Here is a 55,824-nt window from a genome sequence, read left to right as displayed (position 1 = left end):
CGGGCCATCTGGAAGGGAGCCGTGTCGTTCGGGCTCGTCTCGATCGGGGTGAAGCTCTACTCCGCGACCGAGGAGAAGGACATCCGGTTCCACCAGGTGCACCGCGAGGACGGTGGCCGGATCCGGTACAAGCGCACCTGCTCGGTCTGCGGCGAAGAGGTCACCTACGACGACATCGCCAAGGGCTACGACATCGGCGGCGGGGAGATGGTGATCCTCACCGACGAGGACTTCGCCGACCTGCCGCTGACCAGCTCACGCGCGATCGACGTGCTGGAGTTCGTCCCGGCCGACCAGGTCGACCCGATCCTCTACAACAAGGCGTACTTCCTGGAGCCCGAGGGTACGGCGACCAAGCCGTACGTGCTGCTGCGCGACGCGCTGCTCGACTCGGAGCGGGTGGCCATCGTCAAGGTGGCGCTGCGCCAGCGGGAGCAGCTCGCCACGCTGCGGGTACGCGAGGGCGTGCTGCTGCTCAACACGATGCTCTGGCCGGACGAGATCCGGACCGCCGACTTCGGCTTCCTCGACGAGGACCTCAAGGTGCGCCCGCCGGAGTTGGCGATGGCCAGCTCGCTGATCGACTCGATGACGGGCGAGTTCGAGCCGGACGTCTTCACCGACGACTACCGGGCGGCCCTGCAGGAGGTCATCGACGCCAAGGTGGAGGGTCGGGAGGTCGTCCAGCCGGAAGAGGTGGAGGAGGCGCCGGCCGCGGCGGTGGACCTGATGGCCGCGCTGAAGGCGTCGGTGGATCGGGCTCGGGCGGCCCGGGGCGAGCAGCCGGCCCGTGGCGGCGGTGGCGAGCCGACGCCCATCTCGGCGGCCCGCTCGGCCAAGAAGGCGGCCGAGAAGAAGGCGGCGAAGGCTCCCGCGAAGAAGGCCCCCACGAAGAAGACCGCCGAGAAGAAGACGGCAGCGGCCAAGGCCGAGCCGGCGAAGAAGGCCGCCAAGAAGACCGCCGCGAAGAAGACGGAGCCGGCGAAGAAGACGGCGGCCAGGAAGACGGCGCCCCGCAAGACCGCCTGACCGCACGGCAGCGACGGAGGCGTCGGCCGGACCGGGTACGCTCCGCCGGCCGCTGGCCACCGGAGGAGCCGCCATGCCGTACACCCCTGACCTGGGTCGGTTGTTGACGCCCGGCGCCCGCTTCACCGACGAACACGGCTCGTACCTGATCGAGGCCCACCCGGTGGGCGACATCGTCCTGCCGACCGGCCGGGTGGTCGGGTGTGACCCGCTGGTCTGCCCGGAGGCCGAGCCGTTCACGGTCACCGTGCCCCCGGGGCGGTATCCCGCCCGGGCCTGGGTGGCTGTGGTGCTCCGGGAGGACGCCGAGGTGGACCGCCGGGTGGCCGCGCTGGAGCTGGTGATCCGGGACGCGCCGGCGGTCCGGTGGGAGCCGGCCGTCGCCGGCGACCAGGACGTCGCCGCCCTGGGCGCGGACGACTACTTCGGGTACGGGGTGGACGCCGGCGCCGGCACCCTCGCCGACCCGACGGCGCTGACCGTCCTGGAAGCCTGGGACTACGACCAGGTGGAAGCGGTGTTCATCCCGGCCGAGCTGCCCGCCTCGCCGGTCCCGGGGCTGATCACCGCGGTGCTGGACGAGGCCACCGGCGCCAACGTCGTCACCGTCGCCACGGGCTGGGGCGACGGCTGCTACGGCACCTGGATCGGGCGCGCCGCCGACGGCGGGGTGACCTCGTTCGTGACGGACTTCATGGTCGTGCCGGAATAACCGTCGCGCCGGGCGCGGGACGGGCGCCCACGGAGCGATCCGGACGGTCCGGGGTGGGCACGGTGGGCCGTCCGGCGGGTACCGTGTGCGTCGGCTTTCCCCCCGGCACCGGGTGCCGGCCACACCTTCGCAGCAGGGAGTCGACGACGTGAGCGAGCGCACGCAGCAGAACCGGTCGGAGGGCCAGAGCCCGGCAACCAAGGCGGGGCGGCGGCTGGCCGCCCAGCTGGCAGCGCAGAAGGCGGCCGAGGCGAAGCGGCGCCGTCAGGCGTGGGCCGGCGGACTCGCCGGCGTCGCCGTGGTGGCGGTGCTGATCACCGTCTTCGTGCTGGTCGGCGGGGGCGACGACAAGCCGGCGAACCAGGCCGACTCGACCCCGTCCGCCTCCGCGTCCGCCCCCGCCCCGGGCGAGGCCGCCGCGCCGCCCGCACCGCAGCTGCCGGCGGGCGCCGACCCGGCGCTGGGCAGCAAGCCGACCGTCGAGGCGGGCAAGGGCGAGCTGAAGAAGCTCGCGGTCACCCCGGTGATCAAGGGCACGGGCCCGGCGGTGCAGAAGGGTCAGACCATCACCACGAACTACGTGGGCGTCTTCTACAAGGACGGCAAGGAGTTCGACTCCTCCTGGAAGGCCGGCCAGCCGGCCACCTTCGCGATCGGCGTGGGCCAGGTCATCCCCGGCTGGGACCAGGGCCTGGTCGGCGTGACCGTGGGCAGCCGGGTGCAGCTCGACATTCCGGGCGAGCTGGCGTACGGCAACGACGAGGCCGCTGCCGGTGGCCGGCCGACCGGCCCGCTGCGCTTCGTGGTCGACGTGCTCGCCGCCCAGTGACCCGTCCGGATCGCCCCGGTTGTCGCCTGGGCGCGATGGAGTTGTTCACATGGGGCTTCCGGCCCGTCACCCACCGGCAGTAGGTTCGGCGTCACCCCGGGCGGTCCGCCGCCCGGGGTGAGCATCCGGACGGGACGCGGAGGTGCACGTGACGGCGCTGGACGAGCCCGGGCGGACGGCCCGGTTGATGTGGACGCACTTCGAGCCGGTGCACGCCGTCACCTACTTCCACCCCCGGGCCCGGGCGGCGTACGAGGCGGTCGGGCTGCGCGGCTACTGGCGGGGTTACTTCGCCGGCCGGGCGGCACCGCTGGGCGCCACCGAGGCGGCCCCGGTGATCGCGGCCTTCTTCAACTTCGCCCCACCGATGGTGAGCCGGGCGCTGCCGGCGGTCTGGCGGTTGGCCACCCCGCAGGAGGCGTTGCGCGCCCGGCTGACCGGCGCCGTGCAGGCTCTCGCGGAGCTGACCTACGAGCTGCCGGAGACCCACCTGGCGGAGGCCGCCGACCTGCTGGAGCGGGCCGCGTCGGCGACGCAGACCGCCGGCCGGGTGCTCGGCGCGGTCAACGCCGCGCTGCCGCTCGGGGAGTACCCGCTTGCCCGGCTCTGGCAGGCCGCCACGACGCTGCGCGAGCACCGGGGCGACGGGCACGTGGCGGCGCTGGTGGCCGCCGGCCTGGACCCGGTGGAGACGCTGGCCTGGCGGGTGGCGGTGGACATGTCGCCGCAGAACCTGCTCGGCCGGGGCTGGTCCGAGGAGCAGTGGCGGGCCGCCCGTGAGCGGCTGGCGCAGCGGGGCTGGTTGACGCCGGACGGCGCGGCCACCGAGCACGGGCGGGCCGCTTTCCAGGCGGTCGAGGATGCCACCGACCGGGCCGCCGAGCACCCGTGGCGGGCGCTCGGCCCGGACGGCACGGACCGGCTGCGCGAGCTGCTGGAGCCGATGGCCCGGTCCTGCCACACGGTGATCCCGGAGGGCAGCCCCATCGGGTTGCCCGCGCTGCCCGGCTGACCGGGCCCCCACCGGTCGGGCAGGATGGGCCCGTGGTGGATGCGGTGGTCTTCGACCTGGACGGCGTGATCGTGGATTCCGAGCCGGTGTGGGAGGAGGTCCGGCGGGCGTACGTGGCGACGCACGGCGGGACCTGGCAACCGGACACCCAGCGCCGGCTGATGGGCATGAGCACCGGCGAGTGGGCCCACTATCTCAGCGGTGAGCTGGGCGTGGAGCGCACGGCCGAGCAGGTCGCCGACGAGGTGGTCGAGGAGATGACCCGGCGCTACCGGGAGCACGTACCGCTGATCGACAGCGCCGACCAGGTGGTGCGCCGGCTGGCCGCGCGGTGGCCGCTGGGGTTGGCAAGTTCGTCGCCGACCCGGCTGATCGCGGCGGCGCTGGCTGCCACCGGCCTGACGGACGCCTTTGTCACGACGCTGTCCACCGAGGAGACCGAGCGGGGAAAACCGGCGCCGGACGTGTACCTGAGCGTCGCGGGGCGGCTGGGCGTCGATCCGGGGCGGTGCGTGGCGGTGGAGGACTCGTCCAACGGGGTGCGGTCGGCCGCGGCGGCGGGGATGCGGGTGGTGGCGGTGCCGCATGGTTCGTACCCGCTGGATCCGGACGCCGCGCGGCTGGCCACGGTGACACTGGGCGCGATCGGTGAGCTGACCCCGGAGACGGTCGACGCGCTGCCCGGCTGACCGGGGGTGCGGGCCGTCACAGCCGTCCGGTCCCTGCCGAGCCGTGCCCGGTTGTACGGTTTTTTGCGGGCCCGGCGACTTCGGCATGACGGGGACTGAGCGGGGTACCGCAGCCGGCGGTGCCCGACCCGGGTGCCGCACGCCGGACGGGTGAGGAGACGGCGGATGAAGGCCATCGTGTACGAGCAGACCGGCGACCCTTCGGTGCTCCAGCTGGTCGACCGGCCGGTGCCGGAGCCGGGAGCGGGCGAGGTGCTGGTCCGGATGGCGGTCTCCGGGGTGAACCCGACGGACTGGAAGGCCCGCCGGTCGTCCGCGCCGGCCGCCGGCTGGCAGATCCCCGGGCAGGACGGGGCGGGCGTGGTGGAGGCGGTCGGCCCCGGGGTGGACCCGGATCTGATCGGCGAGCGGGTCTGGATCTGGGAGGCGGCCTGGCAGCGGCCGTGGGGCACCGCCGCGGAGTACACGCTGGTGCCGGTGCGGCAGGCGGTCCGCCTCGGCGACGCCTCGTTCGATCTGGGCGCCAGCCTGGGCATCCCGTTCCTCACCGCGCACCGCTGCCTGACCGCCGGCGAGTTCATGCCGGACACGTTGCGCGCCGGCGCGCTGGCCGACCACACCGTGCTGGTGCAGGGCGGGGCGGGAGCGGTCGGCAACGCGGCGATCCAGCTCGCGCGCTGGGCCGACGCCACGGTGATCACCACGGTGAGCAGCGCGGAGAAGGCCCAGCTCGCCGCGTCGGCCGGCGCCTCTTTCGTGATCAACTACCGTGAGCAGGACGTGGTCGAGGAGGTCCGCAAGATCGCTCCCGACGGGGTCCACACGATCGTCGAGGTCTCTCCGGCCCGCAACGCGCAGACGGACGTGCAGGTGCTCCGGAGCGGCGGGGCGGTCTGCGCGTACGCCGACGACGGCTCGCCCGAGCTGACCATCCCGATCCGGCCGCTGATGGTGTCGAACGCCCGGTGGCAGTTCGTGCTGGTCTACACGGAGCCGAAGGCGGCCAAGGCGCAGGGGGTCGCGGACGTGGCCGCGGCGGCCGCCCAGGGCGGCATCCGGGTCGGCGCGGACGCCGGCCTGCCGCTGCACCACCACCCGCTGGCGGAGACGGCCGCGGCGCACCAGGCGGTGGAAGACTCGGCGGTGGGCAAGGTGCTGGTCAACACGAGTGACGCCTGATCGGGTCGCGGACCACCCGATTTCCCCGTCATCAGGACAGAGGCGAACAAGTTTCGCAACAATGACGGTGCGGGTCGCCCCGCGTGGAACGGGCGGCCCCGGCGCGGTGCGAACGCCGGGGCCGCCCCTGGGGAGGAATGCTCAGGAGTAGTCCTCCCTCAACAGGCGACGGCGCCCGGGAAAACGTTACGGGGCGCTCAGCTCCCGGACAGTCAGCTCGCCCCCGGCGTACCGCGAACGGACGACCTTCTTGTCGAACTTGCCGACGCTGGTCTTCGGCACCGTGTCGATGAACGCCCACCGCTCCGGCAGCTGCCAGCGGGCCACCGAGCCGGCCAGGAAGTCCCGCAGCTCCTCGGCGGTCACCGACGCGCCCTCCCGGACCACCACGGTGGCCAACGGCCGCTCGTCCCACCGCTCGTCCGGCACGCCCACCACGCACGCCTCCAGCACCGCCGGATGGGCCATCAACGCGTTCTCCAGCTCCACCGACGAGATCCACTCACCGCCGGACTTGATGACGTCCTTGGCGCGGTCGGTCAACGTGATGTAGCCGTCCGGCGAGAGGATGCCCACGTCCCCGGTACGCAGCCAGCCGTCACGGAACTTCTCCTCGTCCGGGGCGTCGTCGCCGACGTACCGGGCGGTCACCCACGGCCCGCGGACCTCCAGCTCGCCCACGGACCTGCCATCGGCGGGCAGCGGCTCGCCCAGCGGGCCGACGATCCGCGCCTGCACCCCGGCCGGCACCCGCCCCTGCGTGTAGCGGTAGCGCCAGGCCTGCTCACCGGTCGCACCGGCGGGCGGACGGGAGACCGAACCCAGCGGGGACATCTCGGTCATGCCCCAGGCGTGGATGACGTCGATGCCGTGCCGCTCGTCGAACGCGTGCATCAGCGCCGGCGGGCAGGCCGAGCCCCCGACGATCACCTCCTTGAGCGAGGAGGTGTCCACGTCGTGGCTGTCCAGGTACGTCAGCAGGTCGGTCCAGATGGTCGGCACCGCACCGGCCAGGGTGGGCCGCTCGGCGGCGATCATCTCGGCGATCGGCGCGGCCTGGAGGAACCGGTCCGGCATGATCAGCGACGCGCCGGAGAGGAACGCGGCGTACGGCAGACCCCACGACATGGCGTGGAACATCGGCACGATGGCCAGCTCCCGGTCGGTCGGCCCGAGGCCGAAGCCCTCCGGCATGCAGACCTGCAACGAGTGCAGGTAGATCGACCGGTGCGAGTAGGCCACGCCCTTCGGGTTGCCGGTGGTGCCGGAGGTGTAGCAGAGGGCGGCAGCGTCGCGCTCGTCCACCTCGGGCCAGTCGAACACCTCCGGCCGGTCGGCGAGCAGCGCGTCCCAGTGGTGCACGGTGATCCGGTCGCCGGCCGCCGCCACCAGCGGTGCCGGGTCGCCGCCGCCGACCACCACCACGTGCCGCACCGTGGTCAGCTCGCCGATCACCCGGGCCAGCAGCGGGATGAGCGTGGTGTCGACCAGCACCACCCGGTCCTCGGCGTGGTTGGCGATGTAGGCGACCTGGTCGGGAAAGAGCCGGAGGTTCAGGGTGTGCAGCACGGCACCCATGCTCGGCACCGCGAAGTAGGCCACCAGGTGCTCGTTGTTGTTCCACATGAAGGTGGCGACCCGCTCGTCGCCGGTCACCCCGCACTCGTCACGCAGCGCGTGTGCCAGCCGGGCGGCCACCCGGCCCACCTCGGCGTACGTCATCCGGCGCGGTTCGGCGCCGGTCCAGGTGACCACCTCGGCCGTGCCGTGCACGGTGGCGCCGTGGTCGAGGATCCGGGAGACCTGCAGAGGGGCGTCCATCATCGTGCTACGCATGGGTAACAAGCTAGTGTCGCCGGTCACAGCTTGGGAACCCCCGTAAATTGTCGCAGGTGAGCATCTCCTGGGCCGACTCATACGTAGGGCAGTTGCGCGCGCTGGCCGGGGACCGGACGCTGATGTTCGTCGGCGCCCGCGCCGTGGTCCGCGACAACGCCGGACGCGTCCTGCTGATCCAGCGCTCGGACAACGGCCAGTGGGCCATGCCGGCCGGGGCCATGGAGCTGGGCGAGTCGATCGCGGACTGCGCGGTGCGGGAGGTCCGGGAGGAGACCGGTCTGCGGGCGTTGCGGGTCTGCGCGTTCGCCCTCTACACCGGCCCGGACCGGACCAGCACCAACATGTACGGGCACACCTACCAGATCTTCACCACGGCGTTCCGGGTGGAGGAGTGGGACGGGCAACTGGCCCGGGTCACCGACGAGACCACCGACGCCGGCTTCTTCCCCCGGGACCGGTTCCCCGCCCCGCTCTCCGCCTCGGTCACCGAGACCCTGGCCGACCTCGACGTCTTCGAGCAGACCAACCGGCTGATCCTCAAGTAGGTCAGGCCCCGGAGCCCTGCCTGCTCCTGATCGCACCCGGTGGTACGGCGCCTACCGCCGCCCCATCTGACCACCGACCGCCCCGAGCGGTCCGGGGCGGTCGAGGTGGACGCGATCAGATCATCGTCTGGGACTTGGCCTCCATGTCGGCCGCCGCCTCCGCCTTGGACTCGCGGGTCAGCGGCTTGCCGCCCGGTGCCGGGGCCTCACCGCCGAGCGGGTCGGCGCCGCCCTTGGCGCCCTGCGGACCGGTGCCCCGCAGCTCGTGGTTCGGCAGCGCCACGGTCACCAGCACCGCCACGATCGCGATCAGGCCGGCGGTCAGGAAGACCATGTCCAGCGCGTCGACGAACGCGTTCTGGATCGCCGCCCGCACCGGCCCGGGCAGGGCCATGATGGTTGCCGGGTCGTTGATCGAGATGTTCGCGCCGCCCCTCGCCGCCACCTCGGCCTGCTGCTGCGGCGGGAGCTGGGCGATCGCGCCGGGCAGCCGGTCGGCCAGCCCTCCGGTGAGCCGGGAGGAGAGCACCGCGCCGAGGATCGCCACGCCGAACGAACCGCCGAGCGACCGGAAGAAGGTCGCCGAGGAGGTGCCGGCGCCCAGGTCGCGTACGGAGACCGCGTTCTGCACCGCGAGGACCAGCGACTGCATGCACAGGCCCAGGCCGACGCCGATCACCACCATGAAACCGAAGGCGATCCAGAGCGAGGTGCCCACCTCCAGTTGGGTGAACAGCAGCATGCCGACCAGCAGGATCGCCGAGCCGGCGACCGGGAACCACTTGTACCGGCCGATCCGGCTCATCGCCCGGCCGGTGAGGATCGAGGTGACGATGATGCCGGCCATCATCGGCAGCATCAGCAGACCGCTGCGGGTCGGCGAGGCGCCCTTGACGATCTGCAGGTACAGCGGGATGAAGATGATCGACCCGAACATGACCAGGCCGAGCACGAAGCCGCCCGCGTTCGCCAGCGCGAAGGTGGCGCTGCGGAACAGCCGCAGCGGCAGGATGGGCTCGGCGACCCGGGCCTCCTGGAGCACGAAGAGCACGGCGAGCACCGCGCCGGCGACGAAGAGGCCGATGATCAGGCCGGAGCCCCAGCGGTACTCGTTGCCGCCCCAGCTCAACGCGAGCAGCAGGCAGCTCACCCCGGCGACCAGCAGACCGGCGCCGAGCCAGTCGATCGCGTGATCCCGGCGCTCGAACGGGATCAGCCGCATCACGTGGTAGCAGACGATGATGGCCAGGATCGCCAGCGGCACGTTGATGTAGAAGATCCACCGCCAGTCGGTCTCCGCGAAATAACCACCGACCAGCGGGCCGGCCACCGACGAGATCCCGAAGACGGCGCCGAACAGCCCCTGGTAGCGACCGCGCTCCCGAGGTGAGACGACGTCCGAGATGATGGTGAACGCCAACGTCAACAGGCCACCCGCGCCGAGGCCCTGGATGCCCCGGGTGATGATCAACTGGGTCATGTTCTGCGACAGACCAGCCAGCAACGACCCGACCAGGAACGTGCCGATCGAGAAGAGGAAGACCGGGCGGCGCCCGTACAGGTCGGCCATCTTGCCGTACAGGGGCGTCGACGCGGTCGAGGCGAGCAGGTACGCGGTGACCACCCACGAGTAGTGGTTGATCCCGCCCAGCTCCCCGACGATCGTCGGCAGGGCCGTGCCGACGATCGTCTGGTCGAGGGCTGCCAGCAGCATGCCGGTCATCAGGCCGAACATGAGCAGCCGGATCTGTTGGCGATTCAGCACCGGGGCGGCGGAGGCTTCGGTGGTCATGGGGCCTTCTTTCCCGACCGACGCGGAACATGCGCCGAACCGGGAAAAACCGTCCCAGCCCTCCCGGCTTGATCACGGCGGCGCGGGCGCGCGTCACGCTGATCAAGCCGGGAGGGTCCGCGGGGTCAGGCGGCGAAGGTCTGGGTGATTCTCTGGCAAAAGGCGGGAAGGTCGTCGGGTTTGCGGCTGCTGGTCAGGTTGCCGTCGGTCACACACTCCTCGTCCACCCAGGTGGCGCCGGCGTTGGTCAGGTCGGTGCGCAGGCTGGGCCAGGAGGTGATCCGCCGGCCGCGCACCACGTCCGCCTCGATCAGCGTCCACGGGCCGTGACAGATCACGCCGACCGGCTTGCCCGCGTCGAAGAACGCCCGCACGAACCGCACCGCATCCGGGTCGGTACGCAGGAAGTCCGGGTTCGCCACCCCGCCGGGCAGCACCAGCGCGTCGTAGCCGTCGGCGTCCGCCTTGTCCGCGGTGACATCCACGTCGTACGTCCTGCTCTGGTCCAGGTGGTTGAAGGACTGGATGGAGCCGGGCTTGAGGGAGACCAGTTCGACCGTCGCGCCGGCGCTCTCCACCGCCTCGCGCGGCTGGACGTACTCGACCTCCTCGACGCCGTCGGCAGCCAGGAAGGCGATCCGCCTGCCCTGAAGTGTCGTCGCTGTCATCTCGATGCATCTCCTCTCCGAGGGGTACCTCAACTCCCTTCCCGGACGCCGACCCCCAAAACGCCCACCCTCGGCAGGAAGGTCGCCTTCTCCGCGGGGAGCCGCACGACCGCGTCTCTCCGCCACTGCCGTGGATCACCACGGAGGTTTGACCCCGGGGCCGCTGGGGACCCGGGGAGGCATGGCAGGAGCAGCAGCGGAACACCGCAGGCTCGCCACCGTCGTGGAGAGCTGGCTGGGACGCCCCGTCCTGATCATCGGCGACGCCATGTTGGACGAATGGCGGTTCGCCGACTCCGACCGGCTCTGCCGGGAGGCGCCCGCCCCGGTCCTCACCCTGCGACGGCGGATCTCCGCCGCCGGCGGGGCTGCCAACACCGCCGTCAACGTCGCCGCCCTCGGTGGACGGGCGGTGCTGGTGGCACCGGTCGGCGCCGACGTCGCCGGCGACGAACTGCACGACTGTCTGGACCGCGCCGGCGTCTGGGACCGTACGGTCAACCAGCCCGGGCGGCCCACCCCGGTGAAGCGGCGGATGCTGGCCGGAAACCAGATCCTGCTCCGGGAGGACTCCGGCGACCCGGACGACACGCTCGCCCCCGACGGGGTGACCCGGCTGCTCACCGCGCTGGACTGTGCCACCGAGGAGCTGCGCGCCGCCGCCGGCGGGGAGGCGCCGACCCTGGTGGTCTGCGACTACGGGCTGGGCGCCCTGCCCGCGCCGGTGCGCGCCTGGCTCGTCGAGCAGCGGGAGCGCTACGCCACGGTGGCGCTGGACGCCCATGACCTGGCCGACTGGCGGGGGCTCGCGCCGACCGTGGTCACGCCCAGCTTCGCCGAGGCGACCCGGTTGCTGGCGCGGGCCGGCGGCGCGACCCGCCCGGCGGCCGGCACCGAACTGCACCTGGAACACCCCGACAGCGACCCGGCCGACGGGCCGTCCGAGCTGACCGTGGGCGCCGCCCCTGGTGGGGCCCGGGCCGACGCCGTCGACACCGAGACCATCCCGGACCCGACGCCGCCCGGCCGCCCGGGGCCGGTGGGCGAGCCGACGCTGAGCGAGGGCCAGGTGGCCCTGACCGGCGACGGGCTCAGCGTCACCGGCACCGGCGTGACCGTGAACACCGAGGCCGGCCAGGGCGCCGACCGCGCCGTCCTGGCCGAGGCGCGTCTTGCCGAGCTACGCGCGCACACCGGGGCCGACGTGGTCGCGGTGACCCTGGACACCGACGGCGCGGTGGTCGGCGGCGCCGACGGGGAGCGACGGCGCAGCCACAGCACCCCCGTCCCGGCGAGCCACGCCGTGGGCGCCGGTGACGCGTACCTCGCGGCGATGACGCTGGCCCTGGCCGCCGACGCGCCGCTGCCCACCGCCGCCCAGCTCGCCCAACTGGCGGCCACCATCACCGTCTCGGACACCGGCACCTGCGTGTGTCGGCGGGAGGACCTGCTCACCGCCCTCGGCCTGGCGCCGGAGGCCGCCGGGCACCCGGTGCTGGTCGGCACCGACGAGCTGGACGCGATCGTCGCCGAGTATCGCGACGCCGGACGGTCCGTGGTGTTCACCAACGGCTGCTTCGACGTGCTGCACCGCGGGCACGTGCGCTACCTGGAGCAGGCCCGCGCCCTCGGCGACCTGCTCATCGTGGCGGTCAACTCGGACGGCAGCGTACGCCGGCTGAAGGGCCCGGACCGGCCGGTCAACCCGGTCGAGGACCGGGGCGCCCTGCTCGCCGCGCTGTCCTGCGTGGACCACGTCGTGATCTTCGAGGAGGACTCCCCCGCCGCGCTCATCGAGGCGGTCCGGCCGGACATCTACGTCAAGGGCGGCGACTACCCGCCGGAGCTGGTGCCCGAGGCGCCGCTGGTGCGCCGGCTGGGCGGCCAGGTGCGCACCCTGGGGTACGTGCCGGACCGGTCCACCTCCGCGATCATCGAACGGATCCGGTCCCACGGTCAGGACCGGGAGCCCGACCCGTCGTCGCACGGGCATGACCCGTCACTCAGCACCCCTACCCGGGCGTCGTGAACCGTCCACTCGACCTCGACACGCCGGAGGCGTTCCGTACCGAGCGGCTGGTCGACGTGCTGATCCCGACCCGCAACCGGCCCGCCGAGCTGGCGGTCACGCTGGCCGGGCTCGCCGCTCAGGACGGGGTGCCCGGCTTCGGGGTGGTGGTCAGCGACCAGTCCGACGGGGAGCCCGCGTACGCCCACCCCGCCGCGGCCACCATGGTCCGGGCGCTGCGCCACCGGGGCCACCCGGTGCTGCTGACCCGCCGGCTGCCCCGGCGCGGGCTGGCCGAGCACCGGGCGTACCTGCTGGCCGCCTCGGCCGCCCGGTACGTGCTCACCCTCGACGACGACGTCTGGCTGGAGCCGGGGGCGCTGCATCGACTGGTCACCGCGCTCGGGGAGCTGGGCTGCGGGTTCGTCGGCAACGGCGTGCACGGGCTCTCGTACACCGACGACGTGCGACCGGAGACGCACGGGCACTACGAGGAATGGATCGGCCGGCCCACACCGGAGCGGATCCGGCCGGGCACCCCGGAGTGGAACCGGGCCCGGATCCACTCGGCGGCCAACCTGCTGCACGTCACCGGAGAGCTGGCGCTGCCGCCGGGCGCGTGGCGCGCGTACAAGGTGTCATGGATCGGTGGGTGCGTGCTCTACGACCGGGCCAAGCTCGTCGACTCCGGCGGCTTCGACTTCTGGCGGCGGGTGCAGGAGAACCACCAGGGCGAGGACGTGGCCGCCCAGCTCTCGGTGCTGGCCCGGTACGGCGGGGCCGGCATCCTGCCCAGCGGCGCCTACCACCTGGAGTCCCCCACCACGGTCACCGACCGGGACGTCGAGGCGTGGGAGGTCGTACTCGCCGACGAGGACACCCCTCAGCCGGCGTGAGGTCCGACGACTGCCCTCACGTCCGGAGCAGCTCCCGGGCGGCCTCCAGCACCTCGATCGTCGGCACGTCGCTGACGAAGGAATCCCGGTGCGGGCACTCGCCGTCCCCGGGTCGGTGCGGGTAGATGCCGGGTGTGCAGTCCACCCCGCAGACCGGGCAGTGCACAATCCAGGAGCAGATCGGCCGGTGCCGGCCGCGCAGTTGGTTGGCCGTGTTGATCAGGTTGCCGACCCAGTAGATGCCGACCGTCGGCGTGCCCACCGCGGCGGCCAGGTGCAGCGGGCCGGTGTCGTTGGAGACGACCAGGGCGCAGTCGGCGTAGCAACCGGCCAACCCGCCCAGGCTGAGCGTGCCCACCTGCGGCCGGACCGGCACCCCCGCCGCCGCGACCACCCGGTCCACCACCTCCCGCTCGGTGGGCGTACCGGTGACCAGCACCTCGTACCCGTCGCCGTGCAGCTCGCGGGCCACCTCGGCGAACCGCTCCGCCGGCCAGCGGCGACGGGTGTCGGTCGCGCCCGGATGCAGCGCCACCCGGGGTCTGCCCACCGGGCCGAGCACCTGGGCTGCCTCGGCCCGGTCGGCGTCGGTCACCGCCAGCGCCGGCACGATGGTGGTTGCCGGTGCGCCCACCAGGGCCACCGCCTCCAGGTAGCGGATCACCTCGTGCTGGTAGTAGACGTAGCGGATCCACCGGTCGAGCGGCGGCGCGTCCTCGGCGCGCAGCCCGACGGTGACCCGGGCGCCGAGGCGGCTGACCAGCGGGTTGGAGTTGGCGCCCCCGCCGTGGATCTGCACCGCCAGGTCGAAACCCTCGCCGGTGGCCGCCGCCACGAAGTCGTCCATCGCCGACTCCGCCTCACCCGGGCCCGGGTCGCGGATGCCGGGCGCCGGCGGCACCACCAGCACCCGGTCCACCGGGCCGGGCCGGTCGCGCCAGAGCTTCGCGTGCCACGGCGCGCCGAGCAGCACGATCTCCGCCTCCGGGTACGCGGCACGCAGCGCGTCCAGCGCCGGAAGGGCGAAGATGAAGTCGCCGAGCGCGTTGGCACGCAGCACCGCGATCCGCCGCACGTCGGGGACGAACCCGGCCGTCGGGCCGAGCAGGGACGGGGTGACCACGCAGTCCCGCTACGGACGGTCGATCTCGCCGACGGTGTCCGGGCGGTGCAGCTCCCGGTCCGCGGCGGGATCGGCCGGCATCCGCGTACCACCTGCGACGTCGCCGGAGCGCGGCCCGGTGCGGCCGACGGTGATGGTGCGCGGCCTCGGTCGGGCCGCCCTGGGGAGCCGGACCCGGAGCAGGCCGTGGTCCATCACCGCGTCGATGCCCTCCGGGTCGACCCGGGACGGCAGGTCGATCCGGTACTCGAAGCCGCGGGTCTCGAAGCCACCGGGGATGCCCTGGTCGGCGTTGACCTCCGCCTCGGATCGGGCCCGTACGCACAGCTCCCGGTCGTCCAGCTCGACCGCCACCTCCTCCGGCGCCACCCCGGGCAGCCGGACGACGACCTCCCAGCCCTCCGCGGTCTCGGTCAGCTCGACGTCGGACGACCCGGCCCGGCCACCGACCAGCCGGCTCAGCTCGGCGCGCAGCGACTGGAGCTCACCCATCGGATCCCAGCCCTGCTGCCGTCCCCGCCACCCCCGGCCGAAGCCCCCGGTCTGCTGCTCGCTCATCGCACGTCTCCGATCCGCTTGGTGGCCGCGGGTGGCCGCAGGGAACTGGGCGCGTCCAGATTGGCTTCCCGGTCGACGCCCACGCCGAGCCGGTCGACCAGCTCCCCGCCGAGCCAGGCGCTGATGCCGAGGATGGCCACCGCCACCACCTCGATGGCGATCAGCGCGCCGCCGGCGGCGCGGGAGTCCGCGTTGAGCCGTACCGCCCAGACGGCGGCGAAGAGCAGGATCACCGCGACGTTGGCGCCCGCGTGCAGCAGGCCGACCCGCTTGGCGCGCGTGCCGGTCGGGATCGCCAGCAGGTCGAACGACCCGGCCGCCGCGGCGAGCAGGCCGCCGATCAGACCGACGGTGATGTTCCAGTACGCGACCTCACCGAGGAAGTCCGGACCCCCGACGGTGTCGATCACGTCGAACAGCACCGCGGTGACCAGCAACGCGACCGGGAACATGACCAGCATCGGATGCACTGGGTGACCCAGCACCTTGAGTCGGCTCTCCATCTCCCGGCCTCCACTGGTCGGCGCTGCGTGACGGTCGTGCTGCGGGCGCGTCGGGTGAGGCCGTACCCCCGGCCGCCGGGGGCAAACCTCACGCTGGCGCGCGGCCTAGGCTGGCGGGCGAGGCCGTCGGACGGTGGCGCCCGCCACCCGGGTCAACGGCCGGGGGAGGATGACGTGACGGTGGAGATCACCTCGCACGAGGAGCTGCGCGAGCTGCTCGGCGTGCCGAACGCGCGGGCCGCCAACAAGGAGCGCCCCCACCTGCACGAGCGGGACCGCCAGTGGCTGGGCGCCTCGCCGTTCTGCCTGGTGGCCACGGCCGGCGCGGACGGCACCTGCGACGTCTCGCCCAAGGGAGACCCGGCCGGGTTCGCCCTGGTGCTGGACGACACGACCATCGCACTGCCGGAGCGCCCGGGCAACAAGCGGGCGGACGGCTACCGCAACATCCTGGACAACCCGCACGTCGGGTTGCTCTTCATGATCCCCGGGCGGACCGACACGCTGCGGATCAACGGGCGGGCCCGGCTCGTGCGGGACGCGCCCTGGTTCGACGACATGGTGGTCAAGGGGCACCGGCCGGTGCTCGCCGTGGTGGTCGAGATCGAGCAGATCTTCTACCACTGCGCCAAGGCGTTCCTGCGGTCCGCACTGTGGCAGCCGGAGACCTGGCAGCCGGAGGCGCTGCCGTCCCGGGCTCGCCTCATCAAGGAGGTCGAGGCGCCGGTGGAGAGCCTGGAGGACCTGGAACGGCACTACGGCCCCGACTACGTCCGGACCATCTACGCCTGATCCTGGTCGGCCGACCAACCCGCCGGATTGCCGAACGACTCGCGGGAGATGCCGGAGCCGGTCTCCGGCCAGGCACCGAACCGGTCGTTGTGCAGGTGGGCGAAGAAGTAGCAGATGCTCTCGCACTCCGCGTCGGGCAGGGCGAGGGCGGGGTCGGCGCGGACCGCCTCGTAGTAGTCCCGGCCGAGGGCGACGATGAAACCCCGGCAGTAGAGGAAGCCGTCGTCCGAGCCGTCGGTGACCTCGTGGATGTCCTCCCGGTCGATGTCGTGCAGCTTGCGCTCCACCACCCGGTCGAGGTCGGTCAACTCCTGAGCGGACAGCTCGGCGGCGAGGCCACCCAGCCGGTCAAGGAAGGGGCCCAGCCAGGCGTCGATGGCGTACGACTCCGCGTCGTCGTCGCCCTCGCCGTCGGGACCGCGCTCGACGAGGGCCCGGCGCAGCGCCAGAGCCTCCGCGCCGAGCCCGGCCCACGCCGACTCGATCAGCGCCCAGAAGCGGGCCTCGTCGGCGGGGGTGGGCAACGTACCGGTGGCGTTGGTGGTCACGGTCACGACCGGACGGTATCCGCCCCCACCGACGGTTTCAGGACGTCGGCTCGGCGTGCACCATCCACAGGTGACCGTCCGGGTCGGCGAACGCGCCCACGTACCCCCAGGGTTGCGCGGCCGGCTCGGTGACCACGTCCGCGCCGGCGGCGCGCGCCCGGTCGACGATCGCGTCCGCGTCGCTGGGAGAGGCGACGCTGAGGCTGAGCACGCACTCGCTCTGCCCCCGCGCGGCGACCTCGTGCCCGCCGATCACCCACCCGAACCCGCCGGTCGGGATGAGCATCAGCCGCAGGCCGTCGTTGACGACGAACTGCAACGGCTCCGGGAGGCCGTCGTCGGCCAACTCTCCCACCGTCTCCAGGCCGAGGCCGTCCCGGTAGAAGCGGTGCGAGGTCGCGCGGTCGGCGATGGGCAGACTGACGATCACGGGGGCGAAGGTCATGGGTTCGGCTCCAAGGTGTCGGTCGAAGGCTTGTCCTCAGGATGGACGGGACGTGGCAGCGAAAGTCATCGGACCCGCGGTGCCGTCTCCTTCCGGCCCGGGCACGGGCGACCCCGGTAGCTCCCGCGACTTCTAACGGGCCCGCGGCCGGTGGCGCTGAAGGGCGTGGAAGTGGCGCGCCGCCCCGCCCACGGCGCGGGAGCCGCCGCGCGCCACCGGACACGGGGAGCGCAATGACGGTGTTACGACGACTGCTGTCCGCCGGTCTTCCGGCGGTGCTGCTGATCCTGCTGACCGGCGTGCCGGCGGTGGCGGGGCCGCTGCGGCCACCGGCCGGGGTGACCGCCGAGTGGGTGGGTACCGGCCAGGCCCGGGTGAGCTGGCAGAGTGCTGGCGCGACCGTCACCTACGAGGTGCTCCGGGCGACCGGCCCGAGTGGCGCGTACGCGGTGCTGGGCACCACTAACCAGGTCGAGTGGCGTGACGACAAGGTCGGGGTCGGCACCAGCTACCGGTACGTGGTACGCAGCCGTAGTGGCGGCAAGGTCTCCGGCAACTCGCTCCCGGCGGTGCTTCCCGCCAGCCTGGCGTCGCCGGTCGACCTGCGGCACACCGCGTACCCCGACCGGGTCGAGCTGGGCTGGGGGCCGGTCGCCGGCGCGAGCGGGTACGAGATCCGCCGGGCGGCACCGGACGGCTCCGGCGCGCAGGTGGTGGGCACCACGACCGCCCTCTCCTTCGTCGACCCGACGGTCGCCGACGCCACCGGCTACACCTACTGGATCCGGGCCACTGACGGCGCCTCCAGCGGCCTGTCCCGGCCCATTCCCGTGCTCACCGGCAGGCCGACGACGGTCACCCTGCGCCTCAGCCCGTCGACCACCGAGATGGGGCAGTGGACCCTGCTGACCGCCCGGGTCACCACCACCAGCGGGATACGGGTCTTCGGAGAGGTCACCTTCTACCGCGACAGCGTCCGGATCGGCAGCCAGTCGGTCTCCGACGGGCTGGCGGAGCGGCAGTGGGCGGCCGAGGCCGGCCGGATCGGCGGCGACTACTCCGGAGACGCCAGTGCCGGACTGGGCTCCAGCGGATCCGCGCCGGTGACGCAGACCGTGGTGCCCCGGCTGGCCGAGCCGGCCACGTTCGGCGGGCTCCAGGTGCACCAGGTCGGGCTGCAGTCCTGGCCGACGGCGACCGAGATCGCGGACGTGACCGGGGACGGCCGGGCCGACGCGCTGATGACCACCCAGGTGTTCGGCAGCGGCGCTCCGGAGACCGACTTCCGGCTCTGGGTCTTCGCCCAGCAGCCCGACGGCACCCTCGCCGAGCCACGCCTGCTGACCACCAACGGCGCCCCGGCGTCCACCATGCGGATCGCCAGCGGGGACGTCGACGGCGACGGCGCGACCGACGTCGCGGTCACCACCCGTACCGGAGTGGACGTCTTCTTCTCCGACGCGGGCACCCTCACCGGTCCGGTGCCGGTGCCGGTGGCCGGAGGCGGGGACTCCCGCACCGGTGACGTGCGGTTGGCCGACATGGACGGTGACTCCCGGGCGGACCTGGTGGTCGCCGGGCTCACCGGCGTCGCCGTGGTCCACGGGCGGGCGGACCGCACGTTCGGCTCGGCGGTGCCGGTCGCAGCGGTGGTGAGCAAGCAGATCGAGGTCGGCGAGGTCACGGGCGACGATCGCCCGGACGTGATCAGCCGGGAGGGCCCGTGGAGCGTGGCCGTGTACCCGCAGACCGCCGACGGCGGCTACCAGCCCGGCTGGCGGGCCGACCTGGCCGGTGACGGGTACCTCGATGTGAACGCCATTGCGGTCGCCGACGCCACGGGCGATGGCCGCGACGACATCGCCGTCACCTCCGGCGGCAACCGGCCGACGTCCCGCATGTCGCTGTACGCGCAGACGGCCGGCGGTGGGTTCGCCGCCCCGCTGGTCTACCCGCTGTACGACATCCCGGCGCAGATCCTGCTGCACGACTTCGACGGCGACGGCCGGCGCGACGCGATGACCCTGCACGCCGGGTGGGAGACCATCAGCCTGATGCGGCAGCGTCCCGAGGGCTGGTTCGGCATCGACCGGTTCACCGACATTCCGGCGCCCGGCAGCCGGGACCACCGTGCCATGGCGGCCGGGGACGTGACCGGCGACGGCCGCCCGGACGTCATCCTCGCCGACTACAACCGGGGCCTGCTGGTGATCCCGCAGGTCTGACCGGGGGGCGGCCCGGCCGGCGCGGTCCTCGTGACGACCGGCCGGGCGCTCCTCGCTGGTAGACGGGCGTGCCGCCCTGGGCGATCTGGGCTTCGATCCGGACCGGCATCCCGAAGGGAGCGCCCCCTGATCTAGCGTTGCCGCCATGAGCGTTGACGGCTGGTTGGCGGACACCCGCACCTCCTACGACACTGTCGCCGCCAGCTATGCGGACCTGTTGCGCAACTTCCTGGCTGAAACGCCCTACGAACGAGCGATGCTCGCCCTGTTCGCCGACCTCGTTCGGGCGGCCGGTGGGGGGCCGGTCGCGGACGTGGGCTGCGGACCGGGACGAATCACCGCTCACCTGCACGGGCTCGGCGTCGACGCCTTCGGGATCGATCTGTCGCCGGGAATGATCGACGTGGCTCGGCGCGACCACCCCGGTCTGCGGTTCGAGGTGGGCTCCATGACCGACCTCGACCTGGCCGAGGCATCGGTCGCCGGCCTGGTCGCCTGGTATTCCCTGATCCACATCCCCGACGACCAGGTCGGCTCGGTGGTCGCGCACTTCCGGCGGGTGTTGCGGCCCGGCTGCCCGCTGCTGCTCAGCTTCCACGTGGGGGACGAGACCACACTCAAGACGCAGGGCTACGGCGGCCACCCGATGAAGGTTCACGTCCACCGTCGCCAGCCCGCACAGGTGGCGGCCTGGCTGCGCGAGGGCGGATTCACGGTCGAGGCGGAGATGACGCTCACCTCGGCCGAGAGTCGGCTCGGGGGGATAATCTTCGGGCGCCGCCAGCCCTAGCCGCTCAGACGACGTGCACCAGTCGGAAGCGCTGGGTCAGCACCAGGGTGTCGTCATCGACGGTGAAGCCGGAGTCGCCGAACTCCGCCCGGCGATCCTCGGAATCCACCACCGCCGATCGTTGGGATCCGTGGGGATCGTGAGCGCGCGGGCCCGGCCGGGTGCGTGCACACCCGGCCGGGCCACGTCAGATCGCCGCTGCGCGGCGTGCGCTCACAGCGCGGGGACGAGAGTGCGCAGCACCGGGGACGTGCCGTCGTTGTGGGTCACGACCGCGTACAGCCGCGTGTCAGCGGCGCCCCAGGCCAGGCCGCGCGGCGCGAGGTCGTTGGTGGCGGTCTCCCGCACCCCGAACTCGTACGTCCAGGTCGGCTGGTCGCCGGTCACCTCGTAGCCGAACAGGTCGGTGCCGTCCGCGTTGGGGCTGTCCGAGCCGAGCGCGAGCTGACCGGCGGTGGCCACGCCCACGGCGGTGGGGTATGCGCCGCTCGGGTAGGTGCGCTGGACCGACAGGCCGACGACCGACCTGAGGGTGTGGAACTGCGCGCCTTCGGCGGTCACCAGGTTCGCGCCGTCCGCGGTGACCGCCATGTCCTGCACGATGTCTGGCACGTCGATCGCGCAGGGGCCCGGCCCCCAGCAGATCGGATCCGGTGCGCCGGTGGTGATGTCGTACGTCTTCAGCTGGGTCATGCTGAGGTCGCGGGCCGCGACGACGAGCCTGGTTCCCCAGCCCTCCCGCTCGGAGACCGCAAGCAGAGGCACACCCTGGACAGTCGGCAGCCAGGTCACGTGAGTGGTGATCGCTCCGGTGGTCAGGTCCAGGGCGCTGACGCTGCCGCCGAAGTTCTGCGAGCAGCCGGCGCTGAACCAGAGCTTGCCGACGGCGAGCGCCAGGTCGCCCGGGCAGGCGGCGCCGGTGGCGTACCGCTTGAGTTCCCGCCGCTTCTTGAGGTCGTGGACGGCGATCGCGTTCGCGCCGTTGAGCGCGGCGTAGAGGCGGGTGCCGTCCGCGCTGAGGGCGAGCCCCGAGACGCGGGTCTGTCCGTCGATGGTCCGCAGGACGCTGCCGTTCTGGTCGGTCACGACGATCCGGTCACCGCCGGCGAGGTACACCTCGTTGCGCGCCGCGTTCACCTGCATGTCGGCATACGTGGAAAGCGGAAGCGGCGTGGCCGTGTCCCCGGTGATCCCCGCGGCTGAGGCGGGGCCCGCCACAACGAGCGCGCCCGCCATGGCGATCATCGATGCCAGCACTGAACCGGTCACTGTACGAAACCGCACTCGCGGTCTCCCTTCGGTCGTCGTCCCCGTGACGCCCGGCGACCCCTGTCGGGCCAACTCCCGGGCGGGCGACAGGATCGTCGCTTCACCGGACCAAGCGGTTACCCGGGTCATGATCGTTACATGGTGGATCAATTCGTGGCTGAATCTGCCGCGGTGGCGGTGGCGTTCGCGGAGGTTGGCGGGGAGCTGGTGGAGGGCACGCCGAAGAACCACCAGCGGCCGTCGGTGCCGCGGTTCCCTCATCGACGAGCTGGGCGCGACCATCGCGGACCGGCACAGCCGGCGGCGAGGTTGTCGACCGTGGGAAACGGCGAAGCCCAGGCCAATGACCTGGGCTTCTGTACCGAGCCGCCTGACGGAATCGACCCGTCGACCTAGAAGAACATCAGGGGTGGCTGGTCCGGCTTTGCACGCCTGGTCAGCCTGTCCGTCGTTGTCGGGCTTGGTCGGCGTCTGCGGATGGCCTTGGCTGTACGGGCGGCTCTACGGCGGGCGACCTGCTGGTGTGAAGAGACCCTAGGCTGACGCCCATGTTGCGGAGCGTGCAGTGATCGACCTGGACGAGCACAATCACCAGTCGGCGAAATCGGCTACCCCCGCCCATGACCGCCTCGTGGTCAGACAGAAGGTGCCCCTGCGGCTCGTCGCCGCCTTCGTGGTCGGCGTTGTGCTTGGCGGCTTCGGTGTCAGCCAACTGCGAGACTCGCGTGATCAGCGGGAGCGGAACGCCGTGGTCGCACTCGTGGCCTTCCCTCAATCGGACGACTCTGGAAGCGCAGCCTCCGAGGGCTCCGTCCGACTGTCCGGGTATTTGGCGTTGGCCAACGCCGGCCCCAGGCCGATCACCGTTCGTGGGGTTCATGCAGAGAGGCCGGGCGTCGTAATACACAGCATCGGATCGCCCCGGCTGTTACCCCCTGGCAGCACCGGTCAGCTCGCGGTCGAGCTGTGGTTCGAGTGCTCGGTCGCACGCCTCCAGCGAGAGCCGCTGCCGCTAGGGCTATCAGTCGAGACCGATGACAAGCAGGGCAGAAAGGTCAGCTACCCCGTCGCTCTCGTAGGTAGCGACTGGGAGCGCGATGCTCTCAGCAAGTGTTCACGCATAAGCACGGTGGGCTGACGCGTAACAGACCAAGGCCAAGCGCTGAAGCGGATCTCCTCGTCGGGCAGGCGCAGACCGTCCGGCCCGGTAGCCCCTTGTGGTGCCCGGCGACACGGGCCTGCGGCAGACTTGGCCTTGTGCCAACGCAGCCGCTGACTCGCAAGGTTCGCTTCGAGATCCGTCCGTGGGGCCAGGGTCCCGACCCGGCACGCGAGTTGTTGCCATACGTCGACAATGTGAGCATGGTGGACCTGGTCTCGGGCTTCGAGCACGCCGCTGGCCACGACGTGCCCGGCGAGTATGCCGGGATCGTTCTCGATCACTTCAACATCGGTGACCTGGCTGCCTACCTCACCGGACGATCGGACTCCGCCTACCGGTCCCGGAAAGGCGTAATCGCCCTCCTCGGTTGCGACTGCGGTGACGTCGGCTGCTGGCCTCTGGAAGCCCAGGTGATCACTACCGAGGACTCGGTGATGTGGCGCGGCTTCTCCCAGCCCTACCGCCCCCAGCGCGACTACGGGGATTTCGGTCCATTCCTGTTCCGTCGGAACCAGTACGAGCGCGCAGTTCGCGAGGCGATGGCCGCCAGTCTCCCCCCATCCCCCTGATAGGTGCCAAGGACTGCGGCGCCCGCTCGGGGTCAAGGGTGGCCGTAGGCCATCGGCGTGCCGACGCGCAGCGCCCTTGAACCCGGTCGGGTGGCGTAGAGGATCGGGCACTCCGGGGGATGGGTCACGTCCTGGTCCTCGTCGTCATCGAGCCGCAGCCAGTGCCAACGACAGTCCGGAGGCAAGCAGCTCTGCTGCGCGGCAGCCGATCGCCCCAACGTGGACGGGGAGCAAACCCGATCGCGATCGTCCCGCCTCAGCCCTTCATGCCCCTTGATTCCGTCCGCCAGCGTGGCCGGCCGGCCCGGCCGATGCCGGCCGGAGGTCGCCAGCAGGCCGGGGCCGGGCCGGCGCGGCCCGCTTGCGGGCCGCCTTGACGCGGTCGCCAACCGGCTGGACGAGGCGGTCGCGGCACGGGATGCGGACTATTTGCGGACTGGCACGTCCGGCGGCGAAGTTGTCGACCGTGGGAAACGGCGAAGCCCAGGCCAATGACCTGGGCTTCTGTACCGAGCCGCCTGACGGAATCGAACCGTCGACCTACGCATTACGAGTGCGTCGCTCTAGCCGACTGAGCTAAGGCGGCAACGATCGTCAAGTGTACGGCACCCCACGGCCGTCGCCCGAGCGGGATACCCCCTCCCCGCCCGCTGCCACCAACCGGACAACCGCCGCCATCTGGCCGTTTACCGGACAGCGGATCATTACGCTCGGGACTACGCTGCGGCGGGTGAGCGACGATCACGCCCCCCTCGACGCCCCCGATGATCCGGCCCCGGCGGACGCGCGTCCCGACGGCGCGGCGGCCGGGGAGCGGGCCGCCCACCGGCCGCGCACCACCGACCCGCTGGAGCTGGGGTTCACCCCGCGCAAGCCGGTGCCGTGGCTGGCCCCGTTCCTGCTGATCAGCACCGGCATCCGGACGCTGCTGGCGATGCTCTTCGGCGCGTACCTGGACAAGCGCGAGTTGCAGAACGCGTTCGGCGACGACGTCTTCCGCCAAACTGGGCCGGACGGTGGGCTGTGGCTCGACTACGTGGCCGACCTGGGTGACGGCTTCAACGCCACCTACTCCGTGGCGTACCTGCTGGCACAGCCGGAGCTGACCGTGGACGGGCACCGGCTGCCCCGCGCGCAGACGCTGGTGATGGGCGGCGACCAGGTGTACCCGTCGGCGGCGTACGCCTCGTACGAGGACCGGTGCAAGGGCCCCTACCAGGCCGCGCTGCCGGGGACCCCGCCGGAACGGCCCACCCTCTTCGCGGTGCCCGGCAACCACGACTGGTACGACGGCCTGACCGCCTTCCTGCGGTTGTTCGTCCGCTCCCGAGACCGGCACTTCGGCGGTTGGGGCACCGGGCAGTCACGGTCGTACTTCGCGGTGGAGCTGCCTGCCGGCTGGTGGCTGCTCGGCGTGGACGACCAGTCCGGCTCGTACCTGGACGACCCCCAGTTGGCGTACTTCGACGAGGTGGCCCGGCGGCTCGGCCCGGAGTCGAAGGTGATCATCGCGACCCCGGCGCCCACCTGGGTCAAGGCGGCCGACCATCCGACGGCGTACGACTCGGTCGACTACTTCATCCGGACGATCATCGACCCGACCGGGGCGAAGGTTCGGCTGCTGCTCTCCGGCGACCTGCACCACTACGCCCGCTACGCGGGGCCGGACCGGCAGTTGATCACCTGTGGCGGCGGTGGGGCGTACCTCTACCCGACCCACAAGCTGCCGGAGCGCCTCGAGGTGCCACCGCGGGACACCCTGGCCCGGCGGGCCAGCCGCGCCCAGCCGTACGACCTGGTGGCCCGCTATCCCGACGCGGCCCGCTCCCGCCGCTACGGCTGGGGCATCTTCCCCCGGCTGCCGTTCCGCAACCCCGGTTTCACCACGCTGCTCGGCACCCTGCACACGCTGCTGATGCTGGCCATGGCGGGCGTGGTCGCGAACTGGGCGGACACCAGCGACCAGCGGTTGTTCAGCGTCCCGCTGGTGATGATGCTGCTCGTGACGGTGCTGGCGGCGGCGCTGTTCGCCAAGCCGCCCAGCGCGAGCGGCAAACGACACGCGCGGCACTGGATCCTCGGGGTCAGCCACGGCCTGGCGCAGGTCGGGCTGGCCGCCGCCGGCACCTGGGCCTGGTTGGCGCTGCCGTTCTACGACTGGCCGTGGCCGCTGCCGGCGGTCGCCGCGGCGGTGCTCTACGGCCCGGTGAGCGGGCTGGTGGCCAGCCAGCTGGTGGCGGCGTACCTGTTGGTGGCGGGCTCGTTCGGGGTGAACGTCAACGAACTCTTCGCCGGTCAGGGCATCGAGGACTCCAAGGCGTTCCTGCGGCTGCGCATCGACCCCGACGGCACGCTCACCATCTACCCGATCGCGGTCGACCGGGTCTCTCGCGACTGGCAGGTCAACCCCGACCAGTCCCCCACCGCAAGCTGGCTGACCCCGAAGGGCCCCCTGACCCCCCGCCTGGCCGAACCCCCCGTCGTGCTGCCCTGACCACCGGCCTCCGTTGATCATGAAGTTGTTGCGGCGACACGCCGACCCGGCGGGCAACAACTTCATGATCAACCGCGGGAGAGGCCCGGGGAGGCCCGGGGGTCAGGGCGTGTAGTGCTGGTCGTGGGCCTGGCGGGGGGCGCAGACGGAGGCGCGGGAGCAGGAGCAGCGGGAGCCGTCGGCGTCCAGCCGGACCGTCACCGCGTCACGGGGGACGCTGTGGCCGATCACCCGGCCGTCGCCCTCCGGCGTGGACACCCGGCTGCCGACCGCCGGGGCGGTCTCCTGAAATCTCTGGTACAGAGGATGTTCGTACTTCAAACAGCACATCAGCCGGCCGCACGCGCCGGAGATGCGCAGCGGATTCAGCGGCAGATCCTGGTCCTTGGCCATCCGGATGGTCACCGGCTCGAAGTCGGTGAGGAACGTGGCGCAGCACAGGTCCCGGCCGCACGAGCCGATGCCGCCCTGCACCCGCGCCGAGTCCCGTGCGGAGAGCTGCCGCAGCTCGACGCGACAGTGCAGGGTGGCGCCCAGGTCACGAACGAGGGAGCGGAAGTCCACGCGGTGCGGCGCGGTGAAGTAGACCGTGCTGCGCTCGCCGCCGCCCTCGGCGGAGCCGAGCACGTGGTCGACGGCGACCACCTTCATCGGTAGCCCGTGCGCGCGGATCAGCCGCTTCGCGGCCACCTTGGCCTCGGCCTTGCGCCGGCGCAACGCCTCGTCCCGGCGCAGATCGTCGTCGCCGGCCAGCCCCACCAGCCGGGGGAAGCCGTCGGTCTCCTCGGTCACCCACTGCGCGGCCCAGACGCACTCGGCCACCTCGGGCCCGTCGTCGGTCGGCACCAGCACCTTGTCGCCGACCTGCGGGCGCAACTCACCCGGGTCGAGGTAGTAGAGGCGCCCGTACCGGTTGAAGCTGACCGCGCAGAGCATGCCCATGCCTCCACCCTACGACGGATCACCGCCGACGGGCGCGCCGGGCGTCGCCGGACGACTACCCCCCGCTGTCATCCATGACCGTCGACTTGACCGATGCCGGGCCACCCGTCGTGCCGTTGCTCCTCGCCCGGACGGTTGAATCCGGGCCGCGACAGGGGACAAACGCGCCCGGGCGGCGTTGAGTGGAGGCAGACCTGCGGGGGGTGCAGGGGGAAGACCACGGCGTCGCCGCCGGCGCCGGCTCAGGCCGGGTGCCCGCGGGCGACGCCGTGGCCTGTCCGGGGGCGCGGCGGCAGCTACCAGCCGACCCGGGTGGCCTCGTCGTACCGGGGCCGACCGTCCACCGGCGGCCGCCAGGCGGACTCGGCCAGGCTCGGCGCCCATTGGCGCAGCAGCGTCTCCGCACCGTCGTACGCGACGCAGAGCACCGCCAGCACCCGCGCGGCGATCTCGGCGGCGTCGGCCACGCCGGGCCCCACCGGGCCGGGCCGGAGCGACGTGCCGGTGGCCGTGGCCGCGACGACGGCGACCGCCTCGGCCGAGCGGAGGATGTCGGCGAGGGTGCGGGCCAGGGCGAGGCGGGTGCCGTCCACCCAGTCGGCGAGCGCGTCGGCGTACCCGGCGGTGGACTCCAGACGCCCGACCAGGCTCTCCGGCCCTTCGTCCAGGTGGCGGAGCAGCGCCGCCCGCTCGTGCCCGTACGCCGAGGCGGCCGGACCGGACCAGAGCACCGGCTCGGTGAGCGCGGCGGAGACGTCGTCGTACCCCCGGACCAGCCGGCGCACCGCGTGCCCGGCGCTGGCGAGCGGTGCCGGATGCAGGTCGAGGAAGCCGCGGACCGCGTCGCCCGGGAGCACCTGCATCCGGCGCAGCAGCGGCCAGACGCGGTGCCCCTCGGGGACGCCGGCGGCGAGCAGCGTGTCCACCCGGCGAAGCAGGTCCAGGCCGGGGTCGGCGAGCCGGTCCAGCGGGTCCATCAGGGCTCCCCGGTGATGCGGCGGCGGGCGGCCCGGTCGACCTCGCCGTAACGGTCGGCGGCCTCCCGCACGGCCGACGCGGCGGCGGCCAGCCGACCGGCGGCGGCGCGTGCCTCGCGGGCCCGGTCGTCGGTGGCGGCGGTCCACTGCCGGTGCAGCGCGCGGCCGATCTCGCCGGGGCGGCCCGGGGCGTCCGTGCCGAAGGCGGCCTGGGCCGGATCGCTCGCGGTGACCGTGCGGGACAGGGCGGCCAGCGTGGCGCTCGCCTCGTCCAGCCGGGCGGAGAGCGCGCGCAGTGTGTCCATCTCAGGCCCCCGCGAGCGGTCGGTAGGCGGCGAACGTCTCGTTGTGCAGCTTCTCCCGGGCCCACTCGGCGGCGTCGGCCGCGGCGGTGACCGCGGCCTGCACGGAGCCGGCCACGTCCCGCGGGCTGCGGCTGTGCAGCGGCCCGAGGAACCGGACGTCGGTGATCCGCCCACCGGCGGTGACCACCACCTCGACCAGCCCGTCCGGCGACCGGACGGTGACCTCGACGGTCGACACCGCCTGGTCGAACTCGGCCTGGAGCGACTCGATCCGGCGGTAGCGCCGTACCGCCTCCTCGATCCAGGCTTCGTCGATCTCCCCCCGCGGCATCGGCCGACTCCTCCCGGATGACCCCTCACTGAGCGTGCTGTCGTCGTCACAACAGCACACCGGACCGTACCGCACAGCAATCGCGCGTGTCGATGCCTGTGGACGACCGGTCCGCCGGACGGGACCGTGGCGGGAAAAGTGCGGGTCAGCCCTTCCAGAGGGCGAGCATCATCGCCTCGACGGCGATCCGGGGCTTGACGTTCGCCTCGATCGCGGCCCGGCAGGCGAGCACGGCCTCCAGCCGGCGCAGCGACCCCTCGGCGTCCCACTTCTGCGCCCCGGCGCCGGCCAGCGCGGCGGTGTCGGTGTGCACCGGGGCGACCGGGGCGCGCAGCGCCATGGTGAGCGCGTCGCGGTAGAAGCCGGCCAGGTCGACCAGCGCGCGGTCCAGCGCGTCGCGCTGCGCCCGGGTGGCCCGCGACTTCTGTCGTTTCTCCAGCTCCTTGAGCTGCCCGGCGGCACCCCGCATGGCACCGGCCGCGCCCCGACCGGTGCCGCCGGCGCCGAGCGCGGTCTCCAGCGCCGCCCGCTCGGCCGTGTCGGCCTCGGTGACCGCCGCCTCGGCCTCCGCCTCGGCCGCCTCGATCAGCGCGGACGCCGCGTCGAACGCCGCGCCGACGCCGGTCAGCCGGCGAGGCACGGCGAGCACCGCCTCACGCCGCTTGCGGGCCTCCGGGTCGCGGGCCAGCCGGCGGGCCCGGCCCACGTGCCCCTGCGCGGCCGCCGCCGCCCACTGCGCCACGTCGGGCGCGACGCCGTCCCGACGGACCAGCACCTCGGCTACCGCCGTGGCCGGCGGCTGCCGCAGGGGTACGACCCGGCAGCGCGACCGGATGGTCACCGAGATGTCGTCCGGGTGGGTGGACGGGGCGCAGAGCAGGAAAACCGTACGCGGCGGGGGCTCTTCGATCGCCTTGAGCAGCGCGTTGCCGGCCGCCTCGGTGAGCCGGTCGGCGTCCTCGATGATGACCACCTGCCAGCGCCCGCCGGACGGGGTGCTGGCCGCGCGGAGCACCAGCGCGCGCATCTCGCCGACGCCGATGGAGAGCCCCTCCGGCACCACCATCCGGACGTCGGCGTGGGTGCCACCCATCGTGGTGTGACAGCCGGGGCACTCGCCGCAGCCGGTGCCGTGCACGCACTGGAGGGCGGCGGCGAAGGCCCGCGCGGCGACCGAGCGGCCGGAGCCGGGCGGCCCGGTGAAGATCCAGGCGTGGGTCATCCCGGCGCTCGGGTCGACCCCGGCCGGCGCACGGTCGTCACCGGCCGGGCCGGCGGCGATCAGCGCGGGCGTACGGTCGGCGGCGCCCACGCGCAGCACGGCCGCCGCCGCGGCGGCGGCCCGGCGCAGCTCGGTCACCGCCTCGTCCTGACCGACCAGGTCGGCGAAGACGTCCGGCATCAGGTTCGATGCTCCATCGTCACCAGCTCCGAGTCGGATAACTCCGGCTGCACCGAGGTGTCCGGGCCCTGCGCCGGCCGGGGGTGCACGATGCCGCCCGGATTCCCGAGCATCTCCTCGACCCGTCGGATCACCTGCCCGGTGATCTCCTCGGCCGGCCGGGACGCGTCGAGCACCAGGTAGCGCTTCGGGTCGGCGGCGGCCAGGTCGAGGAAGGCGTACCGGACGCGCTCGTGGAACGCGACCGACTCGGCCTCCAGCCGGTCGGCGCTCTCGCTGCGCGAAGCCACCCGGGACAGGCCGGTCTGCGGCTCGACGTCCAGCAGCACCACCAGGTCGGGCTTGAGCCCACCGGTTGCCCAGGAGGAGAGCCAGGAGACCTCGTCGACCGGGAGTGTCCGCCCGGCGCCCTGGTACGCCAGGGACGAGTCGACGTACCGGTCACTGATCACCACGCCGCCCCGGACCAGCGCGGGCCGCACCACGGCGGCCACGTGGTGCGCCCGGTCGGCGGCGTAGAGCAGCGCCTCGGCGCGCGGCGAGGGCGCCTCCTCGCCGGTGTTGTCCAGCACCAGCGACCGGATCCGCTGCCCGACGGTGGTCGCCCCCGGCTCGCGGGTGACCACGACGTCGCGCCCCTGGCCGCGGAGCCGCTCGGCGAGGGCGGCGAGCTGGGTGGACTTGCCGGCGCCCTCTCCGCCCTCGAAGACCACGAAGAGCCCGGCGGAGACGAACGGCTCGGACGGCATCAGCGGGCGGCCCCGGATGGAGCCCCAGAGGTCGGCGAGGACCGGGACGCCCTTCTTGTCGTCCATCTGGCCGAACGCGCTGATCCCGGCGAAGATGCCGGCGACCCCGGCGGCGAGCAGCAGCAGACGGGTCGACGAGATGGACACGCCCAGGTCGGCGATCTCCAGCTTGCGCGAGCCGCCGACACCGGCGAGCAGGCTGCTCAGCGCGATGGCCAGGATCAGCACCAGCCGGGTGCCGATCTGCACGACGGCGAAGACCCGGCCGCGTACCTCGTCCCTGATCTCACCGCCGAGCAGGGTGGTGCCGGCCAGGAAGGCCATGCCGGCGCCGGCGCCGACCAGCACCGCGCCGACGATCGCCATGGACAGGTGGATGGCGAAGGCGAGGGTCATCACGGCGGCGCTGGCCAGCACGATGCTCATGCCGAACCAGCGACGCCGGGACATCTCCTTGACGATCATCGGGCCGAGCCCGATGCCGAGCGCCAGGCCGACGAAGATGGCCCCGAAGAGCAGCGAGAACGCCGCGTCACCGGCGCCCAGTGAGCTGGCGAAGAACTTCGCGGTGCCGATCACGATGCCGCCGCCGGCGAACGCGCCGAGGATGCCGAGGACCAGCCCGCGTACCAGCGGGGTCTGCCCGATGAACTGCCAGCCCTCCTTGAACTGGCGCAGCATGCTCTGCTCGTGCCGGTCGCCCTCGGCGGTCTGCCCCTGGCTGATCTCCTTGATGCCGAACGCGACGACGAGGGCGGTGGCCAGCCGGGAGAGGGCGTTGAACCAGAGCGCCAGTTGGGCCGGCTCGGCCCAGTCCGGGAAGTTGCCACCCGTGACGCCCCGGACGCTGCGGTCCAGGCCGGCGCTGACGGCTGCGGCGAGCACCGGGGTCAGGCCGTACGTGGTGATGAGCGTGAGCTGGTTGGCCGCCTCCAGCCGGGCACGCGGGATCAGGTTGGGGACCGCGGCCTCCTTGGCCGGGATCCAGATCAGCGTGATCGACTCGATCAGGAAGGTGGCGACGGTCGCCCACAGAACCACGATCGCGGCGCTGGCGCCGACCAGCGCCACCAATGGGATCGAGGCGAAGAGCAAGAACCGGAGCAGGTCGCAGATGACCATCGTCCAGCGGCGGTCGAACCGGTCGGCGAGCACGCCGGCGATCGGCCCGAGCACGAGCGCGGGCAGCAGGCGGATCGCGATGACGCTGCCGAAGACCGCGCCCTTGGCGGTGTTGCCCTGGACCTGGGAGGCGGCGAAGACGGAGGTAGCCAGCAGGCCGAGCCAGTCGCCGAAGGAGGCGGCGCCGAGCACGATCCAGAGCCGCCGGAACGGCCGGATCCGCAGGACCGAGCGGATCGCGGCGTAGCCGGACGGATCGACCTGACTCATGCTGGACTGGTTGGCGGCGTTGCCCGACTGGTCACCTGGGCGCGACACGCCGGGCGACTCGCCGCTGTTCTGGCTTTCGATGGCCGTACCTCCACGTGCCGGCCCATCGCTGGGCGCCTCCGGTGGAACACTCTAGACCCGGTGGGGGCCGTCCCCCCGGCGACATTCTCCTGCTCGCTGAGCCTAGGCCGCCAACGGCACCAGCCGCAGCCCGGACGTACGCGAGGGTATTTCGCATTCACCGTCAGACAGTTAGCGTGCACACGTGGCCATCGAAAGCGACAAACTTCGCGAGCGCCTGGATCGGGCGACCGCCCACCTCGACCCGCCGTACGCGGTGGTGGATCTCACCGCCTTCGACGCCAACTCGGACGCCCTGGCCGACCGGGCCGCCGGCAAACCGGTCCGGCTGGCGAGCAAGTCGGTCCGCAGCCGAGAGCTGATCAGCCGGGCGCTCGCCCGGCCCGGGTGGCGGGGCGTGATGGCGTTCACCCTGCCCGAGGCGATCTGGCTGGTCCGGGCCGGGGTGAGCGATGACGTGCTGGTCGCGTACCCGAGCGCGGACCGGGTGGCGCTCGCCGAGCTGGCCGCCGACCCGGCGCTGGCCGCCGCGATCACCCTGATGATCGACGGCACCGGGCAGCTCGACCTCATCGACGCCGTGCGGGCACCCGGGCAGCGCGCCGAGCTGCGGCTCTGCCTGGACCTGGACGCCTCCTGGCGACCACTGCGCGGACGGGTGCACGTCGGCGTGCGCCGCTCACCGGTGCACAGCGCCCGAGCGGCCGGCGCGCTCGCCGCCACCCTCGCCGGCCGGGCCGGCTTCCGGCTGGTCGGCCTCATGTCGTACGAGGCGCAGATCGCCGGCCTGGGCGACGCGCCGCCGGGGCAGACACTGCTGGCCGGCGCGATCCGGCTGGCCCAGCGCGGGTCGTACCGCGAGCTGCTGGCCCGCCGGAGCGCGGCGGTGGCCGCGGTCCGTGAGCATGCCGACCTGGAGTTCGTCAACGGCGGCGGCACCGGCAGCGTGGCCGCGACCAGCGCCGATCCCGCGGTCACCGAGGTCACCGCGGGATCGGGCCTGTACGGGCCGACGCTGTTCGACGCCTACCGAGCCTGGCGCCCCACCCCGGCGGCGTTCTTCGCCTGCGCGGTGGTCCGCCGGCCGACACCGGAGCTGGCGACCGTGCTCGGCGGTGGCTGGATCGCCTCCGGGCCGGCCGCCGACAGCCGGCTGCCCCGACCGTGGCTGCCGGCCGGCCTGAAGCTGGTCGGCACCGAGGGGGCCGGGGAGGTGCAGACCCCGCTGTCCGGCGCGGCGGCGGCCACCCTGCGGATCGGCGACCGGGTGTGGTTCCGGCACGCCAAGGCCGGTGAGCTGTGCGAGCGGGTCAACGAGCTGCACCTGGTCGACGGGGACACGGTCGTGGCGACCGTACCGACGTACCGGGGCGAGGGGCAGGCGTTCCTCTGAGGTGCCACCCGCCGCCCGGCGCCGCCCCGTCGGGGCGGACCGGGTCAGGCGGGCTGGGCGGCCGTGACCTGCTGCTCGGCGGTCGACCGGCCGCTCTCCGGGCCGTCGACCTGGCGGTGCAGGTACTCGCGGATCAGCGCCTTCGCCTCGAGCAGCACCCGCTCGTCGCCGTCGGACTTCCGCCGGAACGCGAGCTTGATCAGCGCGTCCGCCGCCTCCACCGCGATCTCCAGGACGAAGCGGAGCTGCGGCACGTCGGTCAGCCCGAAGCGCTCGGTGAGCACCCGCGCCAACTGGTCGGCGATCACGCCGTTGTTGTCCCGCTGCTCATCGAGCAGGTGCAGGTCGACCACGTCGCCGAAGTGCAGGGTACGGAAGCCGGGAACGGTGCGGTGCATCGTGATGTACTCATCGATCCCCGCGTCGACGCCGTCCCACCAGTGGGTCATCTCGTCGGACGCGAACCGCTCGTCGAGCCGCTGGAGGTAGGACTCCATCGTGCGCAGGGTCAACGCCTGCACGATCGCCCGCTTGTCCGGAAAGAACTGGTAGACCGACCCGATCGCCACCTCGGCGCGCTCGGCGAGCAGGGTCGTGGTCAGCCCCTCGTACCCCACCTCGTCGACGAGTTCGGCACAGGCATCCAACATGCGCTGTACCCGCGCGACACTTCGACCCTGCACCGGTACGCGGCGCAGCGGCCCGGTCGTGGCGGCTGGTGTGGACACTCGGCGCCACCCCCCTTCGACGGATGAACATATCTCCACGTCACGAGTCCGTGACTACCGGTACAACGAGCGGACCGCAATTGCGGTATTTACCAGCTACAACGTTCCTGATATGAAGTCAGTTCATATTCATCTTGAGGAGCGCGCATGGTCGGCAGCACCGCACCGCTCACCGCCCGCTGGTCCAACTGGGCCGGTAACCAGCGTGGCAGCGCCACCGCAATCCTCCGCCCCGGCTCGCCGACAGACGTCGCCGAGGCCGTCCGGTCCGCCGCCGCCACCGGCCGCCGGATCCGGGTCGCCGGCAGCGGCCACTCCTTCACCGCCATCGCGCTCGCCGACGACCAGCGGATGGAGCTGTCCGAGCTGAACACCACCGTCAGCGTCGACGTCGAGCACCGGCTGGTCACCGTACCGGCAGGGATGACCCTGCACGCCCTCAACGGCCTGCTCGCCCGGCACTGCCTCGCCCTGCCGAACCTCGGTGACATCGACGCGCAGACGGTGGCCGGCGCGATCTCCACCGGCACCCACGGCACCGGCGCCGGCTTCGGCTGCCTGTCCACCTTCGTCGAGGCGATCACCCTGGTCACCGGCACCGGGGAGGTGCTGCACTGCTCCGCCGACGAGCACCCGGACATCTTCGCCGCCGCCCGGGTCTCGCTCGGCGCGCTCGGCGTGCTGGTCGAGGTGACCCTGCGCTGCGTGGACGCCTTCGTGCTGCACGCCCACGAACGCCCGGCGGCTCTGGCCGACGTGCTCGACGAACTGCCCGCGCTGATCGACGGCCATGACCACGTCGAGTTCTACTGGTTCCCCTACACGTCCCGGGTCCAGGTCAAGACCAACGACCGGGTACCCGCCAACGACCGCCCGCTGCCCCGCTGGCGCGGCTGGCTGGACGACGACTTCCTGGCCAACACCGTCTTCGCCAGCGCCTGCCGACTCGGCCGCGCCGTGCCGGCCCTGGCCCCGGGGATCAGCGCGGTCTCCGCCCGCGCGCTCACCGAACGCCGGTACACCGGCCGCTCCGACCGGGTGTTCTGCACCCCGCGCCGGGTGCGCTTCGTGGAGATGGAGTACGGCCTGCCCCGCGAGGCGCTGCCCGAGGCGCTGGCGGCGCTGCGGCGGATCGTGGACGGGCTGCCGTTCAAGGTGCTCTTCCCGGTGGAGGTGCGGTTCACCGCCGCCGACGACATCTGGCTGTCGCACGGCTACGGCCGGGACTCCGCGTACATCGCCGTGCACCAGTACGTCGGCATGCCGTACGAGCCGTACTTCCGGGCCTTCGAAGAGGTGGCGGCCGGGCTGGGTGGCCGCCCGCACTGGGGCAAGCTGCACTACCGCGACGCCGCCAGCCTGGCCCCCGCGTACCCGAGGTTTGCCGATTTCCTGGCCGTCCGCGACCGCCTGGACCCCGACCACCGGTTCGCCAACGCCCACCTCGACCGCGTCCTGGGTGGCGGCGCTCAGCCGCCCGACGCCACCACCTGATCCGGGCCTGCGCCGAGGGATCGGACGTAGCCGAGCACCCGCTGGTACGCCGCCCGGTAGTCGCCCCGCAGACCCGGCGGGGTGGCCGGGTCGGCCAGCGCTGCGGTCAGGTCGACCAGCCGGAGGGCCGGTGCCAGGTCGGTCCAGGTTGGCAGCGCCTCCATCCGGGTCACCGTCCAGCGCCCCGGGGCGGTCTCGGTGAAGGTCGCCCGGGCCATCACACCCTCGCGGTTGTCGTCGATCGGCTCCGCGTGCCGGGCCAGTTCGTTGCCCATGCCGAAGACCACCCACTTGTCGCCGAAGCGCTGGAACGGCTGCACCGCGTGGGCGTGGTGGCCCAGGATGAGGTCCACGTCGGGCGAAGAGATCAACTGCCGTGCCCAGGCCCGCTGGTCGGCGTCCGGCAGGTGCTGGTACTCCGTACCCCAGTGCAGGCTGAGCACGACGATGTCGGCGCCGGCGGCGCGCGCCTCGTGTGCGGCGGCGAGGATCTCGGGCGGATCGATCAGGTTGGCCAGCCACGGCTGGCCCGGGGGGCGGCTCAGCCCGTTGAAGTTCAGGCTGTACGCCAGGTGGGCGATGCGGACGTCGCGGACCTGGTAGATCCGGGGCGTGGCCGCCTCGGCGGCGCTGCGGGCACTGCCCGTGTGCCCCAGCCCGGCGGCGTCGAGCGCGCGGACCGTTCGGGCCACCCCGTCGGCGCCCTGGTCGAGGGTGTGGTTGGAGGCGGTCGAGCAGCCGTCGAACCCGGCGCTGCGCAGCCCTTCGAGCACCTGCGGGGGCGCGTTGAACGACGGATAGCCGGCGAACGGGCCGGCGGGATCGGCAAGTGGCGTTTCGAGGTGACACAGCGCCAGGTCGGCGCCGCCGACGGCTGGGGCGACCCCGGCGAACATCGGGGCGAAGTCCAGGCGGCCGGCCTGGGCGCCGTCCCGACGCGCCTGGTCGGTCACCGCGGGATGGACCAGAACGTCACCCGCGGCGACGAGTCGCACGGTGCGCCGGTTGGCGGCATCCCGGGTCGGCCCGGTGGACGACTCCGGGGCGACGGTCTGCGGGGCAGCCTGTGACGCGGTGGCCCCGGCCGGCCCGGAGCTCTCGGCATGCATCGCCCAGGAGCCGACCGCGGCCACGGCAAGCAGCAACGCTCCCGCCGACGCGCCGACGAGTACGCGGCGACGCGTGGCAGTGGTGGCGAACATCCCCTCACGTTAGGGAACCTCCGCCAAACCCCTGGCCTAAATGGGACATTTCATCCATTAGGGACAGGGGTCGGTGACCGTCACTCCTCGCCGGGCCTGGCGGCGGCCTTCTTCGGGGCCGCCTTCTTCGCCGGGGCCGCCTTCCTGGCAGTGGTCGCCTTGGCGGTGGTGGTCTTCTTCGCGGCGGTGGACTTGCTGGCGGCAGCCGTCTTCTTGGTGGCCGTGGCCTTCTTCGCCGGAGCCTTCTTGGCCGCCGCCTTCTTGCGCGGCGCCGGACCCTTGGCCCGCTTCTCGGCCAGCATCTCCGAGGCTTCCTCGATGCTCAGCGCCTCCGGGGTCTGCCCACGCCGCAGCGACGCGTTGACCTCCCCGTCGGTGACGTACGGGCCGAAGCGGCCGTCCTTGATCACCAGCGGCTTCTCGGTCAGCGGGTCAACGCCCATCTCGCGCAGCGGGGGCGCCGCCGCCCGCCGTCCACGCGCCTTCGGGGCGGCCAGCAGCGCCAGCGCCTCGTCCAGGCCGACCGTGAACATCTGCTCCTCGGACTCCAGCGAGCGGAACTCCTCGCCCCGCTTCACGTACGGCCCGTAGCGGCCGTTGTTGGCGAACACCTCGACCCCGTCGGGCGCGACGCCGACCAGCCGGGGCAGGCTGAGCAGCTTGAGCGCCTCCTCCAGGGTCAACGAGTCCGGCGTCTGCGAGCGCAGCAGCGAGGACTTCCGCTCGCCGCTGGACACGTACGGGCCGAACCGGCCGGACTTGAGCACGATCGGCTCGCCGGTGGCCGGGTCGTCACCGAGCTTGCGCTCGCCGCTGCCACCGAGGAACAGCTCGTGCACCTTCTCCGGGGTCAGCTCGTCCGGGGCCACCCCCTCGGGGATCGGCGCCCGGTCGCCCTGGGCACCGCCCTCCTCGCCCTCGGCCGGTGCCGCCGGCTCGCCGCCGGGCAGCTCCCGCTGGAGGTACGGCCCGTACCGGCCGACCCGGACCACGACCTCGCGGCCCTCGTCGTCGGTGAAGAGCGGGATGGAGTTGACGCTGCGGGCGTCGATCTCGCTGAGGTTCTCGGTGACCAGCTTCTTCAGGCCCCCGGAGCGGGCGATGTCCTGGTCGCCGGCGCCGTTGGTGCTGCCGAAGTAGAACGCGGTGAGGAAGTCGACCGCAGCGTGGTCACCGCCGGCGATCTCGTCCAGCTCGTTCTCCATGCTGGCGGTGAAGTCGTAGTCGATCAGGCGCGGGTAGTGCCGCTCCATCAGGCCGATCACCGCGAAGGCCAGGAAGGTGGGGATCATCGCCTGGCCGCGCTTGGTGACGTACCCCCGGTCCTGGATCGTCTGCATGATCGACGCGTAGGTGGACGGGCGGCCGATGCCCAGCTCTTCGAGGGCCTTGACCAGCGACGCTTCGGTGTAGCGCGACGGCGGCTGGGTGTGGTGGCCCTGCGCCGCCAGCTCGTCGGCGGTCAGCGGCTGGTCCTTGACCAGGGTGGGCAGCCGGCGTTCGGCATCCTCGGCCTCGGCGTTCTCGTCGTCGCTGGACTCGACGTACGCGCGCAGGAAGCCCGGGTCGGTGATGGTCTTGCCGGTGGCGCCGAAGTCCGCCTCCTCCTGCGAGGTGGAGACGGCGCGGATGCGCACCGAGACGCTGGAGCCGACGGCGTCGGTCATCTGCGAGGCGATGGTGCGGCGCCAGATCAGCTCGTAGAGCTTGAACTCCTCGGCGGACAGCTCCTTGGCCACCTCGCCCGGGGTGCGGAAGTTGTCCCCCGCCGGGCGGATCGCCTCGTGCGCCTCCTGCGCGTTCTTCACCTTGCCGGTGTAGCGGCGCGGCTCCGGCGGCACGCTGCGCTCGCCGTACAGCTCGACGATCTGCCGGCGGGCCGCCGAGATGGCGGTCTCCGACAGGTTCACCGAGTCGGTACGCATATAGGTGATGTAGCCGTTCTCGTAGAGCCGCTGCGCGGTGCGCATCGTCTGCTGCGAGGACAGGCGCAGCTTCCGGGCCGCCTCCTGCTGGAGGGTGGAGGTGATGAACGGCGCGTACGGGCGGCGGCGGTAGGGCTTCTCCTCGACCCGGGTGACGGTGAACGGCCGGCCCTCGAGTCGGGCCGCCAGCCCACGCGCGCCACCCTCGTCCAGGTGCACCACGCCGGCCCCGGGCTTCACCCGGCCGGTGGTCGGCTCGAAGTCCTTTCCGGTGGCAATCCGGTCGCCGTTCAGCGCGATCAGGGTGGCGTTGAACGCACGCGGCCCCTCGCCGGCGTTCGCCACGGCGAGAGTGGCCAGGATGTCCCAGTACTCAGCGGTGCGGAAGGCCATCCGCTGCCGCTCCCGCTCGACCACGATCCGGGTCGCCACGGACTGCACCCGGCCGGCCGAGAGCTTCGGCATGACCTTCTTCCACAGCACCGGGGAGACCTCGTAGCCGTAGAGCCGGTCGAGGATCCGCCGGGCCTCCTGCGCGTCGACCAGGTCGCGGTCGATCTCCCGGGGGTTCGCCACCGCCGCCTGGATCGCCGGCTTGGTGATCTCGTGGAAGACCATCCGCTTGACCGGCACCTTGGGCTTGAGCGTCTCCACCAGGTGCCAGGCGATCGCCTCGCCCTCGCGGTCCTCATCCGTCGCCAGGAAGATCTCGTCGACCTCCTTGGCCAGCTTCACCAGCTTGCTGATCTGCTGCTTGCGGTCGGCGGAGACGACGTAGAGCGCGTGGAAGCCGTTGTCCACGTCCACCCCGAGCCGGGCCCACGGTTCCTTCTTGTACTTGGCCGGCACGTCGGCGGCGTTGCGAGGCAGGTCGCGGACGTGACCGAAGCTGGCCTCCACGACGTACCCCGGGCCGAGGTAGCCCGAGATCGTCTTGGCCTTCGCCGGTGACTCGACGATGACCAGACGGGTGGTTCCAGCGTTGCTCGGCACGTCTCTCCCCGACCTCACTCCTGCTCGTGGTCTGCCGGCGCCCGGACAGCGACCGCTCTCGACCCCGCCGTCGCACCGGCGGTTCGGATGTCCAACGTAACGCGCCGTCCGCGTTTCGGGTTTCGCGGGCGGCAAACCGCTCTGACGCGGCGGTCCGTTCCCGCCCCGCCGCGCTCGGCACTGCCGGACGGCGCCACCGTACACCGTGGGTAGGGCTCGAAGCGGGTCACTGTGACGATGGCGGGCCCTCGGCCGAGGTCCGACCCGCCCGTTTTCCGCCGGATCGGGCCCCGCGGCTGTCCGGCACCGGACAGCCCGAGGTGGGCCCCGCCCCCCGGGGTTAGGGGTGGGTCGGCCAGGCGTTCGCCGGTGTTGCGCGGGGTGGGCCGCCGACCAGCTCGGCGAGCCGGGACAGTCGGCGGCGGCCGGTGATCCGGTACGCCGGGCCGCCCTCGGCCGGGCCGAGCAGCGTGCCGGCGAGCCCGGCGGCGGCGAGCGCCGCGCCGACCGGTTCCCAGCACTCCCGGTCGCCCTCGCCGAGCCGCAGCAGGAAGCCGCCGGGCGGCTCCGGCGTCCCGGCGGCGGCGAGCCACAGCCGCAGCCGCCGGCCGGTCAGGTGGAAGGTGGCCGGCGGGCGTTTCGTCGGGCCGTGCAGCCAGGCCGCCGCCAGCGGTTTCAGGACCCGGGTGTACGAGGTACGCACGGCGTGTCGCGCGTCCCCGGTCGGCTCCCAGCTCGCCGCCAGCCCGCGCAGCGCCAGCTCCGCGACCAGCACGTGCACCCGCCAGGCGGCGTCCACCTGCACCGAGAGGCGGGCCGTGCCGCCCATCCGCACCACCTCGCCCGGCCCCGCGAGCAGCCCGGCCAGGTCGGCGACCGTCGGTTCGGCCGCCTCCGCGCCGAAGAAGACCAGTTGCCGCCCGGCGTCGTCGGTCTGCGCCGGCCCGCCCGCCCCGGGCCGGCTCGGCCCGCTCCGCCGTCGCGCGGGCTCGGGCGCCGGCGCGTCGGGTTCGGGTGCCGGGAACAGCGCCGGCAGCGGCTGCGCCGCTCCGGTGTCGCCGAGCCCGCTCAGCGACACTCCGGCACCTCGTCGAAGGCTTGTTTCAGCTCCTCGGAGTTGAGCCGGCTGGTGTCCAGCGCGCTGGCGTCGTACTCCTTGTTGAGGGTGTCCACCGCGGCCCGCACGCCGTCGTAGAAGACGGTCGGCTCGCCGGTGCCCAACCCCTCGATGGTGTCCCGGGCCCGGCCGTAGGCGTCCCGCATCTTCTCCAGTGAGCTGCGGAAACCGGCGGAGATGGCCTCGCCGTTGTCCGTCTCCGGGACGCCGGCCCGCTCCACCTTGCGGCGCGCGGTCTCGCTGGCCTGCTCGGCCCCACCGAAGAGCCGCACCAGGTTCTCCTTGGCCTGAGCCGGCGTGGTCTGCGCGGTCATCTGCTCATCCGTGCTGCTGGTCAACTTGCTGATCTCGGAGCGCCACGGGGTGAGCGCGCCGCAGACCGTGGCCGCCCAGGCGCGCGGGCTGGGGCCGCCGCCGCAGCCGGTGAGGAGGACGACGAACGTGGCCAGGACCACCGTGAGCTTTCCGGCGGCAGACGCCTGGCACGTACGCATGCGTTGCAGCGTACGACCTCCGGCCAGGTGTGGCACCGGTCAGATGGCCCGGAGGAGGAACCGACGGGTCCCCGGCCGGCGCGGTACGCCGACCAGGGACCCGGTGCCGATGAGGGTCAGGCGTTGACCGCCTCCGGCCGGTGGTCGGTGCTGCCCGCGCCGGTGCTGCCACCGGAGTCGGAGTCGGACATCGCGATGCCCTTGCGCTTGCTGAACACCACCGACGCCACGATGATCAGCGTCGCGACCAGCGCGATGCTGACCCGCACCCCGACGTTGCGGTCGTCGCCGACGCTGAACGCCACCACGGCGGGCGCGATCAGCAGCGAGACCAGGTTCATCACCTTGATCAGCGGGTTGATCGCCGGGCCGGCGGTGTCCTTGAACGGGTCGCCGACGGTGTCGCCGATGACCGTCGCGGCGTGCGCCTCGGAGCCCTTGCCGCCGTACGCGCCGTCCTCGACGAGCTTCTTGGCGTTGTCCCAGGCGCCACCGGAGTTGGCCAGGAAGACCGCCATCAGGGTGCCGGCCCCGATCGCCCCGGCCAGGTACGACGCCAGCGCGCCGGGCCCGAGGCCGAAGCCGACCGCGATCGGCGCCAGGATGGCCAGCAGACCGGGGGTCATCAGCTCGCGCTGCGCGTCCCGGGTGCAGATGTCGACGACCTTGCCGTACTCCGGGCGCTGGGTGCGGTCCATGATGCCGGGCAGCTCACGGAACTGCCGGCGGACCTCCATCACCACGGCACCCGCCGAGCGGGACACCGCGTTGATGGCCAGCCCGGAGAAGAGGAACACCACCGCCGCACCGATGATCAGGCCGACCAGGTTGCGTGGGTTGGCCACGTTCAGCGAGTTGAGGATCTCCGTCCCGACGTCGCCCACACCCGCGTCGGCGTACGCCGTGCGCAGCGTGTCGGTGTACGAGCCGAACAGCGCGGTCGCGGCGAGCACCGCCGTGGCGATCGCGATGCCCTTGGTGATCGCCTTGGTGGTGTTGCCGACCGCGTCCAGCTCGGTGAGCGTCCGGGCGCCGTGCTCGTCGATGTCGCCGGACATCTCCGCGATGCCCTGGGCGTTGTCGGAGATCGGGCCGAAGGTGTCCATGGCGACGATCACGCCGACCGTGGTGAGCAGGCCGGTGCCGGCCAGCGCCACCGCGAACAGCGACAGCGTGATGGAGCTGCCGCCGAGCAGGAACGCACCGAAGACGCCGGCGCCGATCAGCAGCGCCGAGTAGACCGCCGACTCCAGCCCGATGCTGATGCCGGCCAGAATGACGGTGGCGGCACCGGTCTGCGAGCTCTTGCCGATGTCCTGCACCGGGCGGCGGTTGGTTTCGGTGAAGTAGCCGGTGAGCGCCTGGATCGCGGCGGCCAGCACGATGCCGATGATCACCGCGCCGATGGCCACCAGCCGCGGGTTGCGGTCGACGTCGGCCAACCCGCCCTCCAGCTCGGCGAAGGTCGCCGGCAGGTAGGCGTAGGCGGCGATCGCCACCAGCACCGCGGAGAGCACAGCCGAGATGTAGAAGGCCCGGTTGATCGCGGTCAGGCCGTTGCGGTCGGAGGTGCGCAGCCGGGTGATGAACACGCCGACGATCGCGACCAGCACGCCGATGGTGGAGATGATCAGCGGGAAGACCAGGCCGTCCTCGCCGAACGCGGCGCGGCCCAGGATCAGCGCGGCGACCAGCGTGACCGCGTACGACTCGAACAGGTCGGCGGCCATGCCGGCGCAGTCACCGACGTTGTCGCCCACGTTGTCGGCGATGGTGGCGGCGTTGCGCGGGTCGTCCTCCGGGATGCCCTGTTCGACCTTGCCGACCAGGTCGGCGCCGACGTCGGCGGCCTTGGTGAAGATGCCGCCGCCGACCCGCATGAACATCGCGAGCAGGGCGGCGCCGAAGCCGAAGCCCTCCAGCACGGTCGGCGCGTCGCCCCGGTAGATCAGGACGACCAGCGCGGCGCCGAAGAGGCCGAGGCCGACGGTGAGGAAGCCGACCACGCCGCCGGTGCGGAAGGCGATCTTCATGGCCGCCTCGCGGCCACCCTGTCGCTCCCGGGCGGCGGCGGCCACGCGCAGGTTGGCGCGGGTGGCCAGCCACATGCCGGCGCCACCGATGGACGCGCTGAACAGGGCGCCCACCACGAAGAAGAGCGAGCGGCCGAACTTCACGGCGGTCTCGCTGCCGTCGGTGTCGTGCACCGGCAGCAGGAAGAGCAGCACCACGGCGATGACGACGAAGATCGCCAGGGTGCGGAATTGGCGGAGCAGGTAGGCCGAGGCGCCCTCCTGGACCGCCCCCGAGATCTCCTGCATGTTCGTGGTGCCCTTGCCGGCTGCCAGCACCGCCTTTGTCAGGGCGGCGGCGAAGACGAGCGCCACCAGCGCGAGTACCGCGGCGATGACGACGTACGTGACATTGCTACCGGTAAGGGAAAGCCCGCCGCCGTCGGCGGCCAAGGTCTCGGACATCTGTGTCCTCCTGTTACCGAACACTCGCGCCGGTGAGTGGAGACGCACCGACCGGCGCCTGAACGCGGACTCGCAAGCGCGCGCCAACCCACTCCCAGCGGACCAGCGATGACCACCCATACCCGCTGGCTGCGGGATGGGTCACTTGCTGACAACCCGGGTACTGTAGCCCTCCACAGTGTCGGAGGTCACACCGAGGTGGCACCGTGTCTCGATGATCTTCGTCGCTGTGTTATGAAACGAAATCTGATATAGGGCCCGGTCCATGACAGGCAGGCCACACCCCCGACGGGGATGCGGCCTGTGGGTTGGAACGGAACGGAACGGGTCAGCGGCCGACCGGCCACACCATCCGCACCTCGGTGCCGACGCCCTCGTCGACGGGACGCACCTGAAGGTCCTCGACGAAGCCGGCGAGCAGGGCGAACCCGACTCCGGTGGTCAGCGCCTCATCGGTGAGCGACTCGTTGGCCAGCTCGTCCGGCGGCAGCGCGGCCAGCCCGATACCGGCCTCGATCGGCGCCCGGTCCACCACCCGCACCGAGTACGACCCGGCGTCGGACATCTCCACCAGCACCGGGTCGGCCAGGCCGTACTGCCGGTGCAGGGCCACCGCCCGGGTGCACGCCTCACCGATGGCCAGGCGTACCTCGTCCAGCAGGTCCTCGCGGACTCCGGCACGCCGGGCGACGGCGACGCCGACCAGCCGGGCGGTGCGGACGTGCACCGGCGCCGGGGAGAAGGAGAGCCGGACTGTCGCCATCACGCGCTGGCGCCGCTCGGTTCCGCGCCGACCGCCGCGTCGACCGTGGGGTGCAGCGGGAACACCTGGTCCAGCGCGGTGATCCGGAAGATCTTGAGCAGCGGCTCCTTGTCGCAGACCAGGGCGAACGAGCCGCCGGCCGTGCGGAGCCGCTTGAGCGCGCCGACCAGCACGCCCAGCCCGGTGGAGTCGAGGAAGTCCACCCGACCGAGGTCGACCACCACGTGCCGGGCGCCGGAGTCGATCAGTTCGAGGAGCCGTTCCCGGAGCCGGGGCGCGGTGTAGACGTCCACCTCACCGCCGACCTCGAGCACCGTGTGCTCGCCCACGGTGCGGGTCGCCAGCGACAGCTCCATCGGTCCTCCTCGCCAGAGCCGTAAACTCTCCTGGGCATCTAACCATTACCGCCTGGCCACCCTGCGGTCGCCAACGGAGGCTTCCCCTTACCCCCCGGCCCGACTTTTCATCTCCGAACACCAGTGCGAGAGTGCAGGGCGTGACTTACGACAGCTTCAGCTCGGCGCGTCTACCGCCGCGCGACGCCCTGAAGCCGTCGTACGACAGCTTCAGCTCGGCGCGTCTGTCGACGCGCGATGACCTGGAGCCGTCGTCCGCAGCCACCGTATCCGGCGATCCCGGCCCCGAGCCATCGCCTGCCGACCTGCTGCGCCGGCTGCGCGCCCGGGGCGCCGGTGACCCGGTCACCCACGTCGAACGGGTGCCGGCCCGCGCCGGGGTGCCCGCGCCGTGGCCGTCGTGGGCGCCCGCGGAGCTGCGCGAGGCGTTCGCCCGCCGCGGCGTCGTCGCGCCCTGGCAGCACCAGGCCGAGGCGGCCACCCTGGCGTACGACGGCGGCCACGTGGTGGTCGCCACCGGCACCGCGTCCGGCAAGTCCCTGGCGTACCAGCTTCCGTCGCTGGCCACGCTGCTCGCCGACCCGCGGGCCACCGTGCTCTACCTGGCGCCGACCAAGGCTCTCGCCGCCGACCAGCTGCGGGCCGTGGCCGGGCTGGAACTGGAGGGGGTACGCCCGGCCTGCTACGACGGGGACACTCCGCGCGCCGAGCGGGAGTGGATCCGCCGGCACTCCCGGTTCGTGCTGACCAACCCGGACATGCTGCACCACGGCATCCTGCCCGGGCACGCCCAGTGGTCCGGCTTCCTGCGCCGGCTGGCGTACGTGGTGATCGACGAGTGCCACACCTACCGGGGGGTGTTCGGCTCGCACGTGGCGCACGTGCTGCGCCGGCTGCGGCGACAGTGCGCGCGGTTCGGGGCGACCCCGGTGTTCGTGCTCGCCTCGGCGACCTCCGGCGACCCGGCGACCGCGGCCGGGCGGCTGACCGGCCTGCCGGTGACGGCCGTCACCGAGGACGCCTCGCCGCGCGGCGGGGTGACCTTCGCGCTCTGGGAACCGCCGCTGCTGCCACCCGACTCGTCGGCGTCCTCCGCCGTGGCGCCCGCCCAGGCGGCGGGCGGGCACGACGACGTGCCGGACCTCGTCCAGGTCCGCCGGTCGGCGCTGCGGGAGACCGCGGACCTGCTCGCCGACACGGTCGCCGAGGGGGTACGCACGCTCGCGTTCGTCCGGTCCCGCAAGGGTGCCGAGGTGGTGGCGGCGAGCGCCCGCCGGGCGTTGGACGAGGCGGTGCCGGGGCTCGGCAAGCGGGTGGCCGCCTACCGGGGCGGGTATCTGCGCGAGGAGCGGCGCGAGCTGGAGCGGGCACTGCTGCACGGTGACCTGCTCGGCCTGGCCTCCACCAACGCGCTGGAGCTGGGCGTGGACCTGGTCGGGCTGGACGCGGTGCTGATCTGCGGATACCCGGGCACCCGGGCGTCGCTCTGGCAGCAGGCGGGCCGCGCCGGGCGCTCCGGTCAGGAGGCCCTCGCCGTGCTGGTGGCCCGGGACGACCCGCTGGACACCTATCTGGTGCACCACCCGGAGGCGATCTTCGGGGCGCCGGTGGAGGCGACGGTGCTCGACCCGGCCAACCCGTACGTGCTGGCCCCGCAGCTCGCCTGCGCCGCCGCCGAGGCTCCGCTCACCCCGGCCGACCTGGCGCTCTTCGGCGACGGGGCGAAGGAGGCGGTCGACGAGCTGGTGGCCGCCGGGGCGCTGCGACAGCGGCCCACCGGCTGGTACTGGCGGCACCGGGAGCGCCCCGAGGTGGATCTGCGCGGGGAGGGCGGCGCCCCGGTCTGCGTGGTCGAGTCGGCCACCGGCCGGCTGCTGGGCACCGTCGACGGCGGCTCCTCGCACTTCCTGCTCCACCCCGGCGCGGTCTATCTGCACCAGGGCGTCTCGTACGTGGTGGACGAGCTCGACCTCGCCGACGGCTGCGCGCTGGTGCACACCGAGGAGCCGGACTGGTCCACCCACGCCCGGGACGTCACCGACCTGTCCGTGGTGTCGGTGCGCTCCTACGTGGACGCCGGTCCGGTCGGCATGTTCCTCGGCGAGGTGGACGTGACCAGCCAGGTGGTGTCGTACCAGCGACGCCGCATCGCCACCGGCGAGGTGATCGACACCCGGCCGCTCGACCTGCCCACCCGCGAGCTGCGCACGGTGGCGGTCTGGTTCACGCTGTCGCCGCAGTCGCTGACCGCGGCCGGTGTGCAGGCCGCGGACGTGCCGGGTGCGCTGCACGCCGCCGAACACGCCGCGATCGGCCTGCTGCCGCTGATGGCCACCTGCGACCGGTGGGACATCGGCGGGCTCTCCACCGCGGTGCACCCGGACACCGAGGCCCCGACCGTCTTCGTCTACGACGGCCACCCGGGCGGCGCGGGCTTCGCCGAGCGGGCGTACGGGACGGCGTCGGCGTGGCTGCGGGCCACCCGGGACGCGATCGCGGAGTGCGGCTGCGAGGCCGGCTGCCCGTCCTGCGTGCAGTCGCCGAAGTGCGGCAACGGCAACCACCCGCTCTCGAAGCCGGACGCCATCCGGGTCCTCGACGTGGTGCTGGCGAACCTGCCCGCCTGAGCCACCCTGCATGAACCCCCGCCGGACCGGGCACAATGATGGGAGCGCTTCCATCGATGTCTGACTCTCAGTCCATCGCGTGCCCCAAGGAGGAGCCGTGGCCGACACCATCGCCGAGACCGTCGACCTGCTCTACACCATCGACCAGGAGAAACTCACCCTCGACCAGCAGATCGCGCTCGGGTCCGCGCTGGCCGCCCTGGCTCAGGCGGAACGGCTGGAGCAGATCAACGAGCGGCTGCAAGGCATCCATCAGGTCCTCAACGGCTGGGCGCTGCGTGTCACCGTGGACGGGCGCTGACCTCCGCAGGGACGGTCGGACGGGGTGGACGCGGTCACGGGTGGGAGCGCCGGGACGCGGGCCGGCGGCGGTCGCCGGGCTGTGCGAGACTCCGGCGCACCAACCCCCTGAGGAGATTTGATGCAGCTCGACAACTTGCAGACCCTGCGGCAGTTCCACATCCGCCAGCGGCTGCGGATGATGGTCAACCAGTACGAGGTCCGGGCGGTCGCCGCGGACGGCACCGAGGGCGAACTGCTGGCGTTCGCGCAGCAGAAGCGGCTCGCCTTCAAGGAGCAGGTGACGATCTACACCGACGACTCCAAGCAGCAGCCCCTGCTCGGCTTCAAGGCCCGCCAGCGCATCGACCTGGGCGCCACGTACGACGTGACCGACGCGGCCGGCAACCCGATCGGCCTGTTCCGCAAGGACTTCGCCCAGTCGCTGCTGCGTTCCACCTGGCACGTGGAGCAGGCCGGCCTGCCGCAGGTGACGGGCCAGGAGCGCAGCATGCCGGTGGCACTACTGCGCCGGTTCGTCGACTCGCTGTCCTGGCTGCCGTACCACTTCGACTTCACCGCCGGCGGCCAGCCGGTCTTCTCGGTGGTGAAGAAGTGGGGCCTGCGCGACAAGTACGTCGTCGAGGTGCACAACCCGCAGATCGACCGCCGCCTGGTCATCGCCATGGCCGTCGCTCTCGACGCGCTCCAGTCCCGCTGACGCACGGCGGCCGACCGAGCCACCCACCTTCTCGTCCGCTGGCCGGGACACGGGCCCATCGGCCCACGTCCCGGCCAGCAGGCTGTCGGCTGCCGACAGGCCCGCAGCCCCTTTGGAGTTGATGTCGCAAACGCATCGCTACCGATGTCGTCAGCGATTCAGCTCCACAGTGTTGTCGAACTGCCACGCCGCACCCGGTGCGGTGGTGGCCCCGGGGCCGGCCGAGGCCCCATCCGCTCCGGACCCCGACCTGGTGTGCCTGGCTGTACGCGCGCCCAACCTCGACTGCGACCTGGCGCGAGCCGCAGCAGCCAACATATGCGGGCCGTTACCCTTCAGCCGCGTACCGGGCCGGCGCGGGCCGTTGACGCCACAACCCGGGTCAGGCCGGGCAGTGGCGTGACCGCCACCTCGACGGTCACCAGCACATCCAGCCCGTCGGTACGACAGTCGACGAGTCGGCCACCGTTGCGACCGGCGATGTCCGCGGCGGACGCGCACGCCGCCACGTCGCCGTCGAACGCCCTGGCCGCCCCGGCCAGCGCACCCAGGTCAGCCGCCACGGCCGCCCGTTGCGCCGCCATCGCGGCCGAGGCGACGGCGGCGCCGAACGCCCCCACCAGCACGAAGACCAGGCCCACCGCCAGCAGAAGCACGGTCGCCCCACCTCGCTCAGGATCCGCCCGCTCACCGTCCAGCCCGTCCCCGTGCGGTCGCTCGGTGTGCTGCGATCGCTCGGTTGCCGGCCGCTCCGTGAGCGGCCACTCGGTCTGCGGCCGCTCGTGGCGGCGGTGGCGCCGGCCGGTTCCGGTCTGGTGTTCCGGCCTGCCTGGGCATCCGCTCACCGGCTCTCCTCCGTGGCCCCGGGTTCCACGGCTGCGACGGCGGTGGCCTCCACCGTGATCCGCGGAAGGCGACCGCCCAACGCCCGCACGGGCGCCCGGACCGTCGCCTGTGCCCGGTCCCCGTCGATCGACACCGACACCTCCGCCCCCGACGGCGCTCCGCGCAGGTCACCGGCACTGCCGTCCGCGCCCCGGGCGGCGGCCAGCGCCGCCTCCCGGGCCGTGTGCAGGCAGCTCGCCCGGGTGCTGACGGCGTTGACCGCGGTCAGGCCGGCGAGCAGGAGCAGGAGCAGCGCCGGCAGGCCGGCCGCCAGTTCGGCGGTGAAGGAGCCCCGGTCCCCGCCGGCTGCCCGGTCGACGACGCGCAATCCCCGCTGGGCGCGCGCTGCCCACCCGGTGGCGCCTGCCCCCCGAGCGCGGTCGGCCTGCCGGCGCCCGATCACTTGAGTGCCCGGTCGATGACGGCGGTCAGCGCCGACTGGACGTTGCCGGAGGTCAACACCTTCAACAGGATCCCGGCGAACGCGACCGCGGCGAGCGTGCCGACGGCGTACTCAGCGGTGTTCATCCCGTCGTCGCCGCGTAGGCGGGCGATGAGTTTGCGCATGCTGTTTCCCTTCTCGATGGGTCAGAGCACGTCGCCGAGGACGGCGACGATCACCGGCACCAGGCCGGCGAGAATGAACGCCGGCAGGAAGCAGAGCCCCAGCGGCAGGACGATGAGCACGCCAGCCCGGCGGGCCGACGCCTCGGCGGCGGTGGCCCGGTCGGCGCGCAGGTCGTCAGCGAGCCGGGTCAGCGCACCGGCCAGGGCGGCGCCGCTGTTGGCGGAGCGGAACGCGGCCGCGCTCAACCGCTCTGCGCCCGGCACGCCGTCCAGCGCGGACCAGGCCTCCGTCGGGCCACCGCCGAGCAGCAGGGTGCGGCCGACCCGGGCCAGCCGGCTGGCGAGTGGACCGTCCAACGCCTCGGCGACGGCCAGCACAGAGCGGTCCAGTGGGGCGCCGGCCCGCATCGCCGCGGCCAGCAGGTCGGCGGCGAGCGGCAGATCGGCGGCCTCCCGAAGTCGTCGGTTGCGCGCCCCCGGCGACTCGATCCGCCTCAGCAGCAGATCCAGCAGGAGCACGGTCGGGACCGCCCCGAGTAGCCCGTACCAGCCGCCGACGACGACGGCCACGGCGAGCCCGCCCAGACCGGCGGCGAGCCGGATCGCGTCGGGTCGTTGCCGACCGCCGGCTGTGCTCGGTCCCGCGCTGACCGACCCGGTCCGCGCCCTCATGCCGGAGCCCGCCACCCTCCGGGACATCAGCCGGCCCGCCCCGGCGTCGCGCCCAGCCGTTCGGCCCAGAACAGGCCGATGACCTGCAGCACGACCGCGAGAACCGCGCAGACCCCGCCGACCGTGCTGTGCAGGAGCACCGCCACGGGATCCACGCCGATCCCGTACCCGAGCCCGATCCCGCCGACCGGCAGGGCTGCGAGCAACCAGGCCGTGGCCCGGGCCCCGGCCGCCTGTGCCGCCGCGGCGGACAACCCCCGATCGGTCGCCCGGGCGTCCGCCTCGATCCGCTCGACGAGCTCTGCCAGCGGCGCGCCGGTCCGATCGGCCAGCCGCACCGCGGCGGACGTCAGCTGGGCAAGCCGGTCCGGCCCGCCGGGCCCACCGGCGGTGGCGATCTCGATGGCCTGCGGAACGGGCAGGCCCGCCCGAAGGTCCGCCGCGAGGCCGCAGAGCTGGTCCAACCCGCGCCGCCGATTCCGCTCGGCATGCCGGTTCGCCCGCCACCGCAGCACGGCCCGCACCGTCAGCGTGCCGTAACCGGACACCGCGACCGCTGCCACCGGCCCGGCGACCGCGGCGCCGACACCGGCACCCGCCAGGCCGACCAGCAGCAGCATCCGTGCCGGCGATCGCGGGACGCGCGCCGAGGTGTCAGCGCCTCGCTTCCCGCCAGGACCGTCGGCCATCCTGGCCATCGGCTCGATGGTCCGCTGTACGCCGCCGTCGAAAGCTCCACGACCGTCGACCGTCGCCGCGCCGGAAACATCGTCCCAACCCGGCACGTTCGTCTCGATCAACGTCCCGTCGGCGGAGGTGACAGCGCGCCGTTCGGCGTCCGGGGCGACGGCCACGGGACGGGCGGCGCCGCCCGGACCACGGGGGTCGCGCCGAGTCGGCGGACGTGCCGGACCTGGGGGTCGCGTGGAGGCCACTGACCCGCCCGCTGCTCTGGGCCAGGGCTGGCCGACGTTCACGTCCCTGGTCGACCAGCTGGCGAGCCTCGGCCCGCCGCCGAAGCCCGGGGCTGCGGGTGGCTGGTGGCCCGACGAGGGCAGAGCGCCGAACCCGTCGGCCGGGACGTTCAGCCCGCGACCGAGGTTTCGGACCCAGTCCACCAACGCGTCGTCCGGATCAGAAGGCAACTTCCCACGAACCGTCGGCGTCAGCACCCGACGGCGGCGGGCCCGGATGCTCCGCACGGGCCAGGCCACCAGGGTCGCGGCCGCCAGCAGCAACGCCGCCACCAGCACCGTCCCGCCGGTCATGCCGGGCCCGCCGATCCGGGCCACGGCTCGCTGAGAATCGGCGGCGGTGCCACGCCACGGTCCCGCAACAGCGCCCCGAGCGCACGGGCGGCCAGCCCGAGCCCCCGACCGCGGACCCAGGCGGGCACCACGGTGACCAACCGGTCGGGCCCCTCCGGGAGCAGCAGGCAGATCGACTCCAGGACGCGGCCCCGATCGCCACGTCGTACCTGGAACAGCACCTGCAACGCGGCGGCCACCTGGGCGTGCAGCGCGGCCCGGGGCAGCCCTCCCAGCATGCCGAGCGCCTCGAGCCGGGCCGGTACGTCGGAGGGGGTGTTGGCGTGCAGGGTGCCGGCGCCTCCGTCGTGGCCGGTGTTCAGCGCGGCCAGCAGGTCGACCACCTCACCGCCCCGGCACTCCCCGACCACCAGCCGGTCCGGCCGCATCCGCAACGCCTGCCGGACCAGGTCGGCAAGGCTGACCACACCGGTTCCCTCCACGTTGGCGGTACGCGCCTGGAGCCCCACCACGTGCGGGTGCCCCGGTTGCAGCTCGGCGGCGTCCTCCACCAGCACGATCCGTTCGGTGGCCGGGACCAAGCCGAGCAGCGTGTTGAGCAGCGTCGTCTTACCCGACCCGGTGCCGCCGGTGACCAGGTACGCCAGCCGGGCCGCGACGACGGCGGCGAGCAGTGGTGCCACCGGTCGCGGCACGGTCCCCTGGCGCACCAACTCGTCGAGTGTGAAGGGACGGTGCCGGAAGGTCCGCAGGGACAGGTAGGGGCCTTCGGTCGCCACCGGGGGCAGAACGGCGTGCAGCCGGGTGCCGTCGGGAAGACGAGCGTCCGCGTACGGGGAGCCGTCGTCGAGCCGCCGCCCGGCGCTAGCGATCAGTCGCTGCGCCAACCGGCGGACCTCCTCCACCGAGCCCACCGGCACCGCGACCTGGTGCAACCCGGCCCCCCGGTCGACCCAGACCCGGGTGCCGTTGACCAGTACGTCGGTCACCTCCGGGTCGGCAAGCAGCGGTGCCAGCGGCCCGGCGCCGACCAGGTCGTCGTGGACCCGGTCGGCGATCCGCAGCACGGCGGTGTCACCGAGCACGGCGGCGGCGGGCTCGGCCCGCACCGCGGAGACGATCGCCGCCGGGGTGACCGGGGTGCTGGCGGCGGCGATCCGTTGCCGCACCCGGGCGGCGAGGGTGTGTTCCTCCGGCCGGCCGGTCATGCCGCACCCGTTGCCGGCACGCCGGTGAGGTCGGTGACGATCCGCTGGCAGAGGGTGGCCAGCGGGCCCTTGCCGGCGGCGGCCGGCGCCTCGCCCCGTTCCAGACCGCGGCAGAGCCCCGGCTCGGGGCGCAGCGTGCCGGCGAGGGGAAGGCCGAGCGCCCGTGCCACCTCGGTCGCACGCAACTGGCCCGGGGCGGGGCCGCGCACCACCACCGAGAGCGCCGCGCAGTGCGGGGCGGCGGCGGCCACCACCCGCGCGGCCGCCGCCGTGGCACGCAGCTCGGCCGGGACGACGACGAACGCCTGGTCGGCCGCCTGCAACGCGATCACGGCGGCATCGTCCAACTGGCGAGGCAGGTCGACGACCACGAAGTCCCGGCCGCGCCGGGCAGCGTCGACGGTGGCGGCCATCGCGGCCGCGGGCAGCGCCAGCAGGTCGCCGCGATCCCAGGAGAGCACCACCAGGTCGCCCCGGCTGGGCAGGGCCCGGACCAGCGCGGGGGCGTCGACCCGCCCGTCCGCGCCGGTGAGCGACGGCCAGCGCAGCCCGTCCAGCTGCTCCCAGCCGAGCACCAGGTCGAGACCACCGCCGAGCGGGTCGGCGTCGACGAGCAGGGTACGCAGCCGTGCCCGGGCGGCGGTGACGGCGAGCCCGCCGGCGAGCACGCTCGCCCCGGCGCCGCCCCGCCCACCGAGCAGCGCGACGATTCGGGCAGCGGAGCCGGCCGGCCGGTCCGAGCCCTGCTCGGCGAACCGGTCCACCAGCCACGGCTCCGCGGCGGGCAGCGTGGCGACGTGTTCGGCGCCGATCAGCTCGGCGATCTGCCAGCCGGGGTCGAGCTGGCCGGTGCGGCCGACCAGCACGAGCCGGGACCGCTGCGGCAGCCTGGCCCGCAGGCACGGCTGTGCCTGGTCGGCGCCGAGCAGCACCAGCGGCGCGGGAAGCCAACGGGTGCGGGCGGCGGCCGGGTCGGCGGCGAGCTCCACTTCGGTCCCGCCGGCGGCGGCGAGCCGGAGCAGGTCGTCGAGCAGGTCGCCGTCCCCCGTGACGACCAGCGGTAGTCGGCGGATCGGCGGAACGGAGGTACGGGGTGGCATCGCGGCCTCCAGCGGTCGGGCTCCGGGTGTGCCGCCGACCCTGCTCGGGATCCGCCCCGCAAACCGCCCCGGCCACGCTGCCTGTGGACAACCAAGCGAGCTGTGGACAACGCCCGCCGAGACAGTTGATCTGCTACGCGTCCGGACTGTCCGGACCGATGCTCCGCCTCGATGGAACGCGCTGCGGGGCCGCTCCCGAAGGAGCGGCCCGCAGCCGGCTGTCAGCCGAGTTGGTCGGTCCAGGCGGTAGCGATGATCACCTGGTACGAGCTGATCCGGACGGGCGCGAGCGTCAGCCGCTCGTGGGCGAGCAGTCCACCCGTCTTCGGGTCGAAGATCAGCAGAGACTGCGCGTCGTGCGGACGGTCGTCGAAGGTGACCGCGACGCCCTTTCGACCGGCCCGGTCGGTCACCTGCCCCCGCCACCGGAAGCCGGGAACGTCGGCGAGGACCCGCAGGATCTCCGCGCGGGTCTGACGCGGAACGACGTACCGCCCGTAGACCGTGCTGACCTCCTTGCTCACCGCACCCGCGCCGTAGGGGACCTTCAGCAGTTCGCGCAGCTGCGCTCGGTCGGCCGACGGCGGCGTGAGTTCCCTGGGTGGCAGCGGGATGGTCGCGGGCGCGGGGGTGCCGGCGACCGCAGGACGCTTCCCGAGATCGCGTTGCCAGTAGTCCCGCGATTCCTGGTCGGGGTACTGCGGTTCCAGTTGGATTGTGGCCTGGTTCCCGGTCCCGTCGGCGGCCTGCCAGACCTTCGTCTCGTCGGCGAAGGCGACATGGTGGCGACCGTCGGCGGAGGTCATCACCGGGTCGCCCCACAGCTTCGTGTGGTGGTACATGTAGCGCCCGCCGCGGTTGTCGTACTCCGCGTCGACGAGCGTGCCGGCGAGGGCGCGCAGCTGCGGGCCGGCCGGTGGCGCGTCCTCATCGAACTGGTACGCGACCGGCACGAGCACCGGCCCCGGTGCGGCACCCGCCACGTCCGGGGTGTCCACGGTGGCACCCTCGAACGGCTGGAGGACCGCCACGGCGCCGGCTGCGACGGCCAGCGTCCCGGCCGCCAGGACGAGCCGGCGGGTCGGTCGTAGGCCGCGATGACCGACCGCCGGTCCGGTGGCACCGGCACGGTCGATCAGGTCGCGCGCCGGGACAGGCGGTGGCAGGACGGCCGCCTTCCGGGCCGGGTCGACCGGCCCGAGGAGGGTACGGGTTCGCTCTGCTCCGAACATCACAGATCCTCTCGAATGCTCGCCAACACCGGGCGTCGGGACGGGGCGGGCTGGTCTGACATGGCGTCGGTGAGGCGACGGCGGGCGCGGTGCAGGCGCACCGCCGCGGTCGCGCGGGTACAGCCGAGCACCTGGGCCGCCTCGGAGACCGTCAGCTCCTCCCAGCCGATCAGCCGGAGAATCTCCTGATCGAGGTCGCCGAGCGTGGCGAGGGCAGCCCGCACGTCGGCGACTCCCACGGTCACGTCGGCGCCGGACGGGTTCGCCACCCGGTCCAGGTCGGCGTCGGTGATCGACAGGACATCCGGAGCGGCGCGCCGGGACCGCCACTGGTTCGCCAGCAGGCGCCGGGCCACCCCGTACAGCCAGGGCAGGCTGCGGTCCGGTACCTCGCCGCGACGCCGCCAGGCGACGACGAAGACCTCCTGGGCGAGCTCCGCCGACGCGTCCGCGTCGGCGAGTCGGCGC

53 protein-coding genes and 1 tRNA gene (2 of these 54 only partly in view) are annotated in these 55,824 nt (G+C 73.1%); 21 read left to right on the top strand and 33 right to left on the bottom strand.

Annotated elements, in window-relative coordinates:
* The 6 genes from AB0K07_RS03270 to AB0K07_RS03245 all read left to right on the top strand — a co-directional run.
* Positions 1–1,029 carry the 3' portion of a Ku protein gene (locus AB0K07_RS03270; protein WP_363750580.1) on the top strand. 3 nt of this gene lie to the left of the window's left edge, so only the last 1,029 of its 1,032 coding nucleotides appear in the window; its start codon lies off the left edge, out of view; it ends in the stop codon at positions 1,027–1,029.
* A 73-nt stretch (positions 1,030–1,102) separates the two neighbouring features.
* Positions 1,103–1,741 (top strand): DUF4241 domain-containing protein, encoded by a 639-nt coding sequence (locus AB0K07_RS03265; RefSeq protein WP_363750578.1) that lies wholly within the window; start codon positions 1,103–1,105, stop codon positions 1,739–1,741.
* A 112-nt stretch (positions 1,742–1,853) separates the two neighbouring features.
* Complete coding sequence (locus AB0K07_RS03260) at positions 1,854–2,570, top strand: FKBP-type peptidyl-prolyl cis-trans isomerase (protein WP_363750577.1); 717 nt, start codon at positions 1,854–1,856, stop codon at positions 2,568–2,570.
* A 187-nt stretch (positions 2,571–2,757) separates the two neighbouring features.
* Positions 2,758–3,582, top strand: a complete 825-nt coding sequence (locus AB0K07_RS03255; RefSeq protein WP_363751408.1) for a hypothetical protein — start codon at positions 2,758–2,760, stop codon at positions 3,580–3,582.
* Between the two features lie 32 nt (positions 3,583–3,614).
* A complete protein-coding gene (locus AB0K07_RS03250) occupies positions 3,615–4,271 on the top strand; it encodes an HAD family phosphatase (protein ID WP_363750576.1) in 657 nt (218 codons plus the stop codon).
* A 165-nt stretch (positions 4,272–4,436) separates the two neighbouring features.
* Positions 4,437–5,450 (top strand): NADPH:quinone reductase, encoded by a 1,014-nt coding sequence (locus AB0K07_RS03245; RefSeq protein WP_363750574.1) that lies wholly within the window; start codon positions 4,437–4,439, stop codon positions 5,448–5,450.
* A gap of 186 nt (positions 5,451–5,636) precedes the next feature.
* Here the strand turns inward: AB0K07_RS03245 and AB0K07_RS03240 are convergent, their stop codons facing one another.
* Positions 5,637–7,286 (bottom strand): fatty acid--CoA ligase, encoded by a 1,650-nt coding sequence (locus AB0K07_RS03240; protein ID WP_363750572.1) that lies wholly within the window; start codon positions 7,284–7,286, stop codon positions 5,637–5,639.
* A gap of 56 nt (positions 7,287–7,342) precedes the next feature.
* Between AB0K07_RS03240 and AB0K07_RS03235 the strand changes: the two genes are divergently transcribed.
* A complete protein-coding gene (locus AB0K07_RS03235; protein ID WP_363750570.1) occupies positions 7,343–7,834 on the top strand; it encodes an NUDIX domain-containing protein in 492 nt (163 codons plus the stop codon).
* A 115-nt stretch (positions 7,835–7,949) separates the two neighbouring features.
* Here the strand turns inward: AB0K07_RS03235 and AB0K07_RS03230 are convergent, their stop codons facing one another.
* Together AB0K07_RS03230 and AB0K07_RS03225 are read right to left on the bottom strand one after the other, a co-directional pair.
* Positions 7,950–9,626 (bottom strand): MDR family MFS transporter, encoded by a 1,677-nt coding sequence (locus AB0K07_RS03230; protein WP_363750568.1) that lies wholly within the window; start codon positions 9,624–9,626, stop codon positions 7,950–7,952.
* 125 nt (positions 9,627–9,751) lie between these two features.
* Positions 9,752–10,294 (bottom strand): type 1 glutamine amidotransferase domain-containing protein, encoded by a 543-nt coding sequence (locus tag AB0K07_RS03225; RefSeq protein WP_363750566.1) that lies wholly within the window; start codon positions 10,292–10,294, stop codon positions 9,752–9,754.
* A gap of 181 nt (positions 10,295–10,475) precedes the next feature.
* Between AB0K07_RS03225 and rfaE2 the strand changes: the two genes are divergently transcribed.
* Together rfaE2 and AB0K07_RS03215 are read left to right on the top strand one after the other, a co-directional pair.
* Complete coding sequence (rfaE2, locus tag AB0K07_RS03220) at positions 10,476–12,323, top strand: D-glycero-beta-D-manno-heptose 1-phosphate adenylyltransferase (protein ID WP_363750565.1); 1,848 nt, start codon at positions 10,476–10,478, stop codon at positions 12,321–12,323.
* A complete protein-coding gene (locus tag AB0K07_RS03215; RefSeq protein ID WP_363750563.1) occupies positions 12,320–13,198 on the top strand; it encodes a glycosyltransferase in 879 nt (292 codons plus the stop codon). Before rfaE2 ends, AB0K07_RS03215 begins: the two co-directional genes overlap by 4 nt.
* A gap of 16 nt (positions 13,199–13,214) precedes the next feature.
* Here the strand turns inward: AB0K07_RS03215 and AB0K07_RS03210 are convergent, their stop codons facing one another.
* The 3 genes from AB0K07_RS03210 to AB0K07_RS03200 are packed head-to-tail and all read right to left on the bottom strand — an operon-like array spanning position 13,215 to position 15,382.
* On the bottom strand, positions 13,215–14,321 hold the full coding sequence (locus AB0K07_RS03210) for a glycosyltransferase family 9 protein (protein ID WP_363750562.1): 1,107 nt from the start codon (positions 14,319–14,321) through the stop codon (positions 13,215–13,217).
* Between the two features lie 9 nt (positions 14,322–14,330).
* On the bottom strand, positions 14,331–14,879 hold the full coding sequence (locus tag AB0K07_RS03205; protein WP_363750560.1) for an Hsp20/alpha crystallin family protein: 549 nt from the start codon (positions 14,877–14,879) through the stop codon (positions 14,331–14,333).
* Entirely contained in the window at positions 14,876–15,382 is a 507-nt protein-coding gene (locus AB0K07_RS03200) for a DUF2231 domain-containing protein (RefSeq protein WP_363750558.1), read from the bottom strand. Before AB0K07_RS03200 ends, AB0K07_RS03205 begins: the two co-directional genes overlap by 4 nt.
* Positions 15,383–15,556: 174 nt before the next feature.
* Here AB0K07_RS03200 and AB0K07_RS03195 point away from each other — a divergent pair, with 174 nt between their 5' ends.
* A complete protein-coding gene (locus tag AB0K07_RS03195) occupies positions 15,557–16,174 on the top strand; it encodes a pyridoxamine 5'-phosphate oxidase family protein (RefSeq protein WP_363750556.1) in 618 nt (205 codons plus the stop codon).
* On the opposite strand, the gene AB0K07_RS03190 is transcribed toward AB0K07_RS03195, so the two are convergent.
* On the bottom strand, positions 16,165–16,728 hold the full coding sequence (locus AB0K07_RS03190) for a DUF4240 domain-containing protein (protein WP_363750554.1): 564 nt from the start codon (positions 16,726–16,728) through the stop codon (positions 16,165–16,167). The two genes, AB0K07_RS03195 and AB0K07_RS03190, sit on opposite strands and share 10 nt — an antisense overlap.
* Before the next feature lie 31 nt (positions 16,729–16,759).
* Entirely contained in the window at positions 16,760–17,167 is a 408-nt protein-coding gene (locus AB0K07_RS03185; RefSeq protein ID WP_363750552.1) for a VOC family protein, read from the bottom strand.
* A gap of 233 nt (positions 17,168–17,400) precedes the next feature.
* Between AB0K07_RS03185 and AB0K07_RS03180 the strand changes: the two genes are divergently transcribed.
* Both AB0K07_RS03180 and AB0K07_RS03175 read left to right on the top strand, forming a co-directional pair.
* Positions 17,401–19,392, top strand: a complete 1,992-nt coding sequence (locus AB0K07_RS03180) for a VCBS repeat-containing protein (protein ID WP_363750550.1) — start codon at positions 17,401–17,403, stop codon at positions 19,390–19,392.
* Positions 19,393–19,537: 145 nt separating this feature from the next.
* Positions 19,538–20,182, top strand: a complete 645-nt coding sequence (locus AB0K07_RS03175; protein WP_363750549.1) for a class I SAM-dependent methyltransferase — start codon at positions 19,538–19,540, stop codon at positions 20,180–20,182.
* Between the two features lie 213 nt (positions 20,183–20,395).
* Here AB0K07_RS03175 and AB0K07_RS03170 read toward each other — a convergent pair whose 3' ends face one another.
* Positions 20,396–21,325, bottom strand: coding sequence for a hypothetical protein (locus AB0K07_RS03170; RefSeq protein ID WP_363750548.1), 930 nt, complete (start codon positions 21,323–21,325; stop codon positions 20,396–20,398).
* A gap of 264 nt (positions 21,326–21,589) precedes the next feature.
* Between AB0K07_RS03170 and AB0K07_RS03165 the strand changes: the two genes are divergently transcribed.
* The 3 genes from AB0K07_RS03165 to AB0K07_RS03155 all read left to right on the top strand — a co-directional run bounded on the left by AB0K07_RS03165 (position 21,590) and on the right by AB0K07_RS03155 (position 23,182).
* On the top strand, positions 21,590–21,847 hold the full coding sequence (locus AB0K07_RS03165) for a hypothetical protein (RefSeq protein WP_363750546.1): 258 nt from the start codon (positions 21,590–21,592) through the stop codon (positions 21,845–21,847).
* Between the two features lie 169 nt (positions 21,848–22,016).
* Entirely contained in the window at positions 22,017–22,589 is a 573-nt protein-coding gene (locus tag AB0K07_RS03160; RefSeq protein ID WP_363750545.1) for a hypothetical protein, read from the top strand.
* A gap of 119 nt (positions 22,590–22,708) precedes the next feature.
* Entirely contained in the window at positions 22,709–23,182 is a 474-nt protein-coding gene (locus AB0K07_RS03155) for a hypothetical protein (RefSeq protein ID WP_363750543.1), read from the top strand.
* A 512-nt stretch (positions 23,183–23,694) separates the two neighbouring features.
* On the opposite strand, the gene AB0K07_RS03150 is transcribed toward AB0K07_RS03155, so the two are convergent.
* A tRNA-Thr gene (locus tag AB0K07_RS03150) sits at positions 23,695–23,768 on the bottom strand.
* A gap of 144 nt (positions 23,769–23,912) precedes the next feature.
* Between AB0K07_RS03150 and AB0K07_RS03145 the strand changes: the two genes are divergently transcribed.
* Complete coding sequence (locus AB0K07_RS03145) at positions 23,913–25,676, top strand: metallophosphoesterase (protein ID WP_363750542.1); 1,764 nt, start codon at positions 23,913–23,915, stop codon at positions 25,674–25,676.
* A 102-nt stretch (positions 25,677–25,778) separates the two neighbouring features.
* Here AB0K07_RS03145 and ricT read toward each other — a convergent pair whose 3' ends face one another.
* The 6 genes from ricT to tmk all read right to left on the bottom strand — a co-directional run bounded on the left by ricT (position 25,779) and on the right by tmk (position 31,774).
* Entirely contained in the window at positions 25,779–26,618 is an 840-nt protein-coding gene (ricT, locus tag AB0K07_RS03140) for a regulatory iron-sulfur-containing complex subunit RicT (protein WP_363750541.1), read from the bottom strand.
* 296 nt (positions 26,619–26,914) lie between these two features.
* Complete coding sequence (locus AB0K07_RS03135; protein WP_363750540.1) at positions 26,915–27,595, bottom strand: hypothetical protein; 681 nt, start codon at positions 27,593–27,595, stop codon at positions 26,915–26,917.
* Complete coding sequence (locus AB0K07_RS03130; RefSeq protein WP_363750539.1) at positions 27,595–27,900, bottom strand: hypothetical protein; 306 nt, start codon at positions 27,898–27,900, stop codon at positions 27,595–27,597. Before AB0K07_RS03130 ends, AB0K07_RS03135 begins: the two co-directional genes overlap by 1 nt.
* Position 27,901: 1 nt before the next feature.
* On the bottom strand, positions 27,902–28,231 hold the full coding sequence (locus tag AB0K07_RS03125; protein WP_053659404.1) for a YbaB/EbfC family nucleoid-associated protein: 330 nt from the start codon (positions 28,229–28,231) through the stop codon (positions 27,902–27,904).
* 145 nt (positions 28,232–28,376) lie between these two features.
* Entirely contained in the window at positions 28,377–29,633 is a 1,257-nt protein-coding gene (locus AB0K07_RS03120; RefSeq protein ID WP_363750537.1) for a DNA polymerase III subunit delta', read from the bottom strand.
* Entirely contained in the window at positions 29,633–31,774 is a 2,142-nt protein-coding gene (tmk, locus tag AB0K07_RS03115) for a dTMP kinase (protein ID WP_363750536.1), read from the bottom strand. The genes AB0K07_RS03120 and tmk overlap by 1 nt, the downstream gene beginning before the upstream one ends.
* A gap of 265 nt (positions 31,775–32,039) precedes the next feature.
* Between tmk and AB0K07_RS03110 the strand changes: the two genes are divergently transcribed.
* On the top strand, positions 32,040–33,248 hold the full coding sequence (locus AB0K07_RS03110) for an amino acid deaminase/aldolase (protein ID WP_363750534.1): 1,209 nt from the start codon (positions 32,040–32,042) through the stop codon (positions 33,246–33,248).
* Between the two features lie 44 nt (positions 33,249–33,292).
* Here the strand turns inward: AB0K07_RS03110 and AB0K07_RS03105 are convergent, their stop codons facing one another.
* Entirely contained in the window at positions 33,293–33,898 is a 606-nt protein-coding gene (locus AB0K07_RS03105) for a TetR family transcriptional regulator (protein ID WP_363750532.1), read from the bottom strand.
* 225 nt (positions 33,899–34,123) lie between these two features.
* On the opposite strand from AB0K07_RS03105, the gene AB0K07_RS03100 reads away from it, so the two are divergent.
* A complete protein-coding gene (locus tag AB0K07_RS03100; protein WP_363750530.1) occupies positions 34,124–35,470 on the top strand; it encodes a D-arabinono-1,4-lactone oxidase in 1,347 nt (448 codons plus the stop codon).
* Here the strand turns inward: AB0K07_RS03100 and AB0K07_RS03095 are convergent.
* From AB0K07_RS03095 to AB0K07_RS03065, 7 genes are all read right to left on the bottom strand, one after another.
* Entirely contained in the window at positions 35,446–36,672 is a 1,227-nt protein-coding gene (locus AB0K07_RS03095; RefSeq protein WP_363750528.1) for a CapA family protein, read from the bottom strand. The two genes, AB0K07_RS03100 and AB0K07_RS03095, sit on opposite strands and share 25 nt — an antisense overlap.
* 80 nt (positions 36,673–36,752) lie before the next feature.
* Positions 36,753–39,590, bottom strand: a complete 2,838-nt coding sequence (gene topA / locus AB0K07_RS03090; protein WP_363750526.1) for a type I DNA topoisomerase — start codon at positions 39,588–39,590, stop codon at positions 36,753–36,755.
* A 340-nt stretch (positions 39,591–39,930) separates the two neighbouring features.
* The gene (locus AB0K07_RS03085; protein WP_363751407.1) at positions 39,931–40,503 is read right to left on the bottom strand and encodes a hypothetical protein; all 573 of its coding nucleotides are present in this window, start codon (positions 40,501–40,503) and stop codon (positions 39,931–39,933) included.
* 155 nt (positions 40,504–40,658) lie between these two features.
* A complete protein-coding gene (locus AB0K07_RS03080; RefSeq protein WP_363750524.1) occupies positions 40,659–41,201 on the bottom strand; it encodes a hypothetical protein in 543 nt (180 codons plus the stop codon).
* Positions 41,202–41,317: 116 nt separating this feature from the next.
* Complete coding sequence (locus AB0K07_RS03075; RefSeq protein WP_363750522.1) at positions 41,318–43,678, bottom strand: sodium-translocating pyrophosphatase; 2,361 nt, start codon at positions 43,676–43,678, stop codon at positions 41,318–41,320.
* A 328-nt stretch (positions 43,679–44,006) separates the two neighbouring features.
* Complete coding sequence (locus tag AB0K07_RS03070; RefSeq protein WP_363750521.1) at positions 44,007–44,444, bottom strand: ATP-binding protein; 438 nt, start codon at positions 44,442–44,444, stop codon at positions 44,007–44,009.
* Complete coding sequence (locus AB0K07_RS03065; RefSeq protein WP_363750520.1) at positions 44,441–44,797, bottom strand: STAS domain-containing protein; 357 nt, start codon at positions 44,795–44,797, stop codon at positions 44,441–44,443. The genes AB0K07_RS03070 and AB0K07_RS03065 overlap by 4 nt, the downstream gene beginning before the upstream one ends.
* A gap of 242 nt (positions 44,798–45,039) precedes the next feature.
* On the opposite strand from AB0K07_RS03065, the gene AB0K07_RS03060 reads away from it, so the two are divergent.
* The 3 genes from AB0K07_RS03060 to AB0K07_RS03050 all read left to right on the top strand — a co-directional run bounded on the left by AB0K07_RS03060 (position 45,040) and on the right by AB0K07_RS03050 (position 48,424).
* Entirely contained in the window at positions 45,040–47,424 is a 2,385-nt protein-coding gene (locus AB0K07_RS03060) for a DEAD/DEAH box helicase (RefSeq protein WP_363751405.1), read from the top strand.
* 97 nt (positions 47,425–47,521) lie between these two features.
* Positions 47,522–47,725, top strand: a complete 204-nt coding sequence (locus AB0K07_RS03055; RefSeq protein WP_354964347.1) for a hypothetical protein — start codon at positions 47,522–47,524, stop codon at positions 47,723–47,725.
* A 120-nt stretch (positions 47,726–47,845) separates the two neighbouring features.
* Positions 47,846–48,424: a hypothetical protein gene (locus tag AB0K07_RS03050; protein WP_363750518.1), complete on the top strand. Its 579-nt coding sequence runs from the start codon at positions 47,846–47,848 to the stop codon at positions 48,422–48,424.
* 335 nt (positions 48,425–48,759) lie between these two features.
* Here the strand turns inward: AB0K07_RS03050 and AB0K07_RS03045 are convergent, their stop codons facing one another.
* The 9 genes from AB0K07_RS03045 to AB0K07_RS03005 form a co-directional block, all read right to left on the bottom strand.
* Entirely contained in the window at positions 48,760–49,122 is a 363-nt protein-coding gene (locus AB0K07_RS03045; protein ID WP_363751404.1) for an Rv3654c family TadE-like protein, read from the bottom strand.
* A gap of 143 nt (positions 49,123–49,265) precedes the next feature.
* Entirely contained in the window at positions 49,266–49,637 is a 372-nt protein-coding gene (locus AB0K07_RS03040; RefSeq protein WP_363750516.1) for a TadE family type IV pilus minor pilin, read from the bottom strand.
* Between the two features lie 71 nt (positions 49,638–49,708).
* A complete protein-coding gene (locus AB0K07_RS03035) occupies positions 49,709–49,876 on the bottom strand; it encodes a DUF4244 domain-containing protein (protein ID WP_234584142.1) in 168 nt (55 codons plus the stop codon).
* Between the two features lie 21 nt (positions 49,877–49,897).
* Complete coding sequence (locus tag AB0K07_RS03030) at positions 49,898–50,548, bottom strand: type II secretion system F family protein (protein ID WP_363750514.1); 651 nt, start codon at positions 50,546–50,548, stop codon at positions 49,898–49,900.
* A gap of 26 nt (positions 50,549–50,574) precedes the next feature.
* Positions 50,575–51,816, bottom strand: coding sequence for a hypothetical protein (locus AB0K07_RS03025; protein WP_363750512.1), 1,242 nt, complete (start codon positions 51,814–51,816; stop codon positions 50,575–50,577).
* Positions 51,813–53,024 (bottom strand): TadA family conjugal transfer-associated ATPase, encoded by a 1,212-nt coding sequence (locus tag AB0K07_RS03020; protein WP_363750510.1) that lies wholly within the window; start codon positions 53,022–53,024, stop codon positions 51,813–51,815. The genes AB0K07_RS03025 and AB0K07_RS03020 overlap by 4 nt, the downstream gene beginning before the upstream one ends.
* Positions 53,021–54,124 carry a septum site-determining protein Ssd gene (gene ssd, locus AB0K07_RS03015; protein WP_363750508.1) on the bottom strand — a complete coding sequence of 368 codons (1,104 nt, stop codon included), beginning with the start codon at positions 54,122–54,124 and terminating at the stop codon, positions 53,021–53,023. Before ssd ends, AB0K07_RS03020 begins: the two co-directional genes overlap by 4 nt.
* A gap of 221 nt (positions 54,125–54,345) precedes the next feature.
* On the bottom strand, positions 54,346–55,356 hold the full coding sequence (locus tag AB0K07_RS03010; protein ID WP_363750506.1) for a CU044_5270 family protein: 1,011 nt from the start codon (positions 55,354–55,356) through the stop codon (positions 54,346–54,348).
* Positions 55,356–55,824 carry the 3' portion of a sigma-70 family RNA polymerase sigma factor gene (locus tag AB0K07_RS03005; RefSeq protein WP_363750504.1) on the bottom strand. Its footprint extends 83 nt past the window's final position, so the window shows 469 of its 552 coding nt (coding positions 84–552); its start codon lies off the right edge, out of view; the stop codon is at positions 55,356–55,358. Before AB0K07_RS03005 ends, AB0K07_RS03010 begins: the two co-directional genes overlap by 1 nt.

Origin of the sequence: Micromonospora sp. NPDC049301, assembly GCF_040678715.1 — a bacterium.
Classification (GTDB): Bacteria; Actinomycetota; Actinomycetes; order Mycobacteriales; family Micromonosporaceae; genus Micromonospora.
The sequence above is the reverse complement of the archived record's forward strand: the minus strand, read 5'-3'. Positions and strand labels throughout refer to the sequence as shown.

What these genes read in the sequence shown, in the direction of transcription:
- AB0K07_RS03050 (WP_363750518.1), top strand. Translation starts at nt 47,846, where the DNA reads ATGCAGCTCGACAACTTGCAGACCCTGCGGCAGTTCCACATCCGCCAG.
- AB0K07_RS03185 (WP_363750552.1), bottom strand. Translation starts at nt 17,167, where the DNA reads ATGACCTTCGCCCCCGTGATCGTCAGTCTGCCCATCGCCGACCGCGCG.
- AB0K07_RS03200 (WP_363750558.1), bottom strand. Translation starts at nt 15,382, where the DNA reads ATGGAGAGCCGACTCAAGGTGCTGGGTCACCCAGTGCATCCGATGCTG.
- AB0K07_RS03105 (WP_363750532.1), bottom strand. Translation starts at nt 33,898, where the DNA reads ATGTTGGATGCCTGTGCCGAACTCGTCGACGAGGTGGGGTACGAGGGG.
- AB0K07_RS03230 (WP_363750568.1), bottom strand. Translation starts at nt 9,626, where the DNA reads ATGACCACCGAAGCCTCCGCCGCCCCGGTGCTGAATCGCCAACAGATC.
- AB0K07_RS03025 (WP_363750512.1), bottom strand. Translation starts at nt 51,816, where the DNA reads ATGACCGGCGGGACGGTGCTGGTGGCGGCGTTGCTGCTGGCGGCCGCG.
- ricT (WP_363750541.1), bottom strand. Translation starts at nt 26,618, where the DNA reads ATGGGCATGCTCTGCGCGGTCAGCTTCAACCGGTACGGGCGCCTCTAC.
- AB0K07_RS03075 (WP_363750522.1), bottom strand. Translation starts at nt 43,678, where the DNA reads ATGTCCGAGACCTTGGCCGCCGACGGCGGCGGGCTTTCCCTTACCGGT.
- AB0K07_RS03020 (WP_363750510.1), bottom strand. Translation starts at nt 53,024, where the DNA reads ATGACCGGCCGGCCGGAGGAACACACCCTCGCCGCCCGGGTGCGGCAA.
- rfaE2 (WP_363750565.1), top strand. Translation starts at nt 10,476, where the DNA reads ATGGCAGGAGCAGCAGCGGAACACCGCAGGCTCGCCACCGTCGTGGAG.
- AB0K07_RS03095 (WP_363750528.1), bottom strand. Translation starts at nt 36,672, where the DNA reads ATGTTCGCCACCACTGCCACGCGTCGCCGCGTACTCGTCGGCGCGTCG.
- AB0K07_RS03245 (WP_363750574.1), top strand. Translation starts at nt 4,437, where the DNA reads ATGAAGGCCATCGTGTACGAGCAGACCGGCGACCCTTCGGTGCTCCAG.
- AB0K07_RS03205 (WP_363750560.1), bottom strand. Translation starts at nt 14,879, where the DNA reads ATGAGCGAGCAGCAGACCGGGGGCTTCGGCCGGGGGTGGCGGGGACGG.
- AB0K07_RS03225 (WP_363750566.1), bottom strand. Translation starts at nt 10,294, where the DNA reads ATGACAGCGACGACACTTCAGGGCAGGCGGATCGCCTTCCTGGCTGCC.
- AB0K07_RS03030 (WP_363750514.1), bottom strand. Translation starts at nt 50,548, where the DNA reads ATGAGGGCGCGGACCGGGTCGGTCAGCGCGGGACCGAGCACAGCCGGC.
- AB0K07_RS03125 (WP_053659404.1), bottom strand. Translation starts at nt 28,231, where the DNA reads ATGCCGCGGGGGGAGATCGACGAAGCCTGGATCGAGGAGGCGGTACGG.
- tmk (WP_363750536.1), bottom strand. Translation starts at nt 31,774, where the DNA reads ATGAGTCAGGTCGATCCGTCCGGCTACGCCGCGATCCGCTCGGTCCTG.
- AB0K07_RS03135 (WP_363750540.1), bottom strand. Translation starts at nt 27,595, where the DNA reads ATGGACCCGCTGGACCGGCTCGCCGACCCCGGCCTGGACCTGCTTCGC.
- AB0K07_RS03080 (WP_363750524.1), bottom strand. Translation starts at nt 41,201, where the DNA reads ATGCGTACGTGCCAGGCGTCTGCCGCCGGAAAGCTCACGGTGGTCCTG.
- AB0K07_RS03165 (WP_363750546.1), top strand. Translation starts at nt 21,590, where the DNA reads ATGGTGGATCAATTCGTGGCTGAATCTGCCGCGGTGGCGGTGGCGTTC.
- AB0K07_RS03035 (WP_234584142.1), bottom strand. Translation starts at nt 49,876, where the DNA reads ATGCGCAAACTCATCGCCCGCCTACGCGGCGACGACGGGATGAACACC.
- AB0K07_RS03180 (WP_363750550.1), top strand. Translation starts at nt 17,401, where the DNA reads ATGACGGTGTTACGACGACTGCTGTCCGCCGGTCTTCCGGCGGTGCTG.
- AB0K07_RS03010 (WP_363750506.1), bottom strand. Translation starts at nt 55,356, where the DNA reads ATGTTCGGAGCAGAGCGAACCCGTACCCTCCTCGGGCCGGTCGACCCG.
- AB0K07_RS03100 (WP_363750530.1), top strand. Translation starts at nt 34,124, where the DNA reads ATGGTCGGCAGCACCGCACCGCTCACCGCCCGCTGGTCCAACTGGGCC.
- AB0K07_RS03170 (WP_363750548.1), bottom strand. Translation starts at nt 21,325, where the DNA reads ATGCAGGTGAACGCGGCGCGCAACGAGGTGTACCTCGCCGGCGGTGAC.
- ssd (WP_363750508.1), bottom strand. Translation starts at nt 54,124, where the DNA reads ATGCCACCCCGTACCTCCGTTCCGCCGATCCGCCGACTACCGCTGGTC.
- AB0K07_RS03175 (WP_363750549.1), top strand. Translation starts at nt 19,538, where the DNA reads ATGAGCGTTGACGGCTGGTTGGCGGACACCCGCACCTCCTACGACACT.
- AB0K07_RS03065 (WP_363750520.1), bottom strand. Translation starts at nt 44,797, where the DNA reads ATGGAGCTGTCGCTGGCGACCCGCACCGTGGGCGAGCACACGGTGCTC.
- AB0K07_RS03265 (WP_363750578.1), top strand. Translation starts at nt 1,103, where the DNA reads ATGCCGTACACCCCTGACCTGGGTCGGTTGTTGACGCCCGGCGCCCGC.
- AB0K07_RS03130 (WP_363750539.1), bottom strand. Translation starts at nt 27,900, where the DNA reads ATGGACACACTGCGCGCGCTCTCCGCCCGGCTGGACGAGGCGAGCGCC.
- AB0K07_RS03240 (WP_363750572.1), bottom strand. Translation starts at nt 7,286, where the DNA reads ATGCGTAGCACGATGATGGACGCCCCTCTGCAGGTCTCCCGGATCCTC.
- AB0K07_RS03120 (WP_363750537.1), bottom strand. Translation starts at nt 29,633, where the DNA reads ATGCCGGACGTCTTCGCCGACCTGGTCGGTCAGGACGAGGCGGTGACC.
- AB0K07_RS03255 (WP_363751408.1), top strand. Translation starts at nt 2,758, where the DNA reads ATGTGGACGCACTTCGAGCCGGTGCACGCCGTCACCTACTTCCACCCC.